The sequence below is a fragment of the Thalassospira sp. CH_XMU1448-2 genome (genome assembly GCF_037027285.1).
Taxonomy (GTDB): Bacteria; Pseudomonadota; Alphaproteobacteria; order Rhodospirillales; family Thalassospiraceae; genus Thalassospira; species Thalassospira profundimaris_C.
The window spans coordinates 1-57,671 of sequence record NZ_JAYMEA010000004.1; the positions used below are offsets into that span (position 1 = coordinate 1).

Genomic DNA, 57,671 nt, shown 5'->3' on the forward strand with positions numbered 1-57,671 from the left:
GAAACCAGCCTGCGCCGATGGTACTTTGTCTTAAGGCACGGGAGAGTAGGTCACCGCCGGGCCTTCCAAATACAGCATCATATTCCCTAACATCACACCCAAACATCAAACGCCGCCTCATCCATGATGCGGCGTTATCTGTTTAAAAACAGATCTCACCCTGACGCGGGGTGGAGCAGCCCGGTAGCTCGTCAGGCTCATAACCTGAAGGCCGCAGGTTCAAATCCTGCCCCCGCAACCAATAAAAAAGGCGGTCCCTTATGGGGCCGCTTTTTTTATTTGTCGCCGGGGCTGTGGATCTGAACCTCGCAAACAGGCCAATGCCTGTTTGCTTAAAGGTTCTTTGCGGAGGCCAAAGGCCGGAGCTGAGCGAGCAAAGCGAGCGCTAATCCTGCCCCCGCAACCAAAACAAGCAAATCCGGTCCCTGCTAAGGCTTTACGGTTCACCTAGCCTAAGTGTATTTTTTGGGTGGAACGTGCAATTTCGTCCAACGAATTGCAGTGGCGGTAGTTCGCAAAAGGTGTGTATTCTTCCCCTGCTGTACTCCAGATATGTTCAAGATCATAATCGCCAAATAGTTCAATTCCTGTAAGTAAGATCACTGAATTGGTAGGGTTTCGGTTTGATGAGAAGCGGTTCGTCCATTTTACTAAAGAGCGAATCAGGTCTGTTTCAGTCGCTGTAAACTTGTCTCGAAGAACTGTGATGACTATTACTGCATCAGGGAAATAAGTGGCGACCTTCTTAATCTGAGAGATGTCTTTCTTTTTTATCAGTTCGCCATCACCGAACGATTTTGCTTCTCCTATCACGATTCTCGGGTTGTATTTCTCTCCATGCAGCTTTTCAGTAATCCACCCAAAATAATCGACCTCACATAGCTCACCGTTTGGCAGCTTTATACTGAGTGCTGGAGAGAATGTAGAGGTGTTCTCGAAACGGTGGTAGCCGCTGAGAGTGTTAATCGCGAGTAGGGCGCCATAGGAACCGCGGGCATAATCGTGAACAGCAAAGGGACCTATTACCCGATAGCTCCAAAGCACGTCATTCGTATTTGCGGTTCCCTGTGGGAAAGGATAGGTGGCGAGGCATCTTTCGCATGTTAATTTATAGCTAAGTTGATTAAGGTCATGCCAGTTGACTTCGGTGCAGGATGGACACTTGGTCGTGGTTCCGAGCCGAATAATGCTGCAATCAGTAAATTTAGAAATGCTAACTCGCGATGTCGGGTCAGCTTGTTTGCGTGTCTGAACTAATTGAACCCATCTGTTGGCTGGCTTTGCGCGTGGCCCAAATAGCTCTTCGTCGATATAATTCTCTTTATCATGCCGTCTTCGGCGCCCGGCCATCTCATTCAAGAGGCGTAGTGTTTCTTGGTGCTTCAGTAAATAAATGCCCCATAAACCACCAATATGATGAAGCACTTGTTTTGCGATATGACCCGGTTCAGATAATTTGGTCTCAAAGCCTAATTCGGCGAGGTACGAGATAACAGCGTCTTCTTGTTTCTGAAGTTCAATGGATGTTGTGGAGTCTACATACGATTGAGCGATAGACCAGCCTCTGCGGCCAATAACAATTGCTTCTCGCCCAAAGGTTAGTCGAGGGTAAAAAGGATTTTTGACGTTAAAGGGATACGACGTGGCGTAGACCTCGTTGGTGCTGGTTAGGTCGACCTCATTAATCCATCTGGTGTGACGTCCTCCGCCTGCAATGGTTGCAAAACTCGGTTGCAGTGAAGCGAACTTAACCATCGAGTAATCTTGTTTTTTGATTTCTAGCGTTGTTCTGCGCTCTGCTGCTCTTAAATTAAGCCGATTATAGCTTGGCCCAACGTTTGGCTGACGTTCTCGCCAAATCTCATTGCGGAAGAGTTTAGCGCCCCATGATCTGTCAGGTAGGTTTTGATCAATTTGAGCAAGTACCTCTTTGACTTGATCTTCTGATAGTGAACGAGAGAGCTCTATCGTTGTGGTGTGCATTATACCGTGTGGGTTACCCTGTAAGGGACGGTATTGATCCCGAATAAATTCGTTTACGTCTTTAACAAGTTCATTCCACCAAGTAATTGGAACAGGTAAGATCGGGGACGATTCAAGGCGAATATTCCAAAGATCAATTAGGTCAAGGGGACTCTCTGGATTAAATACATAGACAATTGGGTCATTTTGCCAGCCACGATCGAGTTCTATTTTGTAGGAAGTGGAGAAGAGTGGAGTTTCTGCATGTTCTTGATAGACTTTGCGCCAAGTTTCTGGCGAGGCAGTTACTTCGGATGGATTGAATACGTCGTGGTAAATATCGTAGAAGTACTTGGAAGCTTTCTCCGATGGATAAAGACCAAACATTGCTTCAACAAGTCCGTTCGCACTCTCTTCTTTGACATATAGGCCCTCATTTTTATCGCGCAAAACGAACTGGCGTTCTCGTTCGTACCGTTCGTGCAAAGCATCGGTAATTGAATGGCCCATGGCTAGTTCGGAATAGGAGCGATAGCTTTCAGGCTGAAGCATTCTGTTTAAGCTAACAGCTCTGGAACCAATTGAGTTCTTGTTCTTAAAAGCATCAAGCCCACACCGCTCCAGAAGTCCTGGTTCAGCTTCCACATATGCATCAGGTTCGAAAAAATTTAAGTATCCCTGAGCAATTTTTTTGCCGCTAGGTTGTGGGCTACAGGTATTTTGCCAAGCAGGTGGTGCCGATCTGAACACCGGAATAATTGGATTAAATCTACCACCCCACATGCAGCAACAAATGCGCATGAATTTTCGAATGCTCGTTAAATCTGTTGGGCGCACCAGAAGTGCGATTCTGGTTGGCCGAAGGCGAATGGTTGCGTGTAGATCGATCAATTTTCACCTCGGTGCGGGAAGACGTCTATTTTTCTAAATTTCGCATAGCATGATGTATACCTTGGGTTCTGCGCAACTAAAGATGGAGCCTAGGCGAAAATGGAAAGCTATGGAAAAGGAGATATTTTCACGCGAAGGATAGCAATAAAGACATTGAACGCATGGGAGCCATTCACAGACTGTGTTTCAATTCTTTTTTCTTTTCAACATCTTGACGTGGTAGATGGGGAAGACGAGTTGCCAGAGTGGCGCATATTCTGGGTGGCAGGTCTAACGCTCTTAAGAACTATTGGTCACGTCTTGGATAAGGTAGATAAACCGCTCTCTACTAAACACGCTGAAGTTATTAGTCGCAATTGGATGCGTATAAAGACGGATCGTCAGCAAAATCGGATTTTTTGGGATTTCGTTGAAGACGGAAGAAATAATCTTTTAAAAACATATTCATGGGGAACAAGCTTAGTAAAAGACGAGCACGGATACTTCGTCGAGTACAAAAGCGGCGATGATGCATTTCAGTTGTTTCGTGAAGCTGTCTACTGGTGGCGGCATCAACTTGAGAAAATCGAGTCTGAAATAACTGAACAGACCACTTAGTGCGTGTAGTAAGTGGTCACTATGTTTCCAAGATGTTTGGTCCTGAAAAAAAAACACCCCCAGCCACAAAGCCGGGGGTGTTCCTCTTTCAGAGCCCAAAAGCTCCAATCCAAATCACATTAGCGTCTGAGCGCATCAGGCAAGATCAAACCGATCCGCATTCATCACCTTGGTCCAGGCGGCAACGAAGTCCGTAACAAACTTCTCTTTGTTGTCGTCCTGGGCATAGACCTCTGCATAGGCGCGCAGGATCGAGTTGGAACCGAAGACCAGATCGACGCGTGTTGCGGTCCATTTGGTTGCGCCGGTTTTGCGATCAACGATGTTGTAAAGGTTGTCGCCTGCCGGGTTCCAGCTATAGGCCATGTCGGTCAGATTGACGAAGAAGTCGTTGGTCAGCTTGCCAGCCTGATCGGTGAAGACACCGTGTTTGGTGCCGCCATGGTTGGTGTCAAGCGCACGCATGCCACCGACCAGGACGGTCATTTCCGGTGCGGTCAGGCCCATCAGCTGGGCACGGTCGAGCATCATTTCTTCCGGGCTGACAACATAGTCTTTCTTCACCCAGTTGCGGAAGCCATCCGCAAGCGGTTCGAGCACGTCAAACGATGCGGCATCGGTCATCTCGTCGGTGGCGTCACCACGGCCCGGTGCGAACGGCACGGTGATGTTGACACCGGCATCCCTGGCGGCCTTTTCAACTGCCGCGGTCCCGCCAAGCACGATGAGATCGGCAATCGAGACTTTCTTGGCAAGGCCGGCCTGAATGCCTTCAAGGGTTTTGAGAACCTTGGCAAGGCGGGCGGGCTCATTGCCTTCCCAATCCTTCTGCGGGGCCAGACGAATGCGCGCGCCATTGGCACCACCACGCATGTCCGAGCCACGGAAAGTGCGCGCACTATCCCAGGCGGTGCTGATCAGCTCGGCACTGGTCAGGCCCGATGCCAGAAGCTTGGACTTGAGATCGGCGATTTCGGCATCTGACAGGCTATAGTCAACGGTCGGGATCGGGTCCTGCCAGATCAGGTCTTCTGCCGGAACGTCCGGGCCGAGATAGCGGGATTTCGGACCGAGATCACGGTGGGTCAGCTTGAACCATGCACGGGCAAAGGTGTCAGAGAAATATTCCGGATCGGCGATGAATTTCTGGCAGATGGCATTGTAGGTCGGGTCAACCTTCATCGCCATATCGGCATCGGTCATGATCGGCATGCAACGGATTGACGGGTCTTCGACGTCAACCGGCATGTCTTCTTCCTTAATGTCGATTGGCATCCATTGCCATGCACCAGCCGGGCTTTTCTTAAGCTCCCACTCGTAACCGAACAGCAGATCGAACCAGCCCATATCCCACTGGGTCGGGTTTTTGGTCCAGGCACCTTCGATGCCCGACACAACCGTATCACGGCCAATGCCGCGGCCCTTGGTGTTCATCCAGCCCATGCCCTGTGCGGTGACATCGGCGGCTTCGGGTTCGGCGCTAAGGTTGGCGGCATCGCCATTGCCATGTGCCTTGCCGATGGTGTGACCACCGGCGGTCAGGGCGGCGGTTTCTTCGTCATTCATCGCCATACGGGCAAAGGTTTCACGCACCTGTGCGGCGGTTTTCATCGGGTCGGGCTGACCGTTGACACCTTCGGGGTTCACATAGATCAGGCCCATCTGAACGGCCGAAAGCGGGTTTTCAAGGGTGTCGGGTTTGGAGACATCACCGTAACGACCGTCACTTGGTGCCAGCCATTCCTTTTCAGCGCCCCAGTAAATGTCCTTTTCCGGGTGCCAGATGTCTTCACGGCCAAAGGCAAAGCCAAAGGTTTTCAGACCGGCAACTTCATAGGCAATGGTGCCTGAAAGGATCATCAGGTCGGCCCAGGAGATTTTGTTGCCATATTTCTTTTTGATCGGCCAGAGAAGGCGACGGCCCTTGTCGGTATTGACGTTATCGGGCCAGGAGTTCAGCGGTGCGAAACGCTGGTTGCCTGTGCCGCCGCCACCACGGCCATCGGCCAGACGGTAGGAGCCTGCTGCGTGCCATGCAACGCGGGCAAACATGCCGACATAGCTGCCCCAGTCGGCCGGCCACCAGTCCTGGCTGTCTTTCATCAGGGCGCGGAGGTCATTTTTAAGCGCCTCGACATCAAGTTTTTTGAGTTCTTCGGCATAGTTGAAATCCTTGCCGAGCGGGTTAACCTTGGTGTCGTGCTGATGCAGAATGTCGAAATTCAGTGCGTTCGGCCACCAGTCGGTGACAGTGGTGCCCAGTGCGGTTTGACCGCCATGCATAACCGGACATTTCCCTGCAGTATGTTTTCCGTCCATTTCTCTCTCTCCGTAATGGCTGAGATGTTCTTAAAACAGCTCCTTGACCCGTATTGCCTTGCGCCAGAGGTCATGATGACAAGACAGCAAGTCCCGACCCGCTGTCTTGTATCGGCCTGTGGTTCGTATCCCTGAGGTTATGATTTAAACAAAACCCTTCTGAAGGCGCCAGTATTTCTACGTGAAGCTTTCATGTTGCAGATAATGTTCAACTCAGGGATAGCAACGCGCCGGGTCACAAAATCCGAAGTGACGGGTTTCCCCATCGCTCTGGATACCCTAACAAGCGGCACAATAATAGGTGAAATAGTTATTTTATGTATGTTTGATAGATTTTTCCGATTAATTGGGATGTTTTACGGAGAGCTCTGTGATTGACCGGGTTCCTTGCAAATAGTATGAGGATATAAAACCGGCGATGCGGTGTTTGACGGGTAAGGCAAACCGCTCCGCACATCATCGCGAGAACAAAGATCAAAGGGCAGGGCGTTGACGGCTTCATCACATCATTTGGCTACCCCGACACAGGTGCCGGGCTGGATCGCAGTTGACTGGGGTACATCCAATCTGCGCGTCTGGGCACTGGATGATCGCGCGAACATCCTTGCAGAAACCCAAAGTCCGCTTGGCATGAATGCGATTGCAGGCGACGAGAAGCTTTCATTTGAAGGCGTTCTGATCAGCCTGATAGACGCTTGGTTGCCATCAGACGCACATGCGGTGCCCGTGGTGATATGCGGCATGGCCGGGGCCAGGCAGGGCTGGCTTGAGGCGCCCTATTGCGATGTACCGGCACGGCCGTCTGATCTTGCGCAAGGGGCAGTACAACCAAATGTGAGGGATCCTCGTATTTCGGTGTCGATCCTGCCGGGGCTGTGTCAGCGTGATGATGCCGATGTCATGCGCGGCGAGGAAACCCAGCTGGTCGGGTTTATGGATGCGCATCCGGGGTTTGCCGGGTGGGTCTGTTTGCCCGGGACCCATTCGAAATGGGCGCGGGTGTCAAACGGCGAGATCAGCGGTTTTCGTACCTATATGAGTGGCGAGGTCTTTGCGCTTTTATCGCAAAACTCGATCCTGCGTCATTCGGTCAAAGAGGGCTGGGATGACGGGGCCTTTGCCGATGCCGTGCGCGCGGCCAAGGTGCAACCGGCCAGTTTCCTGCACAGTCTTTTCACGGTACGCGCACGCGCCCTTGTTGCGCGCGACGGGGCGGCGGTTGCCCCCGGCGGTGCCGTGCTGTCGGGCACCGTCATCGGGGCGGAGATTGCCGATGTGCTGGGACTTTTGCAGCCGGGCGAGGAAATTGCACTTATCGGGGCAGGAAAGCTGGCATCGCTTTATCAGGCGGCCCTGGGCGTCCATGGTCATAAGGCCACTCCGATGGATGGCACCGCCATTACCCTTGCCGGTTTGACGCAAGCCTATCATACCTTAAAGACCGCATCAGAGAGGATCTAGGACCATGGCACCATCATATGTTGCAGAACAAATCACGGATGCCGTCACGCCGGGAAAACACCGTCGCCTGATTGCAATCCTGCGCGGGGTCAAGCCGAGCGAAGCTGTCGACATGGTGCGTGTGCTGGTTGATGCCGGGATCACCATGATCGAGGTGCCGCTGAACTCGCCCGAACCGCTTAAAAGCATTGCGGCGATGAAAGACGCCGTGGGGGACGCGGCGCTGATCGGGGCGGGCACGGTTTTGACCACGGATGACGTTGCCAATGTGAAGGCAGCGAACGGTGAATTTGTCGTATCGCCCAATTGCGACATTGAAGTGATCGCCAAGACCAAGGAACTTGGCATGGGATCATGGCCCGGTGTTTTGACGCCCACCGAATGCTTTGCCGCGATCAAGGCCGGTGCCGACGGGCTAAAGATTTTCCCGGCCAGCATCATCGGGGCAGAGGGAATCAAGGCCATGCGTGCGGTTTTGCCCGCTAACATGCCGGTTTATGCGGTTGGCGGCGTTGGGCCGGATGATTTTAGCGTCTATGCCAAGGCGGGCTGCGATGGCTTTGGCCTTGGGTCGGGGATCTATAAACCCGGCATGACGGCGGGGGATGTCTCAAAGGCCGCTATTGCCTATGTTCATGCCCATGACGCGGTGTTTGGCTAAGACATACAAGGACCAAAAATGTTTGCGCCCGGTGCGAGGATATCGCACCGGGCGCTTTTAATTTTGGTGCCCGTTTTCTTACGGACAGGTGGTGTTGTCGGTAAAGCTGATAGACCCGGTATTGGTGCCGGAGGTCTCGCATGTTTCGGCATTTCTGGTATTGCCAGAACCTGACAGGTTCGTCGCGTTAATCAGAAATAGTGTTCGGTTGGTGCCGTTCGTTGCCGATACCGAGTTGTTCGAGAATGTCACATTACTCGCGACGTTGATCATGGCACCGCCAGTCGTATTTATAGTTCCACTGCCGACGGCACTTAATGTATTGCCGGTAATTGTGATGTTGCTGGCGCCAGATTGGATAAAGATCGGTGTGGTCCCGGAGCCGGTTGCCGAACCGGTCAACGTGCTGTTTTTGATTGTGACGTTCGATACACCACTGATTAGAATGGTTGCTGTGCCATTTCCTCCGTTGGCGGAGTTGCTAACGGTTATACCGTCGAGTGTGCTGTTATTGGCCATCTGGATCAGGCTTGCTATCGAACTCGGGGCGACCTGGCCCGTGCCTGAGAGGGAGGCTGACCCCATCGTCATGGTCGCCGTACGCCCGGACGGGGATTTCACAACCATTGTGCCGCTTCCCATCAATGTTTGACCGGATTGAAGTGTTATTTTGGCGCCGTTCATCCCCGTATAGTTGCCTTGCAGGATGACGGTCGAGTTTGCGCCTGCATTGGCAACGGCTGTTGCAAGGTTTGCCGTGGTCGTCGACGCGCTATCAATTACGGAAATTACACCCCCTGACATTGTAGTCACGCCGGTTTCAGCCGGGCCGAAGCTGCCTGCCTCGGTGACGACGTCGATGTCACGGATCACCGGATCGGTCATGCGTTTTTCAATGGGGCTGAGGTTCTGGCGCAAAGTCTTGCGTTCGGAAAAGACCTGAAGCGGAATACGAAGGCGGAAACTTGCAAAGCTTTGCGTACCGCGCGGATCGTCATGCTGCACTTCGGCACCAAGGCTAAGACGCGAGCCCTGCCAAAGGAACGGGACTTCGTCAAAGGTCAGGTCAAACCTTCCACGCGGACCGGCAATCATGCCTGCGCGGTCGTCAGAAAAGCGATATCCCCCGCCATAAAGGCGCAATTGCTGACCAGCATTCTCGTCAAAAAGCGGGGCGCGCCATCCGATTTCTGCATCAAACCCGCCAAGGGAGCGTTCCTCGCCGCCGTGGAAAATGATGGAAGCACCGGAAATGGTCGCGGTGCTCAGGCTATCTTCATCGTGGGATGTACGACCAACCGGAACATAGGCGTTGGCACGCAGGTCCCAGTCCATGGACAAGGCTTCGGCGCCGAAAGTAAGCTGATTGAACATGTTGCCCATGGGGCTTTTTCGGCGGTCGAAATAGGTAATCCCACCAAGGTTCCAACCACTGTCAAGCATATGACGGACGCCAAGGCCGAAGTTGCCTTCGCGGCTGTCATTGTCGTCCATTCGGGCGCGAAGGTTGGTGAAGAACAGTGTTTCGTCGTCTTGTGACAGGGGAATGAACAAATCTGTTTCCCCAAGGTTGCGATCTGTGCCTGCCTTGCCTTCAAGGTCGATATGCGGTCCCCATTTGGGGGCGGATAAATCCTGAGCAGCGACCGGATTGAGAATTCCGTCAGTCACCGTCAACGCAAGCCACGCGGTCAACAGACCACTGCGCTGTTCCGGTACGCTTATGATTTGTTTTTATGCTGCTCATTTACTTGAAAATTCCTCTAACTCAACTTTTAGTAATGTTCAACGATATTTTGATCGTCAGGGGTTGTGTGTGCGGTACCTCACAGCGGGCGGAATACACCCAAACCGGTCTGTTTGATTGAACTGGAACAATCGTTTCCAAATCGTGGAAGGGCGTTTGACCCGACAGGGAAAGCCGGTCTACATTCCTGCCATTGTATGAATTCCAGAATGGGAGGATCCATTGGATCTGGGAATTAAAGGTCGCAAGGCGATTGTCTGTGCATCTTCCAAGGGACTTGGTCGTGGTTGCGCGATCAAGCTGGCCGAAGCGGGCGTTGATCTTGTTCTCAATGCGCGTTCCGAAGGGCCGCTTAATGAAACGGCGGAGTATATCCGTGATACGTTTGGCGTGAATGTCACCACGGTTGCGTGTGACATCACCACCGAGGAAGGCCGTAACAAGGTTCTGGCCGCTGTTGATGCGCCCGATATCCTTGTAAATAATGCCGGTGGCCCGCCTCCGGGCATCTGGTCGGACTGGGGGCAGGCCGAATGGGAAGCGGCTGTTCAGTCGAACATGCTGACCCCGATCCTGTTGGCGACCGCCGTTCTGCCGGGCATGATTTCGCGCAAATGGGGCCGTATCGTCAATATCACGTCGGGCTCGGTCAAATCGCCGATCCCGCATCTTGGTCTTTCGAACGGTGCACGGGCTGGTCTGACCGGCTTTGTCGCGGGTACCTCGCGTCAGGTTGCCAAAGATGGCGTGATCATGAACAACCTGCTTCCGGGCCAGCACGATACCGATCGCATCAATGCGCTGATGACCAACAAGTCAAAGGCCGAGGGGATCAGCCTTGATGAAGCGCGCAGCAAAACCCAGGCCGGTCTTCCGACCGGGCGTTTTGGCGATCCGCTTGATTTCGGTGCGACCTGTGCCTTCATGTGCAGCGAACATGCGAAATTCATGGTCGGGCAGAATATTTTGCTCGATGGCGGAGCCTTCAACTCCACCCTTTAATTCGTCCCATGCCGGGCTGCAAACGACTGACTTCTGCGCTTTCGGTGCTCACGTACTTAAGTACGCTGTGCTCCGGTTCTCGAAGTCAGTCGTTTTCGCCACATCATGAAACGAATTCATCTCCAAGTCGCAAGGCTCGATATTTCGAAAATGGCGTCATTCACCTTTGTCTATGTGCTGCGCGAACTGGATTTTGATCCGGGTGAAAATGCGCGGGTGAAGGTGCCCCGGACTTATGTGGGATGGTCGACCGATGTCGAGGCGCGCCTTGAAGCCCATAACAGCGGCAAAGGGGCCAAAAGTACCCGCGGGCGGCAGTGGGAACTGGTCTATGTCGAACGGTTCCGTACATTCGGGCAGGCGATGAGCCGGGAATGGCATCTCAAGCGGGATCGCAAATTGCGCAAGCAGCTGGCGGGTGGCTAAGACAACAAGCATTGCAATTGTTGCAACGGCATTGACCAAAACAGGGCTTGCATCATCGCGCCAAGTAACAGATATGTCCTTGCAAATAACGCATTGAAACCGGGGTGAAACCAGATATGGCATTCGTTCGCAAAAATCCGCTCAAACTCAATAATTTGCAGCTTCGTACCCTTGTGCTGGCACAGGTCATCGCCAAGGACCCGAATTCGGGCCGGATTGACGAAGCCAGTGGCGAAGGCACGCTTTTGCGTGTACCGCATGCACATGGTGATCACGTGCATGTCGGCCAGTTCACGGTATCGGCCCGTGATGCCAGCGGTTTTGAAAACCCGGCTGTCTGGGTGGCGCTGGCCCGTAAAGGTCTGGTCAAGGATGGTTATCCGGCCAGCATCGTTCTGACCAAGGAAGGCATGGAATATGATACCGGCCTTGGCGATCATTTCCTTGAAGAAAGCGACCACTAGGTTTTGTTGCCTGCTGGTCTGCAATCAACAAAAGCCCTGCATTTGCAGGGCTTTTGTTTTGGGTGATGCGCGGATTTCACTGTATGCGGATGAACTTTCCGTTCTCGATCACCACGAAATAGATGTTGCGGTTGCCATCGCCAAACTGGTCAAACATCAATTCCTGATGCAAACCGGTCTGGGGTGGCAAGGTGGTCATGGCGTTGGCAAGAGACTGGTCAGGATGCTTGGTGCTTAAAGCGGTAAACAGCATGGTTGCCGCGTCATAGGTCAGGACGGCGCTATAGCCGGGTTCGCGATCAAACATCAAGCTGTAGTCTGCGACGAATTTCTGAAAGCGCGGATTGGTGTCATAGCGGTCATAGGCCTGGATAAGTTCCATGCCCTCTACGGCATCGGCTCCGACTTCAATCAGGGAATCCGATCCGGCCCATTCGGCAGCGGAAAGCGGTATGTCCGCATTCAGTTTGCGGATTTCCCTTGCCATGGTGGCGCTGTCGCCACTGTTGGTGATCAGGACAATGGCATCGGGCGCATCCTCAAGAAGCCGGGATGCGGCATCAGCGTGTGTACCGTTGTCATTATTGATCCAGACCTTGGAAATAACCCGTCCGTCAAGTTCGTCAAACTCCAACAGAAACTCGCGATACCAGCTGTCGGCGAATGCTTCGTTCTGGCCATCAAGGGCAAGCGATACGCGTTTGCGTCCAAGACTGATGCTGCGCTTGGCATAAGCACGCGCATTTTCCCGGGTCGTTGTGTTCATACGAAACAGATAATCACGAAATCCGGCAAATTCGGCTGCCGATATTGTGGGCGAAACCGTGACAATGCCAAGCTCGTTAATCACTGGAAGCATCGCCATCCCGATTGAGCTGATGATCGGGCCGACAATGGCTTCAACGCCAAGTTCGCCGAATTCGCGGACAAATTTCTGTGCAAGTTCCGGGGATTTTTCATCATCACGGGGGATGATTTCAATCATTCTGCTATTGATGCCGCCCGAATTGTTGATCTGTTGGGCCGCAAGTTTCAGGGCATTAAGGGAATCTGTGCCGGTATCGGAACCCGGTCCGCTCAGTTGGGCAATAAAGCCTATCTTGATCGGGCCTGTCTGATCACAGGCAACGAGGAGGAAACACCCAAGAAAGATGGCAGAAAGCAATGAACGAGGCCGCATCTTGTTCCTTACTGCATATGAAAAACGGTCGGAAATGCATCATGGTGTCATGACAGCGATATGGTTTTGAACCAAAGATGTTTCAAGACGTTGAGGCGGATCACAGACCTTATCCGAAGTCCCGGCGGGCCTGCAATACGCGCCCGAATGTCGTCATCAGGCAAAGCACACCAAAGATCGCTGCGATTTGGGGAAACCAGTGTGGAAAGACGCAAATCAGGCACAGGACAAGGATGGTTTCACTGCCTTCTGTAATGCCGGTCAGGAAATAGAAGCTCTTCTTGCCCTGCCTGTCATGATTGCGGTTTTGCTTGGCGGCAATGATGGCATAGGCCAGAAAACTCGACCCCGTACCGACAAAGCAAAAAATCAGGAAGGCCGCCATTAATGCGTGTTCGGGGCGTCCGATGGCAAAGCCCAGAATAATCCCCGAATAAAACAGGAAGTCAGAAACGATGTCATAATATCCGCCAAGATCGCTTTCCTGAGTTTTGGCGCCGGGATGGCGGGATCGCGGGGCGGCATGGCGGGCAACCGCACCATCCAGTCCATCCATTATTCTGGATGCCAGGATCAGGACAAGCGCGGCATAATCAAGCTTAAAGGCCAGACAAGCAGCACCGAGAAACCCCAGTACAAAACCAAATCCGGTGATCATGTTTGGTGTAATACCCGTCCCGGACAGGGTTCTGGCAACCACAATGAGCGGCTTGTCGATCAGGGGGCGCAGGCGAGCGTCAAACATTGTGATATCATCCGGTTAGCGTGTTTCTTGCCGACTATAGTTCTGCTACCGGATAATTCAAAATCACCAGTTCGTCAGAAGGTTTGAAATACTGTTGGAAGGCGGTCATTCGCCTTGCGGGATCAGGTGGTAATAGGGATTGTCTTCAAGAACAGCCTCATCGGCATGGGCCAGATTGTTCTGTCTGATGACCGCCTGGATTTCCTTGATATAGACGTTGCCGCGTTCTGAATAACGGGTCAGCGTTTCGGCAAGTGACGTTCCCGAAAGCGGTTCATTGCGTTTAATCATGCCTGCGCGCATATCGCGAAATTCCGCGTAGGCCGAACCGGTATTGAGATTGATCATATAGGCCCTGACCGAGCCGAACGGTGTTTTGAAAGCCGCGATCTTATAGTCACCAAGATGGCTTCTCTGTTGTTCCGGGGTGATCCCTTCACCGTCATAGGTCCATTGTCCGAACAACGCGTTCCCCTCGGCCGCGAAGCGTGATGTTCCCCAGCCGCTTTCGATTGCCATTTGCGCCATGGCAAGGGACGGCGGGACGGGGGCGATCCGCTTTTGCAATTCAGCAATGGTTGCCGGATCATCAGGTGCTGTATTGACGCGATATTGACCGGCCAGTTCGGCAATGACAGCGGTGTCGTTATTGGCAATCGCATCGCTGAGTGCTTTTTGCTGGAAGGCGATTTCTTCGTTTGCCAGCAAGGTCAGCGGACCAAGGGTACGGAAAAATGTGCGTTTTTTTGCTGTGACCGTAAGCTGGTCGGCGATTTCATCACGCCATTGGCCGGGAATGGTTTGTAAGAACAGGCGCGGAATAATCCGTTCCCCGGCATTCCATGATTCCGGTGTATAGCCCAGATCATCAAAGAAGCTGGCAAGTTGTTCATAGCTGTGCAGCTCGACCCGGATGATATCATCGTCCGTGGGGATCGGAAGGGTGATGTCGGCCTTGGCAAGGCCCGGCAGGGCTATGATGAGCACGATGGCCATTCTGGCCCGGTCGACAAGAGACCGGAACAAGCTGTTGCGGGGCATGATGGTTCTTTCCTGATCCGTTGCGGCGGCGCGCCGGGACGATTTGAACCTATCATGTTTTGTTCCGGGAATGGATTTCTAAATCAACCCATGGCTGTGTTTCTGTCAGTTGGAATGGCATTTACCGGCATTCCGGTGGCCCTGACCAACTGGATCAACGAAATGGGCATGTCGCCTTACATGCTGATTGTTGTCCTGACGCTCATCTATATCGTTCTTGGATGTTTCCTTGAGGGCACATCCATGATCGTTCTGACATCGTCCGTAGCCTTGCCAATGATCCAGAGTGCCGGGCTTGATCCGATCTGGTTTGGTATCTATCTGGTTTTGGTTGTCGAGATGTCGCAGATTACGCCGCCGGTCGGTTTTAACCTGTTTGTTCTTCAAAGCATGAGTGGTCGTGACATTCTGACCATTACCAAGGCCTCTCTGCCTTTCTTTTTCCTGATGCTGTTTGGTCTGGTGCTTATCACTGTGTGGCCGGAAATCGCGACTTTCCTGCCAGGTATGATGATCAATCGTTAAATCGGTAAAGCCGACAAACCCCTCATATGCGGGGTTTGTCGGCGTAAAACCAAGCGAGGAGCCCCGGATCACGAGACAGGGTGCATCAGGGCCTGAAGTGAATGGCGTTGGGTGCCATTTTCATCGAAGTTATCGGGCGACAGCCAGGCTTCAAACCCGGCCCGAACAGTTGGCCATTCTTCATCGGTGATCGAAAACCAGGCGGTGTCACGGTTGCGTCCCTTATAGACCATGTGATTGCGGAAGGTGCCTTCATAGGTAAAGCCGTATCGGGCGGCGGCGGCGCGAGAGGGGGCGTTCTGATCGTCGCATTTCCACTCATAGCGGCGATAGCCCAGTTCATCAAAGGCACGCTTCATCATCAGATACATCGCCTCGGTCCCGCCGATGGTTTTGGACAGGGCCGGGGCATAATTGATATTGCCGACTTCAATCACGCCATTGGCTGCATCAATCCGCATGAAGGCGGCCACACCGACCGCCATATTGGTCGATTTGTCGATGATGGCATGCAGAATCGGGTCGCTATTGGCTACCATGCCCTCAAGCCAGGCGCGGTAAGCGTCAAAATCATCAAAGGCATGTGTCCAGAGATAGGTAAAACGCGATCCGTCGGCGGCCGCATTGTTGGCGTCAAACAGTTGACGGGCGTCGCGCGCAACGTTGACCGGGCTGACAATCACATGTTGACCGGTCATGTCACTGCGTGGGGGCAGCTTGCATCCGGTCCAGTTCTCAACCGGATGACCAACCGGTTTGCCAAAATTATCCTTGTAAGGTGAACTCATGAAACATCCTTGTTCGTCAGGGTTATAGATCAAGAATGGTTAAATTGGCCCCTGATTCCAGTGCCAGTTCTGTAAATGTGATGGTGCCAATTTGTAGGTTGGATGTTGAAAACCGGTTATGTGAATTAAGCGGGTGTCTGATCGTATGCTGCTCTATCTTTGGTTGCGATCCCGGCTGTTATATTTTATTTTACTCACGTGCTGGGCAGAGGGATATTGGGTCGTTTTGTGTACTTGCTGGGGGGCAGAACATAACGTCATGGCGGTTCTTTCAAAATTTACAGTGATGCGGTCAAGTGATCTGGCTGAATTGCAGGAAATGATTTCGAATTTTTCCTCGCCGGTGCAATTGACTATTAATAGAAAAGGCGACGAGGTTGACGCCAATATGGCGGTTGCGCAGGTTGGCGATATGCCAATGATGCATGGCACATTTGGCGAGGTGCGGGTGGACTGGCATTCCGAAGGCGAATGCCTTGATACCATGCTTCTGTTCGCACCGACAGAAGGCGGTGGTGAGATCACTCATCTGGGGCAAACATGGGACTTGTCGACCGATGTCGGCATGATGCGTGACCTAAGTATTGAAGCTACGGCCTATCAGGAACAGTTCCATTCTTTTGTGCTGCCTATTTCCAAAGCCAAAATTCGGGATCACGCCAGGTGTCTTGGCGGAGAGCAGCTGGGGTTGTGTCCCGTTGAATTTGATCCGGTTGCAGATTTTACAACCAAGGGCGGACAACTGATCAAACAGTATCTGGCTTATGTGGCGAATGCACTGGATCACGGATTGATTGATATCGGAAATGCGCTGGTGACATCGCAGATGTGTGATCTGTTGCTGACCCAGTTGCTGACCCAGATGAAGAACAGTGCACAGGGAGCTCTGACTGGTCAGGATGTTGTCCATGTGGTGCCGCGCCATGTTAAGCGGGCCCAGGAATATATCCATGTCAACCCGGCAGAGGCACTGGATATGAACAGCTTGTCGATGATTGCCGGATGCAGTTATCGTACCTTGCAGCGTGGATTTATTGACGCATTCGGGCTGACGCCGCGTCAGTATATTCGCAAAATCAGGTTGCAGTTTGTCCGCAGGGAACTTGTTTCAGCCGACAATAACCTTTCAATTGCGGCGGTTGCCCGTAAATGGGGCTTTGGTCATATGGGGCGCTTTGCCCAGGAATATGCACAAGAGTTCGGTGAGCGCCCAAAGCAGACAAGCCGCTAGATAGCAGCATAAAGGTCCATTTTCGGACATCTTTATCCACTTTACGACAGAAACGAAATACCTTTGTAATCAGCGGGTTGTCTCGCTTGCCAGCATTACCTAAGCACGTGATAGCAGGCGTTTCATAAAGATTCTAAATCAGCCCCAAAAATAGTCTCGAACGGCTGCTATACGTAACGGTAGTCGTAAGGATCGAGCAATGACTTCTCCCGTCTGGCAAGTGAAACGATATGCGGGCCTGTTGGTGGCCGGTATCTTTGCCCTGATTTTTTATGCGCAGATCAACCTCGCCCAAGCCCAGAATTATCAAACCCAAAATGGATATAGTGGGCATGCGATTTGCGGGGCTGCGGATCTCCGAACCGGTCAGCTCCTGCCCGCTTGTGGTTTTGAAAAAGCCAAATATGAAAGCAAGGCCGTTGGTAAATGTCCGCCGGGAAGCTTCTTTGATATCGGGCTTTGGGCTTGTTATAGCTGCCCGGCCGGGTTCAACCGTACAGCAAATGCCGTCGATAGTGCGGCTGCCTGTTCCAAGGCTGTTGCTACGACGTTTCTTGCGGCAACAAAAGTCGGTACGCAACAGCAATGTCCGGCAGGCACTGTAACAGATCCGCGCAATGGCGGGGAATGTTGGCAGTGCCCAGCGGGGTTTGCGCGCACCATGGCGCCGGTCACAGATTGGAATGCTTGTGGCAAGGCTTTTGCCTCGGCACGTTCCGCAGAGCTTGTCGGGACTGTGTGTCCGCAGGGCAGCTTCGGCGATCCAAATGGCAATTGTTATACATGCCCGGAGAATTCGGTGCGCACTCTTGAGGCCGTATCGAGCCCGCGTGCCTGTGTGCGCTCTGAGGAACTGGTAAAGGCAAACTTTGAATCGCCACTGTCCTGCAAGCCCGGCGAAATTTTCGATTTCATTGATGGCGGAACATGCTGGAGTTGTCCTGAAGGCTCTGTTCGCACAGTTGACAGTGTAAAAAGTGACAAGGCATGCGAATTCGCAACAATGCGCTGGGAACCCCAGCCGCGTACCCCCAATGGATTGTTTGCAGTACCGGGCGGAATGGAAATTGCCGCAGATGTAATTTCCAAACCCAAGGAAATTGAAAATGTGATCCGGTCCTTTATGGCAGATCAGAAAATTACCGACGAAGCCTTCGTTACTGAATCCCTTCATACGCTGAATACAGAGCCCGAAGAATCCGCAGCCCTGCGAGCGGCTGTTTATAATCGGGTCTTGAGCATGATTACAAAGGGAACCAAGACCCAGTATGAACGTGATCTTCTGGCTTATTTTGCGATTTATATACAGCAAACCCGGTTGCTGTCGGCTCAGGAAATGAAGAACGCTTGGGATAGTTGGCAAAAGGGGATTGAGCTTCGAAACGGCGAAATCAATATGCGTACCAATTTGGCAAATGTTTATAATACCGGGTATGCGCCCCCCGATATGGAGCCGTTGGTCGGTGGCGTGGTTGCGTTCTCACCCGCTGGTGTGATCGGGGCGTCATATGCTTCATTGGTTTTGGCGCAGACGCAATCAGTTGCCTTCCATAATGCCGCCGCCCAGCTTGCCATAAAGATTATGCCTTATACCTTCAAGGGTGCTGCGAAAAAGGGAGCTGAGGCAATTGCACAAGGCATTGCACGACAAGGGTTGTCGAATGCTGCTGCAGGTGGGGTCGGACTTACGTCCGGGGCTATTTTGGCACCATTTATAGCTGTTTCAGCGGCCTCAATCATTACCAGTATTGCCGGGGACATTGCAACACAGCAGGACAAGCAAGAAGCAATTGTAAAAGATGCGCTTGCTGTGGCGCAGAGGCCGGTAAACCTGTCGCGTCTGATGCTGTCAGAAACGGGGCGTGATGAGCTTCTGACGAACTGGACGCTGATGACGCAGGAGCCGATCAAGCCGAACCCGGCACGTTGGGCATCCTTGATGCAGGCAGCAGCTTTTGGGGCTGGTCTTGTAGAAGGCACCAAATGGTTTGATTTCAACCAGGTCGCGCGCGATATCGCGGTTGGATCGGATGGCAGTGTTTATATCCTGTCTGACAAACTCCTTAAATCGCGTACCGATGCAAACAAGGACGGTAATAGCATCACGCTTATTGATACAGCAGCCGAAGGGGAACCTTCAAAGGTTCTGAAATTCAACAGCCAGACCGGAAGATTTGATGAAATTCCGGGGCTTGCCGCATCGAGCATTGCAGTTGCAGGCAATGTCCTTTGGGGCATTAACGATAAAAAGCAGGCCTTCTATGCCTATGGCAGTCGCGCACCCTTTACGATCAAGGTTGTTCCGGGGGCGCCGGCTGCCGAAATCGGTGCTGGCGAAGGCAATATCTGGATGCTCGATACTAACGGAACCCCATACCGCTTTGCGCAGGGGCGCTGGGTTCAGGAGCCTGGACAAGCTGCCAGTGTTGATGTTGATCGTCTTGGTCAGGCATGGGCGGTCAATGCCAAGAAAGAAGTCTGGGCCCGCGAAGGTGAAAAGTGGGTTCGCTTGAGCGGGGCGGGTACGGATGTTGCCGTATTCCAGGAAAACCACGGTTACGTGGTTGGGACGGATGGCAAAATCTATTCCTATCAGCCAGCCAGCAAGAACTGGAAGACAATGGGTAACAACGCAGACGCCACCCGTGTCGCAACCGGTGGCAGCCAACTGTGGCGTATTACCAAAAGTGGCAAAGTGTCGCAGTGGCGCTAGGTGCATGAAAAGGGGGCAGGTTTCAGACTGCCCCCTTCTTTTCCTTTTCATTTCGGACATTACAACTTCAGAAAATTTTGGGGGAATTTGCTGGTGTGTTGTCGCGCTGGCAAATTGATGAAGGTGGCACAACAATGATTTCATTAAGAAATATCGGGCTGGGCAGCATCGTGTTGCCAGTTGTCATGATGATGGCGGGTTGTCAGACATTGGGGGACAGTGCGCTTTTCTCGACAGGTGACGTAACAAAGCCTGCCAGTGAACAGGCGTTTCAGGTCGCATCAATCAAAAACAGTAATGCGATTCACGAGCTGGTGCGTGCCGCGGTCGGGAAGCTCAAGGAAAACGAATTTGATGAAGCATCGCGGCTTGCCAATGTGGCGCTGAAGATGGACATCACCAATTCTGATCTGCAATTTTTAAACGGGTTTATTTATCACCTGATGGGTAAATCCGGAGATGCATCGAAATTCGAACTGGCCGAGCAGGGTTATAAACAGGCCCTTCAGTTCGAGCCCGGCAACCTGATTGCCCAATATCAGCTGGGGCATCTTTACATGGATCAGCGGCGCCATGGTCTGGCGCAGCTTGAATTTGCAGCCGTTGCCCAGCATTATGGTGACGATCCCTATGTCCTGTATAATCTGGCGGCGGCATCCTATTACGCCCATGACCCCGAAACGGCCGAAGGTGCACTTAAACGTCTGATCGAAGTGGACCCGGACAAGGCGGCGGATCCGAATGTTATCAAGGCGATGGCAGTTAGTCTGGCGGCGATGAATGACGCATCGGCCCGTGACTATCTTGAAAGTTATCGTGAAACGATTGGCGATCCGTCCAAGTCCAGAATGCTTGAACGTCGCCTGTCTGGTTGGGACACGTTTTACAATACCGACGCCAAGGTTCTGATGGCGCAGTTTCAGGATGTCGATCCCTATGCAATCCCGAACCAGCCGGCCTTTGGTGGTGGTCCGGCATTCGGCGGGAATGGCAATAATACATCATCATCGGACATGAATGCCCCGGTCACGAGTGCAGAGGCATTCAGTGAAACCTCGATGGTCGTGGTTGATGTGGTCTTGATCGGAACACAGGAAGATGTCCGCAATTCGCGAGGTGTGAACCTGTTAAACGGGTTGCAGTTGCAATTCGGTGATCCGTTGACCGGCACTTCCGGGTTTTCATACGGTTCGAGCAAGACCAAGGATTACCTGAATAACGGTTACGAGAACAGTACCCAGACCATCACACGGTTGATTTCCATTCCGGCGGTGACCTATTCGCTTAATATTGCGAACTCTGCGGACGCGAATAATCAGGTACTGGCAAAGCCAAGTCTGGTGGCACAAACCGGGCAGACGTCTGAATTCTTCTCGGGCACGGAAATTTTGGCCGCGGCGGTTTCAGGCGGTAATGGCGACAGTGTGTCGGTTCAAAAAGAGGTTGGCGTCAAACTGGCGATCACACCGGAAATTCTGCCCAATGACATGTTGCGTCTTCATGTTGTGGCTGAACGGACCTTTTTGACCGATCCGTCGAACTCGGTCGTTTTCGAATTCCGCCTTGATACGACGAAAACCAACGTTAACTCCACCGTCACAATGAAGTTTGACGAGACACTTATTCTTGGTGGATTAAGTGAACGCGAAACATCGAAATCGATTGACGGGGTGCCGATCCTTAAGGACATCCCGATTGTCGATATGCTGTTCTCACAACGGACAGAGCGCGAATTTGAACGCTCGGTTCTGATATTGCTGACGCCGCGTCGCCCGCAATATGTCCATCAGGCCGAAGAAAGCAGGAATCAGGTTTTGCAAAACCTGTCGCCGCTTGAGCAGGATGTTGAACGGCTGCATCGCCGTCATCACGACTGGTTCACACCGCGTCCGGCCTTTAACGAAATCCTTGAAAAAATTCAGGGTCAGGAATTTTTCGAAGAATTCCGGTCCGGTGATGTCGATCTGGTCTCGTGGCAGGAAGACCAGACCGTACAGGACAATATTGCCATGGTTCAGTCCCGCATCATGGTGCAATAAATTTTTGAAACTTAAAGGGAATGTTGCGCGTGGAGAAACTGATACCGGCCCTGATCGGGGCCATCGGGATGGTGCTTTACCTTGTGATCGGTGCCGCACCGGGAACCGCACAGGAACCGCCCGCAGCACCCTGGATATCGTTATCAGGCACTATCGCTGATATTGCCATCAACGGCGACGGTCAGGCCTATGCCGTTGGTCTGGATGGAACAGTCTGGCGGTGGGATCTGGTTGAAACCCGCTGGCGTCCGATGTCGGGAAAAATGACGCGTATTGCGGCTGCTGATGGCAATCGTCCATGGGCGGTATCGCAAAGCGGGGCAGCTTTTCGCTATAACGGCCTGTGGTGGGAAGAATGGGCCAAAGACGTTCGGGATGTCGGGGCGGACAGCCTTGGCAATGTCTATATAGCGAAAACCGACGGCAGTATCTTCAAATGGTATGATTTGCGCAGTGAATGGCGTCCAGTGCCGGGCGCGGCCATACGGCTTGCGGTGGATGGGGATGCATTGCTTTGGGTCATCGCACCCGACGGCACGGTTCAGTCGTTTGATGGCAAGAACTGGCAGTCATGGAATGGGCGGGCGCGTGATATTGCCGCTGGTGGCACCGGACAAGTTGGCATTGCAACCCCCGAAGGTGATGTTCGTTTGTTAAGTGACGCTGATAAGGCCTGGGTCAAGGTTGGGGGGATTGCAGGTGTTGTGACCCTTGCCATCGCACCCGATAGCGCGATCTGGGCAGTTCAATCGAATGGCGGTCTTTATTCGAACAAGGCATTGCCATCGACCGGGGACCCAAACCAGAAACAACAGGCAAAAACGGTTACCGCGCCGTCGATCAATGCACAGGTTATTACCCCGCAAGCTCTATCGGCCCCGGTCGAGGTCGCAGACAGCATTGCCGCCCCCAATCTGTTGCCGCAAACCATCGTGGTCGAGGATAATACGCCAACCGCGGACCGCAGCAGTATTGTGGATCCGGCATCCGTTACGGCGAGTGACCCGATCACCTTCTTTGATACACGCAAGACCGCCGATCAGATCGCGATTGGCAAGGATGGCAGCATCTTTGCGCTTGATAGCAATGGTAATGTTTTGCGCTGGTCAAACAGCCGCCGGGATTTCGAAAGTTTTCCGGGATCGCTTGTCCGGATTGCAGTTGATCCAAACGGTGTGCCTTGGGGGATATCCAATCTTGGTCGGGTGTTTTTCAATACCGGTCAGCGATGGGAACAAGTGCGCAATGTGACAGCCTCAGACATCGCAATTGGCTCGGACGGGACGGTTGCGATTGCAAGTGCATCCGGAAGGCTTTTCCTGTTTGACGAGGACAGCAAACGGTTCAATCAGATACAGGGATCGGGGATTGAAGTTGCAGTTTCACCTGAAGGAATTGTCTGGACCATCAATAGCGATAAGTTTGTTCAGCGTTGCGATACGGTACCGTGCAAAATCTTGCCGCAAAAGGTGCGGAGCATCTCCATTGGCCCGGACGGGCGGGTTTGGGTTGTTTCTGATCAAAGACGATTAATGCGTCTGAAGGACGATGGATCGGCATTTGAAATCGTCCCGTCATTGGGGCAGGAATTGCGCGATGTCGCAAGCGGTCCCAACGGATTGCCATGGTTTGTATCAACCGGACAGAAGGTCTATGCATCATCCTATTTCGATAGGGATGAAAGCGCAGATCGACTGGTTGCCGCGCGGTCCAGTGGCGATACGGTTGGAACTGGTGATAGTGAAACACCGCTTTCCAACAACACCGCATCCATAACTTTTACAAAGAACATTCCGTTTGAAACGCTTGATATCGGCGACATGACCGCCAGTGAATCGTCAATTCAAGCCGGAAATGACGGATTGGTTTATACCTACAGCTTTACGGCGCGCAATATTGCCTATTATGACGAGCTTAAAAGGGCGTTTTCTGTCAAATCAACGACAATCGGTAATCATGGCTTGGATCTGAATGGATTTGTTGTCGACTCTGAAGGTGGGATTTGGGGGAATTTCAATAACCAGTCTGAAGGCGGTGTAAGCTATGAGGGGTTGTATCGGGAACTCGACAAGAAGCTGACCGCCTATGACGCCCCCTGTGATACTCTTGAGAATCTTGCAATTGCCCCTGATGACACGCTCTATGTGGTTTGTAGTGCTTCAAGCGGGAATAACAAGCTCTATCGCAAGGCGGCCAATTCCAAGACCTTTACCGAAATAAAAAGCAGCGCGAATGTCTTTAGGGTTTCTATTGGTAGGGCGCAGGATATCTGGATCACGGATGTTGATGGATATGTGTACCAATGGGATGGCCGGGATTTTGCCAAGCGGCCTCGTTCCGGTCAAACGGCTAGTGCTATCAGTGTCGGATCAGAAGGAACGGTTTACATTCTTTCGAGCAGCAAGCCCAGAAAGTGGAACCCCGCCAATCAAAGCTTTGACAAAGTTGCCAATATTGACGCGCATTACATCACTGTCGATCAGAATGGACGTCCATGGACCAGTTATGGCCAAACGCCGGTCATAAAGCGCGCCAGATGACGGAATTGGAGTTCGGGGCGCGCATATGCGCGCCCCGTTTTCATGCGTGGGATGGCCGGTTTTATTTGCCGCCGGGCAATAGCCAAATCACAAGTTCGCGGGAGTCTGTACCGTTGGCGATGGAAATTTCGCGCAAGTTCTGATCGGTTGACGTTACTGCAAGGCCGCGATCCTGTAACGTTCTTACAAGATCGTCAGGAGTAACATCCAGCACCACGGCAAGTTTGGTTACAGGAAGGTCCGAAAGAACGGTGATCGCGCGAAAGGCCGGATTGCCGCCACCATCTGCACCGTTGCCAATAATGCTTGGAACAACAAAAATGGCAGCCGAGATCAGGGAAACCAGAAACAGTCCGGTCAAAAATGGTGTCGAATAGCGATTAGCGAATGCGTTCATGATGTCCTCAGCTGAATACACATGTTTCATTCCCAACCACGTTCAAGCTCCCATGTTTGATAGGCATCCGCAATCACATTTCGTCCAAACTTATGAGGGTGAAGTTCTTTTAACTCTTTGAATTAAAATAAATTATTCAAGGCGTTCTGTAGCCTTGGAATGTTGTTTGCACAAGAAACCCCGGCATAGTCATATGCCGGGGTTTCTTGCGGCTGATCTGTTGAGGGATCAGATCAGGGATCAGATTTCAGGGTACCAGGCACCCAGAACGCCGAACTCTTCAAGCTTGGCGACGATTGCCTCAGCTGCTTCTTCGGCACTCTGGTCCGAAGTGTTCACAACGATCTCGGCATTTTCCGGACGCTCATAGGGGCTGGAAATGCCGGTAAAGTTGGCGATCTCGCCCGCACGGGCCTTCTTGTACAGGCCCTTGACGTCGCGCTGTTCACAGACTTCAAGCGGGGTATCGATAAAGACTTCGATGAACTCGTCCTTGCCAACCAGACTGCGCGCCAGCTGGCGCTCGCTTCGGAATGGCGAGATAAAGGAGACCAGCGTGATCACGCCGGCATCTACAAACAGCTTGGCGGTTTCACCAACGCGGCGAATGTTTTCGACGCGATCGGCATCAGTAAAGCCAAGATCCTTGTTCAGGCCGTGACGGACATTGTCACCATCAAGGGTGTAGGTATGCTTGCCAAGCGCATGGAGCTTTTTCTCCACCAGGTTGGCCACGGTGGATTTCCCTGCACCCGACAGGCCGGTAAACCACAGAATGACCGATTTCTGGCCTTTCTGATAGGCGCGCGCCTGTTTGTTGATGTCCATTTCCTGCCATTTGATATTGGTCGCACGGCGAAGGGAATGGTTGACCATGCCTGCACCAACGGTCGCGTTGGTAAAGCGGTCAATGATGATGAAACGACCGGAGTGACGGTTGTCATCATAGGGATCAAAGGCGAGTGCCTTGTCGGTCGAGATATTGGCAATCCCGACTTCATTGAGTTCAAGTGTCTTGCCCGCCACATGTTCGAGCGTATTGACATTGACTTTGTATTTCAGGTCGCTGATCTGCGCGTTGGTGACCTGTGCGCCCATTTTAATAATATAGGGGCGACCGGGCAGAAGGTGATCTTCATGCATCCAGATGATGCGTGCTTCAAACTGATCAGCGAAATCCGGTTTGGCCTCAACAGGGGCCAGAACGTCGCCGCGCGAGATGTCGATTTCGTCTTCAAGGGTCAGCGTGATCGCCTGACCAGCAATGGCTTCTTCAAGGTTACCATCAAAGGTGACGATATCCTTGACCTTGCTGGTCTGACCCGATGCGGTGACGACAATCTCGTCACCCGGCTTGACCCGGCCCGACGAAATGGTGCCGGAAAAGCCACGGAAATCAAGGTTCGGGCGGTTGACCCACTGCACCGGAAGGCGGAACGGTTTGTTGATCGCATCCTGTTCGACCTGAACGGTCTCAAGATGGGCAAGCAGCGTCGGGCCAGAATACCAGGGCGTATTGGCGCTGGCTTCGATCATGTTGTCGCCTCGAAGGGCGGAAAGCGGGATCGCAGTGATCGAGCTGTAATTCAGCTGGGCGGCAAATTCCTGATAGGCGGCAACGATCTCGTCAAATTTGGTGCGATCATAATCGATCAGGTCCATCTTGTTGACGGCCAGAACCACGTGCTTGATCCCCAGAAGCGAGGTGATGAAGCTGTGACGGCGGGTCTGGGTCAGGATGCCTTTGCGCGCATCAATCAGGATCACGGCAACATCGGCGGTCGAGGCACCGGTCGCCATGTTACGGGTATATTGTTCATGGCCCGGCGTATCGGCGACGATGAATTTGCGCTTGTCGGTCGAGAAGAAGCGATAGGCCACATCAATGGTGATGCCCTGTTCGCGTTCGGCCTGCAGACCATCAAGCAGCAGGGCAAAGTCAATCTCGCCACCCTGTGTGCCAACCTTGCGGCTATCAGATTCAAGAGCGGCCAGCTGGTCTTCGAAAATCAGTTTGGAATCCCAAAGCAAACGCCCGATCAGGGTCGATTTGCCGTCATCCACGCTGCCGCAGGTGATGAAACGCAGAAGGCTTTTTTCTTCCTGCGATTTCAGGTAGCCGAGGATATCTTCGGCAATCAGGTCAGACTGGTGTGCCATCAGAAATACCCTTCCTGCTTTTTCTTCTCCATCGACCCGGCCTGGTCATGGTCAATCATACGGCCCTGACGTTCGCTTGAACGGGTCAGAAGCATTTCCTGGATAATGTCGGGCAGGGTGGCTGCCTCGGACTCAACGGCACCGGTCAGGGGATAGCAGCCCAGCGTTCTGAAACGCACCGACTTCATTTCCGGCTTTTCACCCGGATTAAGCGGCATGCGGTCGTCATCAACCATGATCAACATGCCATCGCGTTCGACCACCGGACGTTTTGCCGAATAATACAGCGGCACGATCGGGATCTGTTCGAGATAGATGTATTGCCAGATATCAAGCTCGGTCCAGTTGGAGATCGGGAAGGCACGGATGCTTTCGCCTTTATTGATCCGGGCGTTATAGATATCCCACAATTCCGGGCGCTGGTTTTTCGGATCCCAGCGATGGGTCTCGGTCCGGAACGAAAATACACGTTCCTTGGCGCGCGCTTTTTCCTCATCACGGCGGGCACCGCCAAAGGCCGCATCGAACTTGTATTTGTTCAGCGCCTGTTTAAGCGATTCCGTCTTCATAACATCTGTATGCAGGCTGGACCCATGGGTGAAGGGGCCAATGCCGCGTTCAACACCGTCCTGATTGATATGAACAATCAGATCAAAGCCGTATTCCGCCGCCATCCGGTCGCGAAATTCGATCATCTCGCGGAATTTCCAGGTGGTATCGACATGCATCAGCGGGAAGGGTGGCGGTGCCGGATAAAACGCCTTGCGGGCGAGATGCAGCAGAACCGATGAATCCTTGCCGATGGAATAAAGCATCACCGGTCGTTCAAACGATGCCGCAACCTCGCGGATGATATGGATGCTCTCTGCCTCAAGCTGGCGGAGATGGGTCAGATTAGGCTGCATTCTCTTTCCTGACGGTATATTAACACAAATTTTTGTGTTTATAATTGTATTTCACTTAGCTTTGATGGGTAATATGGAATGCCCTGCAAAGCAAGTGTGATTTCTATTTTTACACAAAATTTTGTGGTCCAATTAATTTTCACACATTCATTGTGTTTAATTTATCGACAGCAATGATCAAAGCCAACAGTTAAGTCAGAACATGACAGGCGGGACCTGTTCATTGGGAGGGGCTTTGTCGCATGCGGATAGGTGTGACGAAAGTCACAGGAAGTCATGTTGCCCGCAAGTAGCATTAATTTGAGGGAACTCAATTTTGACGAGGCGGGGCAAAAATGAAATTCGATATTACAATCTGGGGAGAGGCAAGGGATGTAATCCGTAAAAACCTTGTCATATTCACAGTCGCTGTTGCGGCATTGCTGCTGGTCGATATTGCGATTTACGCATTGAAGCCAGAGGTGGAGTCACCCCAGTTGCCGACTTATATTGTCGGTGCCTATCTGGCTATTGCATCCCATATGACCATTTTGCGTAATGTCAGTGGATTTACCGCCACAGGCGCACTCCCAAAATGGGCGTTCTTCAAGTTCTGTATGCGCGGCTTGGCTATTGGCTTCGTCACGATGATCCCCGCACTCCTTGTCATGATCCCGCTTTTTGAAGTTCCGGAAATCAAAGCTGCAAGCCAGCAGGCTCAATATGTTCTTGTCTTTTCTGCTGTGCTTGCCTTTTACGGACTAGCAATGCTGATCGTCCTCAGTCTGGTCGGTACGTGGCTGCCGTCCGCACTTGTTGCCGACAGATCGTCGTTAAAGCGTGCCTTCGCGCGCGGGCGAAAAACCTTTGGCTATGTCACATCACGATTGATTGTCGGGCCGGGCGCAAACATCGTTTTGTTCTTTGCAACCCTGTTCCTTTTGCCCGGACAGTTTTCCGTGGCGACGCGGACCTACACCATTCAGGTAGGTGAACTGAAATTTGTTCCCTTTGATATTGTCATGAACGGACTGGGATATCTGGTCTGGGCAACCGGCATTGTTCTTGTGGCGGTGGTGCTGTCGCGTGCCTATCAACTGGGCGAGGCACGCTTGTCAGAAGCCAGCCTGCAGGACGCCGAACTCAAACAGATGGAGGCCATCTGAGATGGTACAGGAACAGGCTTCGGCGAAACCGGGCCAAAAGCAGCCAGGTATCTGGAAAACGAGCTTTGTCGCGCTTTCGCAATGTTGGGCTAATGTTGTAGTTGTCGCGGTTTCACTGATAGGGCTTGCCTTGTGGCAGTGGGCGGCACCCTTTTCCGGGCAGGTCTATGTCATCTTTGTGTTTGGGCTTGTCATCTCGGGGTATTTTGCGCTGTCCCTGTTTGTCTGGTTGCAAAATGGACATGCTGGCGTTTTCGCATTCAGGGAAATCGACAGGTCGCGGGTCCGGCTTTTTTCCGGGCGTTACCTTGCGCTCCAACTCCTTGATACCTTGCCTTCATCATTGGGCCTGTTTGTTCTGACCGGACATTTCCTTTTGTCGCCAGAAGACATGGCCAAGGTTTCGAACCTGTCTGCCATCGGTATCACCAGCATCATTACCTTTTTGGTTCTCTGGATCGTTCTGGTGTTCTTTGCAACATTGCTGCCTGCCGCCCTTGCCGGGGATGGTAGCGGGGTTGGGCGTGCTATTGCGCGTGGCAGGAAGACTGTATGGTACGTTACCGGGCGGATTTTGCTTGGTCCGTTGCTGATGATGTTTTTGGGTTCGATGATTGTAAATCTGGTGCAGACCGCGGGTGGAGAGCCATTGATATCAAGTGAGGGTACGCTGGTCCTCAACACGACCTCGGTCATAACCATGGTCGTTAGCAGCCTTCAATATGTTATCGTTGCAGCCATGATTGTGGTGATCGTATCGCGTGCCTATCAGCGCGGCGAAAAGCGTTTAACAGAAGAAAAGAATATCGCTGAAAACCAATCGCTTGCATATGAATGACGTCGTGAATGGCGACAGATGATATGGCGCTACTGGAGATTAATACAGCTGGTATCTGGACTAAGAGCATTGAAGTGATCCGGGCGAACTGGCGTCGGTTCATGTTTCTTTGTGGCGCATTCGCTGTGATCCGATACCCTTTGCTCTATGTCGGCGGGGGTATGGTCGATCTGATCAATGCCGGGTTGGAATTCGCATTCGAATGTGCCGTTCTATATGTCACGTGCTTCTGGTTGATAACTGGAACCTCCAAGCTAGGAATGCGCAGCCTGCTGCGGTTTGTTCCGCGCTACTTATTTTTGAGCCTGCTGGTTTCTGTGCCGTCCATTCTTTACTTTCTGACTGTTGACGGGACGTTGATTTTAACCACAAGCGATATCAAGGATCTGGCAGGCGACAACACGTCTCTGGAGCATTCAATGACACTTGTCGGAGGTCTGATCAGGACGATCTTCGCCCTGATTGTGTTTCTGTTCGGGGCGACTTGGGTGCCTGCTGTCATTTTGAAATTTGACAAGGGGCTGTTGCGGGCTGTCAAACGAGGATGGAGAACACTGGCCTTTGGTCTTATGGGGCTTTTGATTGGTCCGTTTCTGTTTTCACTGATTGTGGATGTGACGTATCTCTTGCTGGGCGACCTTTCGATAGGATTATTGGTCGAAACGGGTGGTGGGCTTACTCGGCTTCATCTTCTTTTCGTGTTGGGGGCATTGCTTGGTGCAGGCAAGTTGCTGATTGTAAATGTTCTGCTTGGCACCGTTGCATCCCGGACCCTCATTCTCGGAGAAGAGCGGCTGCGCAAGGATCACATACCGGGCGAGGACGGGCTAGGTCTGTCGGCCCGATAACGCAATACCTTCGTCAGAACCCAGAATGTCGGGGCGGCGTGATGTCGTGACCGCGTTTTCGGGGCAAACCGGCAATCGCTATATAACCATGATTGAGCAAGCACCCTGTTAATCTCCATATACCGGTCTGTTGATGGAAAAGACGGGTGAGAGATGGGGGCCAAGATTACAGCGCACAACGACTTCAAGGCCTGGATCCTTCAGGACGCATGGGACGTGTTCTGGCAATGCCGGTCTGTCATTGCGGCGGCGTTGCTGTGGATGGTTCTGTTTGCGGCATTCGATGCGATATTGCCGCGTTCGGGTGTGCTTGGCCCGGACGGGGCAATTTCTGTTTGGGGTGGAATCTGGTTCGTTGCCCGCTTTCTGATCGATGCGGTGGCCGTGGTCAGTGTTGCATTCTGTGCACATGTTTCCGTTCTGACCAGATTGGCCGGATGGTCCGCGTTTAGCATCATCGACCGCAGGGCTGCAGGAATGTTCTTTGCCGGTATGATGTTACTGGCACTGCTGGTGGCGGTGATGATTCTGATCTATCAGCTGTTTCTTGTCCCCGATATTCTGCGGTTGTTAGTGGGCAATGATGACGCGGAAGCCAATACCGGGCTCGGGATTGGTGTTGTCGTCGTGATGGCTTTTCTGTGTCTGGTTGCGGTGGCAGCCACATGGGGTGGAGCCGTGATTTGTGGCGCTGACCCATCATTAGTCGCGACATGGTCCCGTGGAAAAGCAACATTCCGGTTCGTTCTTTGGCGGATGATTGCCGTCTTCCTTGTTCTGCCGGTGATCGCAGCGCTGTTCATACCTGTAACGGGGCAGGTGGTCGCGATTGTGCAGGCAATCGGAATTCCCGCTGATACCGGATTGCTGGTGATTTCAGCAATTTTCAACGGAGCAACGACATGCTTTGTCATTGTGCTGCTTTCGGTGATTTTTTCCCGCGCTTTTATCATCTCTTTGAAATCATGACGGAATCCCTTTAATGCGGGGTTTGCAAACTATCGGTGTGTTACGGGTTTGATGGGTAATTTTATTTCAAAATGTTTGTCGTTTAAAAAATAAACTTGATTTAGGTCAGTGTTGCTTGCCAAATAATGTCAAGAAGACTGACCTAATGAGGAAGCCATGACGATCCAATGGAACGAGATGATTGTGCCCGATGCCCGTGCGCTGCGTGCATCGGAAATTCGTGATTTGCTGAAAGTTGCTGAACGCCCGGAGATTATCTCGTTCGCGGGCGGGGTGCCTGATCCCGATCTTTTCCCGCTTGCTGATTTTCGCGACATGTTTGACGGCCTGACCAGCGACGAAACCGCGGGTCGACGCAGCCTGCAATATTCGATCAGCGAAGGTCTGCCGGGATTGCGGCAATGGATTGCCGATGATCTTGCCAAAGGTGGTGCGACCCGTGACATCGACAATATCCTGATTACCTGCGGGGCGCAGCAGGCACTTGATATGATTGCGCGGCTGTTACTCGAACCCGGGCGCGAAATCGTCATGGAAAAGCCAAGCTATCTTGGCGCGATGCAGGCCTTTTCGATGCGCCGTCCCAACTATGTCGGCATCAATATGGATGAGGACGGCCCGGTTATTGCCGAACTTGACGCGGCCTTTGCGGCCGGTGCGCGCATTGCCTATCTGGCCCCGGATTTCCAGAACCCGACGGGTCGATCCTACACGCTTGATCGTCGCATGGCAGTTCTTGAAACGGCCCGCAAATATGGCGCGGTCATTCTTGAGGATGCGGCCTATTGCAAACTGTCATATGAAGGCGAAAGCCTGCCATCGCTTCTGGCCCTGGACGAGGTCGGCAGTGATCCCGATGCCGGAACGGTCATTCAGCTTGGCACTTTTTCCAAAACACTCGCCCCGGCCTTGCGGATTGGCTGGGTCACTGCACCGCGTCCGGTGATCCGTCAGCTGGTTTTGATGAAGCAGGCGGGTGATCTGCATGTGTCGACCATCAATCAGGAAATCGCGCTGCGTGCCGCAACCAAACTGTTTCCGGCCCATCTGGAAACGCTTCGCGATGCATATCGTGCAAAGCGTGATGCGATGCTGGGCGCTATGGATGAATTCATGCCCGATGATGTCAGTTATTCACGGCCCAAGGGCGGCATGTTTGTCTGGTTAACATTGCCCGAAAATATCGACAGCCGGGCGCTTCTGGTCGAGGCGATGGAAGATGCCAAGGTCGCCTTTGTCCCCGGTCAGGCATTTTTCTGTGACCAGTCGGGGCAAAATACTGCACGGCTCAGCTTTGCCACCGAAAAGCCGGAACGCATTCGCGCCGGGATCGAACGCCTTGCTGATCTGATCCGGCGCAAGGACAACCAGTAAAAGAAAACCCGGCAGCAGGGTGGGGGAATTTGCTGCCGGGTGCTGACGCCCCGCATCTCGGCGAGGCGTCATTTCAGGGGCCGCGATGTGCTTTATGCCTGACCCAACATGGCCTTAAGCAGCATGGCAGCAGTACCGATGACGACAATCCCGCCGACATAAAGCCCGACAAACCAAAGCAGACGTCTGGTTCTTTCCGATGTGATCCTGGGCATCAGTGATATCCCTCGTCACTGACCTTGCCGCGGAACACCCAATAGGCATAGGCGGTATAGGCAAATATCACAGGAAGCAGGATCACGGCCCCGACCAGCATGAAGGAAAGGCTGTTGTCCGGGGCGGCGGCATCCCTGAACGTGATCATCGGCGGGACGATATTGGGATAAAGCGTGATGCCAAAACCAAGATAACACAGGAAAAAGATCGCAAGCGTAATGCCGAAAACCGTCTTTTCCCGATGTGAAACCGCCCGCCACAGCCAGATCAGAAGCCCGGCCGTGATCAAGGGGATCGGTGCCATGAATGCCAGATTGGGCATGTCAAACCAGCGGTCGGCATAGGCCGGGTTGATATAAGTGGTCATCAGCGACACCACAGCAAGATTTGCCGCCATCCAGATCACGGCGGGTTTGGCGAGACGGCGCAGATTGCCCTGAAAATCGCCTTCCATCTTCATGATCAGCCAGCCGGTGCCAAGCAGGGCATAGCCGACAATAACCGCCGTGGCGCAGAAGAATGAAAACGGACTGAGCCAGTCAAACGCGCCACCGACAAAGCGGCCATTTTCAACGGCAATGCCTTCGATAAAAGCGCCCAGCATCGCGCCCTGCATGGCGCTTGCAATGATTGATCCAGCAGAAAAGGCGATGTCCCAATGTTTCTGGTGGTTCTGGCTTTTGAACCGGAACTCGAACGCCACGCCGCGAAACACAAGGGCAAGCAGCATGACAAAAACCGGAATGTAAAAGGCCGTCATCAGCAGGGAATAGGCTTTGGGGAAGGCGGCATAAAGCCCGCCGCCGCCCAGCACCAGCCAAGTTTCATTGCCATCCCAGATCGGCGCAACCGTATTCATCATGCGCCCGCGTTTCACCGGATCCTTGATGAAGGGAAACAGAATGCCGATGCCCAGATCAAAGCCATCGAGTGTGACATAGGCAAAGACCGCAACCGCGATCAAAAGAACCCAGATCAGTTGATAATCCATGATCATTCTCCTGCCTGCGGATTGTTATGTGCGGCCAGCTGGCGGCCCCCAGCGCGAAGGAATTCGCCGCTCGGGACATGCGCCTTGCGCGGATCAAGGTTCATGGCGCGGATGATATAGGCCGTACCAACCCCGAACACGATTGAATAGACCACGACAAAGGCGATCAGCGATCCGGCAATTGCGGTGGCGGTTACCGGCGAGCCTGCTTCTGATGTGCGCATAAATCCATACACCACCCATGGCTGGCGTCCGATTTCGGTGGTGAACCAGCCCGCCAGAATGGCGACAAAGCCGCTTGGTCCCATGATCAGGGCAAAGCGATGCAGATATTTGCAATCATAAAGCTTGTGACGGAACCGCGCGATCAGGCTTGCGATACCAAGCAACGCCATCAAAACCCCGACGCCAACCATGATCCTGAACGTCCAGAAAACGATGGTGGCATTTGGGCGATCTTCGGGGGCGAAATCCTTAAGCCCTGTGATCTTGCCATCCCAGTCATGGGTCAGGATCATCGAGCCAAGCTTGGGAATTTCAATCGCGTACCGGGTTTCTTCGGCCTTCATATCGGGCAGGCCAAACAGGATCAGTGGCGCGCCATTTTGCGTTTCAAAATGGCCTTCCATTGCCGCGACCTTGGCCGGTTGATGTTCAAGGGTATTGAGCCCGTGCATATCGCCCGCCACGATCTGGATCGGGGCAACAATGGCCGCCATCCACATGGCCATGGAAAACATGATCCGTGCCGCCCGGTTTTCCCGATCACGCAGCAAATGCCATGCACCAACCGCACCCACCACAAAGGCGGTGGTCAGATAAGCCGCCAGAACCATGTGAACAAGGCGATAGGGGAAGCTTGGGTTAAAGATCGCATCAATCCAGCTGGTGACAACCGCCCGACCATTTTCGATGACAAAGCCATCAGGCGTCTGCATCCAGCTATTGGCCGACAAAATCCAGAAGGCCGAGAAAAGCGTGCCGACGGCAACCATGGTGGTGGCAAGGAAGTGAAGTTTTGGTCCGACCCGGTTCAGGCCAAACAGCATGATGCCAAGAAAACCTGCCTCAAGGAAAAAGGCGCTTAGAACTTCATAAGCCATCAGCGGGCCGATCACGCCGCCGGTGAATTCCGAAAACGGTCCCCAGTTGGTACCGAACTGATAGGACATCACAATCCCGGAAACCACACCCATGCCAAAGGCCAGTGCAAAGATCTTGAGCCAGAATTTGTACAGCGCAAGGTAGGTGTCATCACGGGTGCGCAGCCACTGCGCTTCAAGCACGAACAGGAAGCTCGCAAGCCCGATGGTGAATGACGGGAAAATGATGTGGAATGAAACGGTAAAGGCAAACTGTATGCGTGCCAATATTTCTGCATCAAGCATTGGCGTTGGTCCTTCTATCAGGCAAGGCCTTCCTGTTCGGCCACGCTTTTCGCTGCGTTGCGAAGTCGTTCATTGATTGACCTGATTGTGGAGAAAACCGACGATCAGGGGCCGTTCTGTGTAAGCTTTTCGATAGAAGCTTGTCCGAAATGCTGCATTGCGCATTCGCAATTTACATTTGGAAAATTTCCAAATACGCGTTGAATGCGGCTTAATGTCGTTGGTCAAGGCACAACTTTTCCAGCGCCAGAGAACTTTGAGTTTGCTGGCGTTCTTTATGGCGGAGCACCATGAATTTGCGGGGCGGGATCGGGAAGCTTGCACGGGCCAGTCGGCCTTGGGCGATCAGGGAGCTGACGGCGAATTGCGAAACGGCGGTGGCCGCAAGTCCGGTTTCAACGGCGGTAATGACGGCCTCGTTGCTGGGCAGGACCAGTGCGGTTTTAAGCCGTGCAGGGTCAACACCAAGGTCGCGTAATGCATTTTCGAATTCCGATCTGGTGCCCGATCCGGCTTCGCGCAGGATCCAGTTGGTCTGGGTGACAAGGGCCTGTACGGTCAATGGTCTGCCATCGGCCCAGGGATGCTTGGGGCCGACCACAATCACCAGCGCATCTTCGGCAACTTCGCGTTTGGCAAGGGCAGGTTCGTCAATGTCGCCTTCGATAAAGCCGATATCAGCCGCCCCGCCGCGTACCGCATCGGAAACGGTTTTGGTGTTGCCAATGGTCAGATGGATTTCGATGCCGGGATATTGATCATGGAACTTCATCAGGAACGGTGGCAGCCAGTAACTGGCAATCGTTTGACTGGCATAAACATTCAAATCCCCGCGCTGCATCCCGCCAAGCTCGGCCAGTGTCAGTTCGGCAGCACGTGCGCGGGCCAGTGTTGATTTGGCTTCATCAAGGAACAAGCGCCCGGTCTGGGTCAGTTCGATCCGCCGTCCGACCCGGTTAAACAGCGCCACACCATAAAAACCTTCAAGGTTCTTGATCGCCGAGCTGACCGCCGAGGGTGTCAGACCAATTGTCTCGGCCGCGCGGGTCAGATGTTCGCGTTCGGCGACAGCAACAAAGATCTGCAATTGTTCAAGCGTCATCATGGCAAAGCTCAATTGTTCGATTTAATCGAATGAAATATGATTTTTTATTAGATGGAAGTAAATGGTTTGGCGTGAGATTTTCCCGATGTGATCAAAACACAGGAAAATCATGTTTTTTAACGCCCGCATCAAACCGATCCTGCCCGGCCTTGTCGTGACGCTTCTGGTCGCACTTGCCGCCAAGCTTGCCGAACATGCGGAACATGTTTTGCTTGGGCGGGGCTGGGTGGAAAGTCTGGTCTTTGCCATTCTGATCGGGGTGGTGGTGCGATCGGTGTTTGGGTTGGCCCCGCGTTATTTTGCCGGTGTGCGGTTCTGCGGCAAGACAGTGCTTGAGATCGCGATTGTTTTGCTGGGTGGGTCGATCAGTGCGCAGGCCATCGGATCTGCGGGGGGCGGGCTGGTGGTTGCCATCATGGCCGTGGTCTGTATCAGCCTGTTTGTCAGCTATCATATCGGTCGGGCCTTGGGATTGTCAGAGCATCTTTCAACGCTGGTGGCCTGTGGTAATTCGATTTGCGGCAATTCGGCGATAGTTGCGACCGCACCGGTGATCGAGGCCCGGTCCGATGATGTGGCGGCCTCAATTTCCTTTACCGCTGTGCTGGGTGTTCTATTTGTGTTTGTCCTGCCGCTGCTTCATGCCGGGCTTGGCTTGTCCGCTACCCAGTATGGCATTTTTTCGGGTCTTACCGTTTATGCGGTGCCACAGGTTCTTGCCGCAACCGCCCCGGCAGGCGCGCTTGCTGTGCAGGTGGGCACGCTGGTCAAGCTGATCCGGGTTTTGATGCTGGGACCGGTGATTTTTACCCTCGCATTGCTTGGCGGGCGGGCACGTGAAACCCGACTTCCGATTTCGCAGGTAGTGCCCTGGTTCATCATCGGATTTATCGTCATGATGATTGCGCGGTCATTCGGGCTTTTGCCGGAATTTGCGCTGGGCTCAATGAAAACCGCATCCTCCTTCCTGACCATCCTTGCCATGGCGGCATTGGGATTAAGTGTTGATATCCGCAATGTCATGCATGTGGGGGGCCGGGTTGTGATGGCGGCCCTGATGTCGCTGATCGTGCTGTGCATGTTAAGCGGTGCGGTGATCGTTATTCTGGGCGCCTGACCCTAAAGGCTTAGCCCAATCGCCCGATTGATAATCTTCCCGGTATTCACCGCCTGATAGGTTGGAAATGGGGTTCGCTGCGAGACATCAATCTCGCGGCGAAGCCACTCCCGCTCTTCGAGCATTCCCAGTGAATTGGAAAGAGCGCGATCGGTAATCGCCCCCAGACCGGACCTGATGGTGGAAAATCGAGAGGGGGCTTCTGTTAATGCCAGGATTGGGACGGGCCAGCTTCGTTTGACAAGATCAAACCCGTCCTCGTCCGGTGCGGCTTCGAGGATGCGGTGGGCCATCGCGGCAACGACCTTGCCTTGTTCCGTTAACCGGAATTCAGGCCGCAGCGGGTGGCCATGGCCCGGGTTTCTTTCAAGCAATCCCAGTTGGAACAGATGTTCCAGACTGGCGGCAAAGGAGCTGCGCGTCGCCGTGGTGGCCGCGATCAGGGGCGCTTGCCGCCCGGGGACGCCGGAATGCAACAGCGCAAGCGTTTTAAGGGACCAAGCTTTCGAAGTTAGCTTGACAAGCAGTGGTATATCCATAAATGATAGTTACTATATTTTTGCTACAAAGGAAAGTGTCATGTCTGTCGTTTCTTTGGATAACACCATCACGCTCGCCCTATCCGTGCGGGACCGTCATGCCAGTGCGCAATGGTATGAAAAGAACCTGGGGTTCCAGCTTCTCATGCATATCGACGAGGCTGGTTGGAGTGAAATGCAGACCAAGACCGAAGGCGTCACCCTTGGATTGGGTGAACAGATGGAGCCATCGCCGGGCAATATGGTTCCGGTGTTTGGCGTGGCAGACATTGCCGCTGCCCGAGCGGCCCTTGAGAAGGAAAACGTGAAGTTTGACGGGGATACCGAAACGATCGAGGGCATGGTCAGCACTGCGACATTCTATGATCCCGATGGCAATGCGTTGATGTTGGCGCAGGATTTGACCAAGTCGTAATGTTCCGGGGTATGGGGGCGCGCTTGCTTGCCCAACAACCTCGTCGGGTTTTCGTCCTCGCAATTGCTGGTACGGGCAAAAAAAAAGCCCGCCACCTGAATGGGGGAGGCAGCGGGCCAGGAAGAAGAAGCCACGGAAAGATTTGCAGTGCCATCAGCATCTTCTGGCGTTTCGGGGAGAAGGCATCATGGGGGATGACGCCCGGAACGAAACGCCACGGGTAACAGCTGAAGCCTGTGAAACCTAGATGTCGGAGATGATCGGTTTCTTTTCCTCCGCCTTCTTCAGGATATTCCATTCATCGTCACTGAAAATCCGGGATCGGGTCAGAAAGCGTTTGCCCTCGGGCCCTTCAAGCGAAAACATTCCGCCGCGACCATTGACGACATCAATGATCAACTGGGTATGCTGCCAATATTCAAATTGCGCCCGCCCGATGAAAAACGGACTGCCTTCAATTTCGCCCAGCAACACATCCTGATCACCGGTTTTGAACTCGCCAGCGGGAAAGCACATCGGCGCGCTGCCATCACAACACCCGCCCGACTGATGAAACATCACCGGCCCGTGGATCGATTTAAGCTTCCTGATCAGTTCAATCGCCGCATCTGTGGCGGTAACCCTGACTGGAACGGTTTCTGATCCGGTCATATTCTGCCTCCTTTTCGCGAAAGGCGACCGGACGCATCCGGGAGGAGATGCGCCCGGTCACGGTCATTGCGCGATCAGAAGAAGCCCATCGGTTTCGGATCGTAGGAAACCAGAAGGTTCTTGGTCTGTTGATAATGGTTGAGCATCATCTTGTGGTTTTCACGGCCGATGCCCGACTGCTTGTAACCGCCAAAGGCCGCGTGGGCCGGATAGAGGTGATAGCAGTTGGTCCAGACACGACCGGCCTTGATATCACGGCCAAAGCGGTACGAACGGTTGGCATCGCGCGTCCAGACACCGGCACCCAGGCCATACAGCGTGTCATTGGCGATATGAAGGGCTTCGGCATCGTCCTTGAAGGTGGTTGCCGAAACAACCGGACCAAAGATTTCCTCCTGGAAGATGCGCATGCGGTTGTGGCCCTTGAAGATGGTCGGCTGGATATAGAAGCCGCCCGCAAGGTCGCCGCCCAGATCCGCCTTGTCGCCACCACAGAGGACTTCTGCACCTTCCTGTTTGCCGATATCGAGATAGGACATGATCTTTTCCATCTGCTCGGTCGAGGCCTGTGCACCCATCATGGTGTCGGTATCAAGCGGGTTGCCCTGTTTGATGTTTGCAACACGCGACAGAACGCTATCCATGAATTTGTCATAGATGCTTTCCTGAATGATGGCGCGCGACGGGCAGGTGCAAACTTCGCCCTGGTTAAGGGCAAACATGGCCATGCCTTCGGCGGCTTTCTGACGGAAATCGTCATCTGCTGCCATGATGTCTTCAAAGAAGATGTTCGGTGACTTGCCACCAAGCTCAAGCGTCACCGGAATGATGTTTTCCGATGCGTATTGCATGATCAGACGACCGGTGGTGGTTTCACCGGTAAAGGCGACTTTGGCCACGCGGTTGCTTTGTGCCAGCGGCTTGCCGGCTTCGACACCAAAGCCCTGTACGACGTTGACGACACCTGCCGGGATCAGATCGGAAATCAGTTCCAGAAGGACGCAGATCGAAGCCGGGGTCTGTTCGGCCGGTTTCAGAACAATGCAGTTGCCTGCGGCAAGGGCCGGTGCCAGTTTCCAGACCGCCATCAGGATCGGGAAGTTCCACGGAATGATCTGGCCAACCACACCAAGTGGTTCGTGGAAGTGATAGGCGACCGTATTGTCATCAATTTCGCCAAGCGACCCTTCCTGTGCGCGAATGGCACCAGCAAAATAGCGGAAATGATCGATCGCCAGCGGAATGTCAGCGGCCAGCGTTTCGCGCACGGCCTTGCCATTGTCCCAAGTTTCGGCAACAGCCAGCATTTCCAGATTGGCTTCCATGCGATCAGCGATCTTGTTGAGCATGTTGGCACGCTCGGTCACCGATGTTTTGCCCCAGGCCGGGAAAGCAGCATGGGCAGCATCAAGTGCCTTTTCGATATCTTCGCTTGATGAACGGGCGACCTCGCAGAATGGTTTGCCATTCACCGGCGAGACATTTTCGAAATACTGGCCCTTGGACGGAGCGACCCATTCGCCGCCGATGAAGTTCTCGTAACGGCCCTTGAAGCTTACCGGACTGCCGGCGTCATTTGGATTCTTGTAGATCATTTTGGTTCCTCCGAGATCGACAGGCGATTTTTTCGCCCGCTTTTTGATTGTGACGGTGCCTTATCCGCAAAGGTCATGCCACTTTGGTCACGTTTAGGGATAGGGGCGAAAAATGACCGGTTTTCATGCGGTTACCGGGATGCCGAAAAGGTCGCCAGGCAAAGACGGACGGCGAACAGTCCGATACAAACGGCGCAAATTGTTCCAAAAATGGAACAGTCCGGATTGAACGGATTTTTTACCGCGAAACTGTTTGGCGTGAAGGGCCCCCGATATGGTACGATTGCCATTGTGATCGGATGCGGCACAAGCCGCGCCACCGGAAAATTCCGGGCAAAACACCGACACAAGGGAGATAGCGTCTATGTCAGGAAACCTTCCCGGCGGACGGATAGAAGCAGCATTGCAACTTAGCGGTGGTGCGCAAAATCGTGCGGTGCTTGAAAGCTGGCAACGGTGTGAAGAACGCTTTGGTCTGGCTCATGACACCTTGCGCCGTCCCGAAGTCATGCCCGAAAGCCAGACCCGTCAATTGCGTGATCGCAACGGGCGGCTTTATCACCATGCCCATGATCTCGTCCGGACCCTTTATCGCAAGATTGATGCGTCGGGTTATGCGGTGTTTCTGACCGATAATAGCGGCGTGATCCTTGACAGTGTTGCCGCCCATTCCCTGTTGCCATCATTTCGGACCAACGGCCTGTTGCCCGGCGCAGTCTGGAGCGAGGAGCGTGAAGGTACGAATGGCATTGGTACCTGTATTGTTGAAGGACGCCCGATCACCATCCATAAGGATGAACATTTCCTGTCCCAGCATTCCGTGCTGACCTGCACTGCCGCCCCGGTCTTCGATCCTGATGGCAAGGTGTGCTCGGTGCTTGATGTATCGGCTGTGCGCGATGATATCAAACGCACCGATTGCCTGCGCGTGCGCGGCATGGTGGCTGATTACGCCGATGCACTTGAACGCATCCTGTTTTTTGATGAACGGGCTGGCGATGTGATCCTTCATCTTCACCCCGAGGCTCGGCATGTCGGATCGACCCGCGATGCGATGATTTCAATCGCCCCGGATGGCAAGATCAACGGGGCGACGTCAACAGCGCGCCGCATTCTTGCCGCAGCCAACAATTCTACTGACATCGCCGATATGTTCGAGATGGATGTCGATGCCCTGTTGTCGAAATTCACCGCACAGGACGGCGGGAATTCATCGGCCATGGCGCTTAATATTGCCGGGGGCGGGGTTCTGTTTGGCTCTGTGACGATGCCTGAACGGATGCGCCGTCACTATGTCGGGCGATCTACCCCGATTGCCAGCAGAACGCCCGCACCTGCAAGGAAGATTGCGCAGATTGCGGATCGTGATCCGGCATTGCGCCGGATTTACGATATCGGAACGCGTCTGCATGCGCGCGATATCAATATCCTGATGTCGGGTGAAACCGGCAGTGGCAAGGAATATCTGGCGCGTCATATCCATGAAGCAACCCTTGGAAAATCCAGAAACTTTGTTGCGATCAATTGCGCAGCCCTGCCCGAAGGATTGATTGAAAACGAACTGTTTGGCCATGCTGGTGGGGCCTTTACCGGGGCAGCAAGAGACGGATTTGGCGGGCGCATTCGCGAAGCCAATGGTGGAACGCTGTTTCTTGATGAGATCGGAGATATGCCGCTTGCCGCACAGGGACGGCTGTTGCGTGTTCTTGAAAGCCGCAAGGTCGAACCGCTTGGCAGTACCAAGTCGGTGCCGGTCGATTTCCGCCTGATCTGTGCAAGCAATGTCGATCTCAATCAGGCGGTAGCGGATGGCAAGTTCCGCGAAGATTTGCTCTATCGGATCAAGGGCGCGCGTCTTGCCGTTCCGCCCTTGCGCGAACGCAGTGATATTGTAGATGTGATCGGGCGGTTGTTGGCTGCTTTGTCGAATGATTATGTCGAATGCAGTGATGAAGTGATCAGACTTCTGACCCGTCATCAATGGCCGGGCAATGTGCGCGAACTGATCAATGTATTGCAATATGCCAGTGTCTTTGCCGAGAACGGTGTGATTGAAGGCGATCATCTTCCGGACGATTTCCGCATTGAGACAATCAAACCCGCAACATCGGCGCGCGATGCAATTGAACGGGCCGAAGAAGGCGCGTTGCGCCAGCTTCTGGACGATCATCACTGGCATATCAGCAACACGGCCAAGGCACTTGGTATCGGGCGCAACACGCTCTATCGCCGGATGGCCCGACTGGGAATCGAGAGGCGCTGACTTGCCGCGTCATACCCCTTTGGTCGCGTATGTTTCGTCCAAAGAGCCTACCCTTATCCTTTTGCAGGGCGGCTTTGACGCGTTTCAGGTGTGATTGATCCGAATGCCGACCTGCCAGATTGCCCGGATTACCTCATCCGGGCATTTTTATGTGTGCAGCATCGGGTTTGCAGAATGTTTTCATTGTAGAATGTGCCGTTATTGTTTTAAGTAACGGCAGGGTTTTACAGGATTATTTTATGTGTGGAATTGCCGGTTTATGGCTGTCTGGACAAAGTGACGCAAGCGGATTGGGCGATGCTGTATCGCGCATGAATGCGGCACTGCATCATCGCGGCCCTGATGGCGGCGATGTCTGGGTTGATTCCGATAATGGTCTGGCACTTGGCCAGCGCCGCCTTGCGATCATTGATCTTTCTGATGCCGGTAAACAGCCGATGCATTCGGCCAATGGCCGTTATGTCATGGTCTATAATGGCGAGATCTATAACGCGCCGGAACTTCGCGAGAAGCTGGCTGCGGCCAATATCAATGTTGCCTGGCGTGGGCATTCCGACACCGAAGTCATCCTTGAATGCATTGCCCATTGGGGCGTGCGCGATACGATCAAGCGCCTGATCGGCATGTTTGCGATTGCCTTGTGGGACAAGGAAGCAAAGAAACTGACGCTTGTGCGTGACCGTCTTGGCATCAAGCCGCTTTACTGGTCGCGCTATGAGGGCAATATCGGCTTTGCATCCGAAGTCAAAGCGCTTCTGGCCGGTGGTGCCATTTCACGCGAAGTCAATCAGGCTGGTCTTGAGGCCTATCTTCGCTTTGGCTATGTGCCATCGGGGCTTTCGATCTATGCGCATGCCAAGATGCTCAAGCCCGGTCATATTCTTGAGGTAACCTCGCACGATCAGGCAACCGAGACGGCCTATTGGTCGGTTGAGGATGCAGTCCTCAACGGGCAAAAACATGCATGGAGCGGCGATGATCAAAGCGCGATTGATGCGCTTGAAGATTTGCTGCGGGATGCTGTTCAGCGCCGCATGGTTGCCGATGTGCCGCTGGGCGCATTTCTGTCGGGCGGGATTGATTCATCGACCATTGTTGCCCTGATGCAGTCGGTTTCGGATCGTCCGGTCAAAACATTTTCGGTCGGTTTCGAAGACGAAGCCTTTAACGAGGCGGCTTTTGCCGGTGAAGTGGCGCGCCATCTTAAAACCGATCATACCGAACTTTATGTCACGCCCAAGGATGCGCTTGATCTGGTGCCGAAGCTTTCGGAAACCTATGACGAGCCGTTCTTTGACAGCTCGGCCATTCCGACCTATCTGATTTCGGCCCTGACCCGCAAGGAAGTCACGGTTGCGCTTTCCGGTGATGGCGGGGATGAAACATTTGGCGGCTATACCCGTTATCTTTGGGCCAAGCAGCTGAGTGCCGCAGCAGGCAGTATTCCGTTTGGCGCGTCACTTGTGTCGCGTGGTCTGACCATGCTGTCACCAGAGCAATGGGACAATCTTGTCGGGCTGGTTCCGGGCAAGCTTTCGACCAGTGCGATTGGCGATAAAATCCATAAGGCTGCCCCGCTTCTGGCGATCAGGGATGATCTCGACCGGTATCATGCGCTGCTGTCGCTGTTTGATAGCGACAAGCTTCTGGGCAGCCGTTCCTCGCGCAAGAAATTCCGCGTTCCGGGCGAGATGTTCTGTCGGAACCGCAATCTTGACTATGTCTCGTCCATGCAAATCATGGATACGATGATGTATATGGTTGATGATGTTCTGACCAAGGTTGACCGTGCATCGATGGCCAATTCGCTTGAGGTCCGGGTGCCGTTTATCGATCATCGCGTGATCGAATTTGGCTGGCGTCTTCCCGCACGGCTCAAGATGAATGGGTCGACCGGCAAATATGCCCTGCGCCAGATTCTGTATAAATATGTGCCGCGCGAAATGATTGATCGCCCGAAAACCGGTTTTGGCGTGCCTTTGGCGCAATGGCTGCGCGGGCCGCTGCGTGAATGGATGGGCGATCTTCTGGCCAATGACGCACTTTATCAGGACTTTGGTCTGGACCGCCGTCAGATCGAAAAGCTGCAGAACGAACATATGAGCGGCAAACGCAACTGGGGTCATCAGCTCTGGACGATTTCCATGCTCTCGGACTGGCAGAAACGCTGGCTGGCCTGACGGGCTGACAAACCCGACATTCCGATTTCATTGCATCCATGAACGCCCCGCCCGAATATCAGGCGGGGTTTTTCAATTTATTTCAAAAATGAACTTTTCAAAATTTTCATGCTGTCTGACCTGCATCTGACAGTTGGTGCATGCGATACAGGCATGGCTGTGTCGAATAAATGTCACAATTCGAAACTTGAAAATTTTCGAAAATGAACTATTTTGAGATCAAAGAGAGATTCCTTTGGCTGAAAGAGGCCCCGCATGGTGACGACTGCACATTACGATCTGATCATTATTGGTGGCGGCATTAACGGTGCCGGCATTGCCCGTGATGCGGCGGGGCGTGGCCTTAAGGTCCTGCTCTGTGAAAAGGATGATCTGGCCAGCGCAACCTCGTCAGCCAGTACCAAGCTGATCCATGGTGGTTTGCGCTATCTGGAACATTATGAATTCCGGCTGGTACGCGAAGCTTTGACCGAACGTGAAGTGTTGCTTGGCAATGCGCCGCATATCATCTGGCCGCTGCGCTTTGTGTTGCCGCACCGCAAGGATTTGCGCCCGGCATGGATGATCCGTCTTGGACTGTTTCTTTATGATCATCTTGGAGGCCGCAAAAAACTTCCGGCCTCCGAGGGCATTTCATTTGCCAAGCATGTATCGGGTGCGCCGCTTCGTGATGGCGTGACGAAGGGTTTTGTCTATTCCGATTGCTGGGTCGATGATGCGCGTCTGGTGGTGCTTAATGCCATTGATGCCAACGGCTTTGGCGCGGAAATCCTGACGCGCACCAAATGTGTCGGTGCCAAGCGCATCAAAGATCAGTGGCAGATTGCCTTGCGCGACGAGGAAACCGGCGCAGAACGGCAGGTGTCGGGGCGGATGCTGGTCAATGCGGCGGGACCCTGGTGTGCTGATCTGATCAATCCGGAAAACGGTGTGGTGCAATCTGATACCAAGGCCGATATTCGTCTGGTCAAGGGCAGCCACATTGTCGTGCCCAAGCTGTTTGACCATGACTATTGCTATATCTTCCAGAATGGCGATGGGCGCATCGTCTTTGCCATTCCCTATCAGGATGATTTTACCCTGATCGGAACCACCGATGTTGATTTCGCCGGTGACCCGGCCAAGGTCAAAATCGATCAGACCGAAATCGATTATCTGTGCAAGCTTGCCAGCGGTTACTTCAAAAAACAGATATCGTCCGACGATGTCGTCTGGACCTATTCCGGTGTGCGTCCGCTTTATGCCGGAAATGGCGAAAGCGAAAATGCATCAAAGGTTTCGCGTGATTATACCCTTAAACTTGAAGCCAATGACGGGGTTGCCCCGGCACTGCATGTGTTTGGCGGGAAAATCACCACCTATCGCAAGCTGGCGGAACATGCGCTTCAGATCATCACCAAGCAGCTTGGCACCCGCGATGCGCCATGGACCGCACGTGAAACCCTGCCCGGTGGCGATTTCCCCAATGCATCCTATGACGAGGCGCTTGCGCTTTATGCCGGTCAATATGGCTGGATGGATCGCGGGTTGCTGAAACGGTTGCTGCGTGCCTATGGCACCCGGATTGAACTGATTGTCGGAACCGCATCGAAAATGACCGACCTTGGCACATGCTATGGTCATGACCTCTATGAAGCGGAACTGCGCTATCTGATTGATCATGAATGGGTTCGCAAGATTGATGACCTGATCTGGCGACGTTCCAAGCTTGGCCTGCGTCTGAGTGCGGAGCAGATTGCTGCACTTGAAACCCGTCTGGCACAGGAAAAGCAGTCAGAACGCGTGATCGCTGCGCAATAGATGCGATATCTGTCGTCAGACAGGTTGGAAATTTAGAACAGGGGCAGCGCACCGATCCATATCGTGCGCTGCCCCTGTTGTTTTATGCGTCCGGATGTCTTGCGAAATGTGTGTGGCCAGGCTTCTGAAAATCCTGACAATTATTGCGGGCTGTAGTAATGCTTGTGGGCTGGTTGTCCTTGATTGCGGCGGGTTTTGAATGTCCGGGCTCCTTCGCCTATTGCTGTTAAGTCTGTCCTTCTTCGTTCTTGATCTTTCGACTGCACAGGCAGCCGAGGACGGGGGAACGTTGCAAGCGGGCTGGATGGCGGTCGGACTTGTCGGGGGCCTTGCGCTGTTCCTTTATGGAATGGATCATCTGGCAAGTGCGCTTAAGACCCTTGCCGGTGCAAAGCTGCGCTTCATCCTGTCAAAAATGACGCGCAACCGTTTTATGGCGGCAACATCGGGTGCGCTGGTGACCGGGCTTGTGCAGTCTTCCAGTGTCACGACGGTTCTGGTGGTCGGCTTTGTGTCGGCGGGGTTGATGCCCTTTGCCCAGTCAATTGCCGTGATCATGGGGGCCAATGTCGGCAGTACCCTGACCGCTCAGATCATCGCATTCAAGGTCGAGGCCATCGCGCCGTTGGTGATCGCGATCGGTTTTGCCATGACCATGATGGGAACACGCAAGCGTGTTGCCCTTGCCGGGAAGGCGATCCTTGGCATGGGGATGCTGTTCTTTGGCATGGGCATGATGAGCGACGCGATGGAACCACTGCGCACCTATCCGCCCTTTATCGATCTGATGGCCCAGATGCAAAACCCCGTACTTGCCATCATTGTTGCCGCCGTTTTTACCGCCCTTGTGCAATCGAGTGCCGCGACAACGGGGATTGTCATTGTTCTGGCCGGGCAGGGCCTTGTCAGTCTTGATGGCGGGATAGCCCTGATTTTCGGAGCCAATATCGGGACCTGCTTTACCGCCCTTCTGGTGACAATCGGCAAGGGCCGGGATGCCTTGCGGACCGCGATTGGACATGTGCTGTTTAACATTGGCGGAGTGTTGTTGTGGCTTCCGTTTATTTCGCAATTGTCGGAATTTGTGTCTGACATCACGTATGTGACCAATGGCGGCAGTACCGATATTGCGCGCGAAATTGCCAATGCACACAGCATTTTCAACATTGCCAATGTGATCCTGATGATCGGTTTCGTGCCGTGGATTGCCCGGCTGATCGAAAAGCTGGTGCCGCTTGAAACCGTCATTGACCCGCCGCTTGATCCCAGCCCGAAATATCTGATGCATGAAGTGACCGACACGCCCGCAGCGGCAATTGCGCTTTTGCGCAACGAGGTCATCCACATGGGGGATATCGTGACTGATGTTGTCCGTCGCGGTCGCGAAAATCTGGGGAAGCCGACCAGTACCAGACTGCAACACATTGCCGAGCTTGATGACGGTGTCGATAGCCTTCAGGACGCGATTGCACTGTTTGCCAGCAAGGTCCGCCGGTCAGAGCTTTTGCCTTCGGAACAAAGAAGGCTGCAAAACGAACTTGAAGTCAGTAACCACCTTGAAGCGGTGGGGGATCTTGTCGCCGAGGAAATGGTGGATATGGTTTCGGAGCTGATGGATATCGGGCAAATCCCGTCCCAGGAACGGCGCACCCAGCTGGCCGAGCTGTTTCAGATCGGCGAGGATTGTCTCAAACAGGCACTTACCGCCTATTCAAGCGAAGATCGTGAAACGGCCATGGCCGTTCTGGCACGCAAGGCCGAATTCACCGACAAGATGGAGCTGACATTGCGCCGGATCAGCGATGCCATCGGTCCGCGTGATGTGGATATCCGGTGCTATCGCATCAATGTGGCGCTGGTTGAACGCATCTATCGGTTGTTTGAGCGCGCGCGTCGCATAGCCCACGCGACGATTGCCGTGATTGATGACAAGGCGCCATCGGACAATGGTCAGGACATGCAAACCGTTGCCGATGCTGCCACCGGGTCCTGATCGTCCTAGGAGGTTTGACGTTCAAGCGGGGGAGTGTCGATATCCTTCTGCATTACGGTGACATCCAGCGCGCGATAGCCAAGATGGCGATAGAAATCCTGTGTCTTGCTATTTTCCGAACGCACCATCAATTGCATGCGCCAGACACCTTGATCGCGTAACCAGCTTTCGGCAATGTCCATAAGTCTGCGACCAAGCCCGGATTTCTGAAGCGTCGGAGCAACCGCCAGATAATAGACCCATCCGCGGTGGCCATCGTGACCGGCCATTACGGACCCGATAATGTTATCGCTGTTATCTTCCCAGACAAGAAGGGTCGCATCGGTCGCATTGACCGCAAAGCCGATATCCCACGCGGGCGGATTATAGGGACGATAAAGGCCGGTATCCTGCCAAAGTTGTGTCAGGGCGGGGATGTCATCAAGGGTGGCCGGTCTTGGGCTGTCGTTTGGGGCGGTCATGTTCGTCATTGTTTTTCTTTCGGGGCGCAGTTTTTAATCGCCAAGAATGATGATCAGGATTGTGGTCGTCAAACCAAAAAAACATGAAAAATCAACGACACATAAGAAGTGCCTCCAAGGGGGAAACCTTGGAGGCACTGGGGAGTGTCCGGGGTATCGGTTGGGAATGAAGCCCCCGGACCGGGGTGGGGATTGTGTCAGGGGTTCGTTTCGGCTGATCTTAGCTGATCGGGCGGCCGGTCACGCTGCTGAGTTCCATTTCACGGACAATGTCACCCGCCTGATTGGTAACCGTCGCGGTATAGGTGCCACGCGGGGTTTCTGCCAGTTTGTCGAGTTTAAGTTCACCATTGCCAAACCGGATGACCATCGCATTGGCCAGAAGGTTCATCTGATCGGCGGTGAATTTTTGGCTATAGCGTTCTGCCTTATCCGGGCGTGGCATCAGTTTTCGTAAGTCACGACGTTCCTCGCGGTCCATGCGGCCGGATTTGGCATCAAATGAGATGACTTCAACTACGTCGCCCTCGGCATTGACCAGAAGGACGTCGATCTTGCCCGGTTCTTCTGCCGCAAGGGCATCTCCGGTCTTGAGATCAGCCGAGCTGGATTTCAGAAGCATGGCATCGACCAGAATGCGGGCCTCGGCCGGGGTCAGCGGGGTTGCACGTTCGCGGGCTTGGCTGCCAAACATGCCGCCTTTGCCATGTTCGCCACGCTTGCCACGCTCAGCGCATTCACCGCCGGATTTGTCACCACGATGATGGTCGCCGCCAAACATCGCCCATTCACTTGGTGCGCCACGATCGCTAGGTGATGCATAGGCTACTGCAATCGGGGTCGCAATCAGGGTTGATGCAAACAGGGCAGCTGCAATCTTGATTTTATTGGTGGGCTTCATCGTAAACCTCTTACGGTTGGGGGGATCGCTTGTTGAGGTCTGTTATCGCCGATGATTGTCGCGAAATGATCCCGAAGAACCGGCAAATTGGTCGCAAGATTTGCCAAAAGCCCGAAATGCGACAATTTGATACAAATTGCCGTTTTTGCCCCAAATGCCAACGCGCTAAGTTACACTGAGCAGACCGTTCCAATGACAGGACCGCAAATGAGCGACCAGCCCCATATTCTTGTTGTCGATGACCACCGTGATATTCGCGATCTTCTGGGGCGCTATCTGCGTCAACATGAATATCGTGTGTCACTGGCGTCTGATGGTCGCGAATTGCGCAAGATGATGGCTGATGACGTCTCGCCTGATCTGATCGTGCTTGACCTGATGATGCCTGGTGAAGACGGGCTAAGTTTGTGTCGCTGGCTGCGCGAGAATTATGATGTGCCGGTTGTCATGCTGACCGCCCTTGGCGAGGAGACGGATCGCATCATCGGTCTGGAAATGGGGGCGGACGATTATCTGGCAAAGCCGTTTAATCCACGCGAATTACTGGCGCGGATCAAGGCGGTGCTACGCCGGGCGCAAAGTCTTCCGGTCGGGCGCAAGGGACCGCTTCCCGGTGGGGAAGTCCATTTTGATCGATGGATACTTGATCGCACGCGCCATGAATTGCGCGATGCCAATGATGTGGTCCTGCCGCTGAGTGCCGGGGAATACGGGTTGCTTTGCGCCTTTGTCGAACATCCCAACATGGTGCTTAACCGTGACCAGTTGCTGGATCTTACCCGTGGACGCGAAGCCGTGCCCTTTGATCGCAGCATTGATAATCAGGTCAGCCGTCTGCGTAAAAAGATCGAAACCGATGTCAAAAACCCGACCCTGATCAAAACTGTCTGGGGCGGGGGATATATGTTCACCTGCGAGGTGGTCGAGAGATGACCAAGCGCCGTCTGATCAAACGTCTTTGGCCTCAAAGTCTTACCGGGCAGCTTGTCTGTCTTCTGCTTGGTGCAATTATCCTGACCCATATTGTGCTGGGCGTGATGCTGGCCGATGAACGCCGTGATGCGCTGGCCTCCGAGCGGCGCGGAAATGCATTGTCACGTGTGGCGGCAATTTCACGTATTTTGACGACAACACCGCAGGATAACTGGGTCGACGTCCTGCGTGTCGCCCAGTCACCGCAAACCCGTTTGCGACTGGTCGACAAGACCGAAGTCGCACATTCGGACGGGCAGATCTCTGACAATCTTACAGGCAAACTGAACGAAGCTCTGACGTCCGGGGCAGGAAGTGTTCCCGGGATTTCTGCACGGGTGGAAATCCTGACAGAAGATGACTGTTGGGCCGAACGCAAATCCCTGCGACACGCCAAGGACGCCTTTCTGGACCAATACCGCGAGGAACGCTCAAAGCGTACGTCTGATCACGATGATCGCGACAAACACGATGATGACCATGATAAACGCGCAGCACCGTGGGAATTCCGCTATATGGAGCGCTTTGACTGCCATGTCGCACCTGTGATGCAGATTGCTGTTCCGATCATCCCGATATCTGGCGATGGTTCGGGCGGTATTCCGGGCGATGGATCATTTGATGGTAATGGTCCGGCGGAGGCACCCTCGAACCGCAACAGCACCGATGTCCAGCCACAAGTCTGGCTCGAAGCAATGATTGGCGGTGTGATGCCGCCGCCATGGTTTGTCTTTGACAATGTGCTGCGCGTTGCCTTGTCCGCGCTGGTGATTGCGGTGATCACATTCTTTATCACGCGGCGCATCTCGCGATCATGGGTGCTTTTGGCCAATGCCGCCGACCGGGTCGGGCGCGGGGATTATCCCGAACCGGTACCTGAAACCGGCCCGATTGAAATTCGACGTGCAGCCAAGGCCTTTAACCGCATGACGGCACGCCTTAAGCGGTTTGTCGAAGATCGCACGCGGATGCTGGCTGCCATTTCCCATGATCTGCGCACGCCGATCACGTCGCTTCGTCTGCGGGCTGAATTTGTTGACGATCCCGAAAACCGTTCGCGGATCATTGAGACGCTTGACGAAATGGAACAGATGGTCGAAGCGGCAATGGCCTTTGCCCGTGAAGAAACGGCAAATGAAGATACCCGCAAGATCAACATCACCGCCCTTGTTGAATCCGCAGTCGAGGATCTGGCGGAAACCGGTCGCCCGATTTCCTTTGTCGGAGACGGGGCCACGCGGATTTATCCGTGTCGACCGCTTTCGGTCAAACGGGCCTTTGGCAATCTGGTATCCAATGCATTGCGGTTTGGCGATCATGTCGAGGTGAATGTGCGCGACGCCGATGATGATGGCTTGTGGATTGAAATTGCCGATGACGGGCCGGGGATTCCGGTTGATAAACGCGAACAGGTGTTTGAACCGTTCTTCCGGCTTGAAGAATCACGCAATCGTGACACCGGGGGTATCGGCCTTGGAATGGCCATCGCGCGCACCGCCATTCGTGCCCATGGCGGGGAGATTTACCTTGAAGAGTCCCCGAAAGGCGGGCTTTTGGCGCGGATATACCTTCCACCGGCAAGATTGGATACCAAAGCGTAGATTACGTCCGGTTTTGGTGAGGTTTCAGCAAAATCATAAGGTTAAGAATTTTTGACAACTTGCCCTTGCGTTTTTAATGACTAATGGTCATTTGTGTGCCGGGAAATAGATTGTTTCCAAATCAATAATTGCGAATTGGCATTGCTGTTCTATCTATGCAATGCAAAAATAAACGCGAAAATGGACGGAGCGAACAATGAACAATAACGGCCAGGACTCAGCAGTCGTGACCTCGCTACCGGGCACCAACAATGCCCAGGCAGCGCGCGGCTTTGTGCGTTCTGTCAATGACTGGCTGATGGAATGTGCGCTTGATGATACCGATATCAGCGAACTTCTGTCAGGGATGGTCAGCCGCCTTGTCGCATCGGGCATCCCGATTGACCGCGTGATGGTCGCCTTCAAGACCCTTCATCCCCTTTACGAAGGGGTTTCCTATATCTGGAACAAGGAAAGCGGGCAGGTCGAACGTTCAACCCATATGGGGGTTGGTGATCAGGATCAGGACTGGGCCGAAAGCCCGATGAAATGGATGCTCGATAATGATGTCAGCTTCATGCGCCGACATCTGATCGGGCCAAGCGCGGTGATCGATTTTCCGGTTCTTGAAAGTTTCCGCCGCAACCGTGGGACGGACTATTATGCGTTGATGACCCCGTTTGTTACCGACCGTGACAGCACGCTTGATAGCAACCGCATTTTCATGACCTATCTGACCCGTCGTCCCAGCGGTTTCTCGGACGAGGATCTGGCGATCCTTTCGGGTATTCAGCGCCGTTTTGCCGTATCGTGCAAGATGCGTATCAATCATGAAGAAACCAGTACCATTCTCGAAACCTATCTTGGCTCGGACGCCGGGAGCCGTGTGCGTAACGGCCAGATCAAGCTTGGTGACAGTACCAAGACCCGTGCGGTGATCTGGTTCTCGGACATGCGCAATTCGACATCAGTTGCGACACATGTTGGCGATGATGCCTTTCTTGGGGAAATGAATGATTTCTTTGCAGCCACTGCGGGGGCTGTGCTTAAGCATGGTGGACAGGTTTTACGCTATATCGGGGATGCGACACTTGCGATTTTCCCGATTGGCGAAGACGAAAACAATCTCGAAGAAGCCTGTCTTGCCGCTCTTTATGCCGCAGCCGAGGCGCAGCTTAATGTTGATGCGCTGAATGCCACGCGCGAAGAGTCCGGCAAACCGCCATTTGACTATGGCCTTGGCATGCATGTTGGCGATGTGATTTACGGTAATGTCGGTGTGTCCGAGCGTGTCGACTTTACCGTGGTCGGGCAGGCCGCAAACGAAGCCGCCCGGATTGAACAATTGACCAAGCAACTTGGCAAACGCGTTCTGGTCAGCCAGACGGTCGCAAGCTTCATTTCCTGCCCGACGCAGGAAATGGGCGCCTATGAGCTTCAGGGAACCGGTGTCAGCGTCAAACTGTTCGCCCCTGACTTCTCCGAGGCTTGCCACCGGATCGAACTGATGCGGGCCGGTTAATCAAGCCAGAAGAACGACAATCAAAAAGGCCGGTTCCTTGAAAAAAGGACCGGCCTTTTTGATTGCGGGGACATCCGGATTGCTCTTTACGCCAGACTGTCAAAATCCTTTACGACGCTGCTGGCGGACTCACCCACACTTGCGAAGGTCTTTTGCGCATCGGTTACGGCCTGGGTCGCGGCCTTGATGATGTTGGCATAGGGGTCGACTTCTTTTTTGACCAGCATCTGTTGCATGGCAACACCGGTGGTGGCCGATGCCATCGACATGATGTTGCGCAGATAATCGGTTGAATCCTGCACGGCATAGGCTGCGGCTTGTGCGACCTTTTGATAGGCAACACCATTTGCGCCCGGAATGGCCCCGTTAAGGACAGCGTGATTGGTGGTTCCAACCGCCTGGACGATTTGCGGGTTCAATGCGGTGCTAAGGGGCGGGGTGCTAGCCGGACTTGATGTGTTGGCAGCCGCACCGGTGCTGTCACCTGCGCTGTCTGCATCACTGGACGGTTTGCTGTCATCAGCACCGCCTGCGGCCGCCTTGGTGCCGGAAGGATCGCTGCCCTCGGCGTTTTCCGAAGGGGCGGCGTTATCGGCATTGCCGGATGCATCGGGATTGGTGTTGTCATCATCTGCCATCATGGACCTCTTGCGGGGTATATGTGCGCGGGGCGTATAAACGCGCCGTTGCCGTGTTTAGTGCCTTGGCATCAGAACCATCGGTGCTCAGGACGTGCTGTCGCCGCCTTTGCCACCCATGCCGCCACCGGTACTGTCAAGGATCATGCGGCATGCGCTTGACGTGACGGCATTGCCAATCTGTTGCAGTCCGCCCTGGGTTTGCATGGCGTTTTGCATCGACAGACTGATGGAATGGGCCATCGTCTGATAGACAAGGCCCATGGCCTGTGCCGGTGCCTCGCCCAGAACCTTGACGTTGGTCTGGGTCACGGCGTCCGTGATTTGTGCATTTACAGGGGTGTTGTCTGCCATGTCACGCCCTCATATTTGGACCGTTGCCTGGCCGCAGAAAGACCGGGCAGGTCAGATGCCTAGCGGCGGGTTGCTGCCAAAATTACCAGAAGTGTCAAAAGCGTATCGGCATTGTCAGACCGGCCAAGCTTGGCGGTGGCCTGTGCTCCGGCCATGGTATTGACCGAATAAAGCTGCATCACGCCCTGATTGGTGGCGGCCTGCGAGCAGATCGATGCCTGTTGCTGGGCCTGAACCGCGTTCTGGAACAGGATGGATGTCGAATGTGCGGCACTTTGATAGATCGAGCCCATCGCATTGGCGGGCGCGGATCCAAGAATGCTGACCGAGCTTTGCGTAACAGCATCGGTAATCTGACCGTTCACCGGGGTTGGAATAGCCATGATATCCTCCGAAAAGGCGGTCCGGATGACCGCACATCTTTAGACGCGTATTGCAGGGATTTGTGATCTGTTTCGCGGGCTTTTTACCGTCCCTTGAAAAATGTGTCCTAACCCGCCTGTGCCGTAATCAGGGCCACAAGCTTTGACGTGGCGGTATTGACGACCTGCTGCATGTTGCCCTGGGTGAGTGTGGCATTTTCCATGGCAAGTCCCGTGGCATGCGAATGTGATTGCAATGCGATGGAAACCGCCTGGGCCGGACTTTCACCAAGCACCTTTACGTTGGTCTGGGTAACGGCATCGGTGATTTGTGGATTGACGATGTTGCTCATGGTTCGTCCTCTGTCGTTTCATCGTCTTCTTCGCCGGAACCGGAACTGCCATAATCGAAATGTTCCTTGAAGCCGGTTCCGTCGCCGATAAATCGCGGATCGAGCTTGCCATACCAAGGCAGATTGTTTTTACCGTCGTCCTGATCTTCGTCGTCGTCATCGTCAGGGTCGTCCGATCCGTCATCAAGACCCTCCGCGCCGCCATAACCGTCTAGGTCGGCGAGGGATCCTTTTTCTTCCTGGATGTGCCACCCTGCGGAGCCGTAAAAAAATTTGGCTTGTTGTCCTGAACCGAAAGTGTGGCCTTTGCGCATTCCATGGTGGTGGCCAGACTTGCGACCGATTGCTGCTGCTGTTCATTGACCATGTTGGCAAACAGGATGCCCTGTGCCTGGGCCTGTGACAGATAGGACTGCATCGCCCCGATTGCCGGACCATTGGCAATGACCGAGGTGTTGGTCTGGGTCACGCTGTCGGTGATTTGTTCGTCGACTTCGTTTTGGGTGCTCATCGCAGTGATCCTTAATAGTTACGACGATTCATCAATTGCAGAACGCTTTGGGTCATGGTCGTCATGCCGATCATGGCGTTCTGCTTTTGGGCGGACACCATGTTCGCCATCAGAATGTTCTGGGACTGGGTCTGGCCCAGCATTGATTGCAAGGCGGCGTAACCCGGTCCGGCACCCAGTGTCGCGACATTGGTCAGTGCGACACAGTCCGTGATCTGATCGGAAACCGCACATTGATGCGGTTCGACCTCGGCGGCGAGTTGGGTTTGCTGGGAACTGTTGCCGTCTTGCGCTGAAGGTGTCGATGGCATGTCCGTCTCCTTGCCTGACCTGATTTGTACTTACCGGTATGACGCGGGGCTTTGAGGTTTGTGAAAGAAAAAGCCCGGCAAGCTTGCGCATGCCGGGCGGGTTCGGCGGCGAAACCAATATGGAATTACGACACGGACGTTCCGGTCGTTGCCTTGAGAGCCGACAAAAGCGAAAGCATGTTGTCGGGGACGTCGCTTGCGGCCAGCTTTGACGTCGCAACGGCACCAGCCATGGTGTCGACAGAGTAAACCTGAATGACGCCCTGATTGGTGGCTGCCTGCGAAGAGATGCCGACCTGTTGCTGGGTACTGACGGCGTTCTCGTAGAGAATGCCATGAGAATGCGCCAGCGACTGGTAAAGCGAGCCCATGGCCATTGCCGGCGCATCGCCCAGAACCTTTACATTGGCCTGAGTGACTGAGTCGGTAATCATGCCATTGACCGGAGTGTTATCAGCCATTGTGTATCTCCTGGTTGCCTAAAG

At 53.6% G+C, this 57,671-nt stretch carries 51 protein-coding genes, 1 tRNA gene and 1 pseudogene; 26 read left to right on the forward strand and 27 right to left on the reverse strand.

All coding sequences use genetic code 11. The features are described from left to right. The first annotated feature begins 164 nt into the window (after positions 1–164). A tRNA-Met gene (locus WA318_RS15095) sits at positions 165–241 on the forward strand. A 206-nt stretch (positions 242–447) separates the two neighbouring features. Here the strand turns inward: WA318_RS15095 and WA318_RS15100 are convergent. After that, positions 448–2,853, reverse strand: coding sequence for a hypothetical protein (locus WA318_RS15100; protein ID WP_336082416.1), 2,406 nt, complete (start codon positions 2,851–2,853; stop codon positions 448–450). Positions 2,854–2,952: 99 nt separating this feature from the next. On the opposite strand from WA318_RS15100, the gene WA318_RS15105 reads away from it, so the two are divergent. Continuing rightward, positions 2,953–3,450 carry a hypothetical protein gene (locus tag WA318_RS15105; protein ID WP_336082418.1) on the forward strand — a complete coding sequence of 166 codons (498 nt, stop codon included), beginning with the start codon at positions 2,953–2,955 and terminating at the stop codon, positions 3,448–3,450. Between the two features lie 135 nt (positions 3,451–3,585). Here the strand turns inward: WA318_RS15105 and katG are convergent, their stop codons facing one another. Then, a complete protein-coding gene (gene katG, locus WA318_RS15110) occupies positions 3,586–5,769 on the reverse strand; it encodes a catalase/peroxidase HPI (protein WP_336082420.1) in 2,184 nt (727 codons plus the stop codon). A 489-nt stretch (positions 5,770–6,258) separates the two neighbouring features. On the opposite strand from katG, the gene WA318_RS15115 reads away from it, so the two are divergent. Both WA318_RS15115 and WA318_RS15120 read left to right on the forward strand, forming a co-directional pair. Further along, entirely contained in the window at positions 6,259–7,230 is a 972-nt protein-coding gene (locus WA318_RS15115) for a 2-dehydro-3-deoxygalactonokinase (RefSeq protein WP_336082422.1), read from the forward strand. A gap of 4 nt (positions 7,231–7,234) precedes the next feature. After that, entirely contained in the window at positions 7,235–7,891 is a 657-nt protein-coding gene (locus tag WA318_RS15120; protein WP_336082424.1) for a 2-dehydro-3-deoxy-6-phosphogalactonate aldolase, read from the forward strand. A 78-nt stretch (positions 7,892–7,969) separates the two neighbouring features. On the opposite strand, the gene WA318_RS15125 is transcribed toward WA318_RS15120, so the two are convergent. Further along, positions 7,970–9,562, reverse strand: coding sequence for an inverse autotransporter beta domain-containing protein (locus WA318_RS15125; protein ID WP_336082426.1), 1,593 nt, complete (start codon positions 9,560–9,562; stop codon positions 7,970–7,972). A gap of 298 nt (positions 9,563–9,860) precedes the next feature. On the opposite strand from WA318_RS15125, the gene WA318_RS15130 reads away from it, so the two are divergent. From WA318_RS15130 to WA318_RS15140, 3 genes are all read left to right on the forward strand, one after another. Next, positions 9,861–10,640 carry an SDR family oxidoreductase gene (locus tag WA318_RS15130; RefSeq protein ID WP_336082428.1) on the forward strand — a complete coding sequence of 260 codons (780 nt, stop codon included), beginning with the start codon at positions 9,861–9,863 and terminating at the stop codon, positions 10,638–10,640. A 150-nt stretch (positions 10,641–10,790) separates the two neighbouring features. Further along, positions 10,791–11,066 (forward strand): GIY-YIG nuclease family protein, encoded by a 276-nt coding sequence (locus tag WA318_RS15135; RefSeq protein WP_336082430.1) that lies wholly within the window; start codon positions 10,791–10,793, stop codon positions 11,064–11,066. A gap of 116 nt (positions 11,067–11,182) precedes the next feature. Continuing rightward, positions 11,183–11,530 carry a hypothetical protein gene (locus tag WA318_RS15140; protein WP_114098445.1) on the forward strand — a complete coding sequence of 116 codons (348 nt, stop codon included), beginning with the start codon at positions 11,183–11,185 and terminating at the stop codon, positions 11,528–11,530. Positions 11,531–11,606: 76 nt separating this feature from the next. Here WA318_RS15140 and WA318_RS15145 read toward each other — a convergent pair whose 3' ends face one another. The 3 genes from WA318_RS15145 to WA318_RS15155 form a co-directional block, all read right to left on the reverse strand. After that, the gene (locus tag WA318_RS15145; RefSeq protein ID WP_114098444.1) at positions 11,607–12,710 is read right to left on the reverse strand and encodes an ABC transporter substrate-binding protein; all 1,104 of its coding nucleotides are present in this window, start codon (positions 12,708–12,710) and stop codon (positions 11,607–11,609) included. A 109-nt stretch (positions 12,711–12,819) separates the two neighbouring features. Next, positions 12,820–13,455 (reverse strand): CDP-alcohol phosphatidyltransferase family protein, encoded by a 636-nt coding sequence (locus WA318_RS15150; protein WP_114098443.1) that lies wholly within the window; start codon positions 13,453–13,455, stop codon positions 12,820–12,822. Between the two features lie 105 nt (positions 13,456–13,560). Continuing rightward, positions 13,561–14,496 carry a glucosaminidase domain-containing protein gene (locus tag WA318_RS15155; protein WP_336082435.1) on the reverse strand — a complete coding sequence of 312 codons (936 nt, stop codon included), beginning with the start codon at positions 14,494–14,496 and terminating at the stop codon, positions 13,561–13,563. Positions 14,497–14,589: 93 nt separating this feature from the next. On the opposite strand from WA318_RS15155, the pseudogene WA318_RS15160 reads away from it, so the two are divergent. After that, positions 14,590–15,021: pseudogene (locus tag WA318_RS15160) on the forward strand (TRAP transporter large permease subunit); the annotation flags it as partial. Between the two features lie 68 nt (positions 15,022–15,089). On the opposite strand, the gene WA318_RS15165 reads toward WA318_RS15160, so the two are convergent. Beyond that, positions 15,090–15,809, reverse strand: a complete 720-nt coding sequence (locus WA318_RS15165; protein ID WP_336082440.1) for a GNAT family N-acetyltransferase — start codon at positions 15,807–15,809, stop codon at positions 15,090–15,092. Positions 15,810–16,128: 319 nt separating this feature from the next. On the opposite strand from WA318_RS15165, the gene WA318_RS15170 reads away from it, so the two are divergent. The 4 genes from WA318_RS15170 to WA318_RS15185 all read left to right on the forward strand — a co-directional run bounded on the left by WA318_RS15170 (position 16,129) and on the right by WA318_RS15185 (position 24,332). Further along, positions 16,129–17,040 (forward strand): helix-turn-helix domain-containing protein, encoded by a 912-nt coding sequence (locus tag WA318_RS15170; protein ID WP_336082899.1) that lies wholly within the window; start codon positions 16,129–16,131, stop codon positions 17,038–17,040. Between the two features lie 199 nt (positions 17,041–17,239). After that, entirely contained in the window at positions 17,240–19,753 is a 2,514-nt protein-coding gene (locus WA318_RS15175) for a tectonin domain-containing protein (RefSeq protein WP_336082442.1), read from the forward strand. Between the two features lie 134 nt (positions 19,754–19,887). Next, on the forward strand, positions 19,888–21,792 hold the full coding sequence (locus WA318_RS15180) for a hypothetical protein (RefSeq protein ID WP_336082445.1): 1,905 nt from the start codon (positions 19,888–19,890) through the stop codon (positions 21,790–21,792). A 29-nt stretch (positions 21,793–21,821) separates the two neighbouring features. Beyond that, positions 21,822–24,332 (forward strand): tectonin domain-containing protein, encoded by a 2,511-nt coding sequence (locus WA318_RS15185; RefSeq protein WP_336082447.1) that lies wholly within the window; start codon positions 21,822–21,824, stop codon positions 24,330–24,332. A gap of 61 nt (positions 24,333–24,393) precedes the next feature. Here the strand turns inward: WA318_RS15185 and WA318_RS15190 are convergent, their stop codons facing one another. The 3 genes from WA318_RS15190 to cysD form a co-directional block, all read right to left on the reverse strand. Beyond that, positions 24,394–24,729, reverse strand: coding sequence for a hypothetical protein (locus WA318_RS15190; RefSeq protein ID WP_336082449.1), 336 nt, complete (start codon positions 24,727–24,729; stop codon positions 24,394–24,396). Positions 24,730–24,969: 240 nt separating this feature from the next. Beyond that, the gene (cysN, locus tag WA318_RS15195) at positions 24,970–26,889 is read right to left on the reverse strand and encodes a sulfate adenylyltransferase subunit CysN (protein WP_114098438.1); all 1,920 of its coding nucleotides are present in this window, start codon (positions 26,887–26,889) and stop codon (positions 24,970–24,972) included. Continuing rightward, positions 26,889–27,782 (reverse strand): sulfate adenylyltransferase subunit CysD, encoded by an 894-nt coding sequence (cysD, locus tag WA318_RS15200; RefSeq protein ID WP_258548718.1) that lies wholly within the window; start codon positions 27,780–27,782, stop codon positions 26,889–26,891. The genes cysN and cysD overlap by 1 nt, the downstream gene beginning before the upstream one ends. A gap of 347 nt (positions 27,783–28,129) precedes the next feature. Between cysD and WA318_RS15205 the strand changes: the two genes are divergently transcribed. From WA318_RS15205 to WA318_RS15225, 5 genes are all read left to right on the forward strand, one after another. Further along, the gene (locus WA318_RS15205; RefSeq protein ID WP_336082451.1) at positions 28,130–28,939 is read left to right on the forward strand and encodes a hypothetical protein; all 810 of its coding nucleotides are present in this window, start codon (positions 28,130–28,132) and stop codon (positions 28,937–28,939) included. Between the two features lies 1 nt (position 28,940). After that, the gene (locus WA318_RS15210; RefSeq protein WP_336082453.1) at positions 28,941–29,777 is read left to right on the forward strand and encodes a hypothetical protein; all 837 of its coding nucleotides are present in this window, start codon (positions 28,941–28,943) and stop codon (positions 29,775–29,777) included. Positions 29,778–29,785: 8 nt separating this feature from the next. After that, positions 29,786–30,625 carry a hypothetical protein gene (locus WA318_RS15215; protein ID WP_336082455.1) on the forward strand — a complete coding sequence of 280 codons (840 nt, stop codon included), beginning with the start codon at positions 29,786–29,788 and terminating at the stop codon, positions 30,623–30,625. Between the two features lie 153 nt (positions 30,626–30,778). Further along, positions 30,779–31,594: a hypothetical protein gene (locus WA318_RS15220; protein ID WP_336082457.1), complete on the forward strand. Its 816-nt coding sequence runs from the start codon at positions 30,779–30,781 to the stop codon at positions 31,592–31,594. Positions 31,595–31,750: 156 nt separating this feature from the next. Further along, entirely contained in the window at positions 31,751–32,968 is a 1,218-nt protein-coding gene (locus tag WA318_RS15225; RefSeq protein ID WP_336082459.1) for an aminotransferase-like domain-containing protein, read from the forward strand. A 92-nt stretch (positions 32,969–33,060) separates the two neighbouring features. On the opposite strand, the gene WA318_RS15230 is transcribed toward WA318_RS15225, so the two are convergent. The 4 genes from WA318_RS15230 to WA318_RS15245 form a co-directional block, all read right to left on the reverse strand. After that, the gene (locus WA318_RS15230) at positions 33,061–33,183 is read right to left on the reverse strand and encodes a DUF2474 domain-containing protein (protein ID WP_220150312.1); all 123 of its coding nucleotides are present in this window, start codon (positions 33,181–33,183) and stop codon (positions 33,061–33,063) included. After that, the gene (gene cydB, locus WA318_RS15235) at positions 33,183–34,175 is read right to left on the reverse strand and encodes a cytochrome d ubiquinol oxidase subunit II (RefSeq protein ID WP_443082643.1); all 993 of its coding nucleotides are present in this window, start codon (positions 34,173–34,175) and stop codon (positions 33,183–33,185) included. Before cydB ends, WA318_RS15230 begins: the two co-directional genes overlap by 1 nt. 2 nt (positions 34,176–34,177) lie before the next feature. Continuing rightward, positions 34,178–35,563 carry a cytochrome ubiquinol oxidase subunit I gene (locus WA318_RS15240; protein WP_336082463.1) on the reverse strand — a complete coding sequence of 462 codons (1,386 nt, stop codon included), beginning with the start codon at positions 35,561–35,563 and terminating at the stop codon, positions 34,178–34,180. Positions 35,564–35,774: 211 nt separating this feature from the next. Further along, positions 35,775–36,668 (reverse strand): LysR substrate-binding domain-containing protein, encoded by an 894-nt coding sequence (locus tag WA318_RS15245; protein WP_336082465.1) that lies wholly within the window; start codon positions 36,666–36,668, stop codon positions 35,775–35,777. Positions 36,669–36,777: 109 nt separating this feature from the next. Between WA318_RS15245 and WA318_RS15250 the strand changes: the two genes are divergently transcribed. After that, positions 36,778–37,785: a YeiH family protein gene (locus WA318_RS15250; RefSeq protein WP_336082468.1), complete on the forward strand. Its 1,008-nt coding sequence runs from the start codon at positions 36,778–36,780 to the stop codon at positions 37,783–37,785. Positions 37,786–37,787: 2 nt separating this feature from the next. On the opposite strand, the gene WA318_RS15255 is transcribed toward WA318_RS15250, so the two are convergent. Continuing rightward, positions 37,788–38,324: a winged helix-turn-helix transcriptional regulator gene (locus WA318_RS15255; protein ID WP_336082471.1), complete on the reverse strand. Its 537-nt coding sequence runs from the start codon at positions 38,322–38,324 to the stop codon at positions 37,788–37,790. Between the two features lie 40 nt (positions 38,325–38,364). Here WA318_RS15255 and WA318_RS15260 point away from each other — a divergent pair, with 40 nt between their 5' ends. Beyond that, positions 38,365–38,739: a VOC family protein gene (locus WA318_RS15260; protein ID WP_336082473.1), complete on the forward strand. Its 375-nt coding sequence runs from the start codon at positions 38,365–38,367 to the stop codon at positions 38,737–38,739. 243 nt (positions 38,740–38,982) lie between these two features. Here WA318_RS15260 and WA318_RS15265 read toward each other — a convergent pair whose 3' ends face one another. Next, a complete protein-coding gene (locus WA318_RS15265) occupies positions 38,983–39,390 on the reverse strand; it encodes a DUF779 domain-containing protein (protein WP_114098428.1) in 408 nt (135 codons plus the stop codon). Positions 39,391–39,464: 74 nt separating this feature from the next. After that, complete coding sequence (exaC, locus tag WA318_RS15270; protein WP_114098427.1) at positions 39,465–40,985, reverse strand: acetaldehyde dehydrogenase ExaC; 1,521 nt, start codon at positions 40,983–40,985, stop codon at positions 39,465–39,467. A 364-nt stretch (positions 40,986–41,349) separates the two neighbouring features. Here exaC and WA318_RS15275 point away from each other — a divergent pair, with 364 nt between their 5' ends. The 4 genes from WA318_RS15275 (at position 41,350) to WA318_RS15290 (ending at position 49,221) form a co-directional block, all read left to right on the forward strand. Then, on the forward strand, positions 41,350–43,248 hold the full coding sequence (locus WA318_RS15275) for a sigma-54-dependent Fis family transcriptional regulator (RefSeq protein ID WP_336082476.1): 1,899 nt from the start codon (positions 41,350–41,352) through the stop codon (positions 43,246–43,248). A gap of 239 nt (positions 43,249–43,487) precedes the next feature. Continuing rightward, on the forward strand, positions 43,488–45,428 hold the full coding sequence (asnB, locus tag WA318_RS15280; protein ID WP_114098424.1) for an asparagine synthase (glutamine-hydrolyzing): 1,941 nt from the start codon (positions 43,488–43,490) through the stop codon (positions 45,426–45,428). Positions 45,429–45,683: 255 nt separating this feature from the next. Next, positions 45,684–47,228 (forward strand): glycerol-3-phosphate dehydrogenase, encoded by a 1,545-nt coding sequence (glpD, locus tag WA318_RS15285; protein WP_336082479.1) that lies wholly within the window; start codon positions 45,684–45,686, stop codon positions 47,226–47,228. 199 nt (positions 47,229–47,427) lie between these two features. Further along, complete coding sequence (locus tag WA318_RS15290; protein WP_336082481.1) at positions 47,428–49,221, forward strand: Na/Pi cotransporter family protein; 1,794 nt, start codon at positions 47,428–47,430, stop codon at positions 49,219–49,221. 5 nt (positions 49,222–49,226) lie between these two features. Here WA318_RS15290 and WA318_RS15295 read toward each other — a convergent pair whose 3' ends face one another. Together WA318_RS15295 and WA318_RS15300 are read right to left on the reverse strand one after the other, a co-directional pair. Further along, complete coding sequence (locus tag WA318_RS15295; RefSeq protein WP_336082482.1) at positions 49,227–49,691, reverse strand: GNAT family acetyltransferase; 465 nt, start codon at positions 49,689–49,691, stop codon at positions 49,227–49,229. 211 nt (positions 49,692–49,902) lie between these two features. Further along, the gene (locus WA318_RS15300; RefSeq protein ID WP_336082484.1) at positions 49,903–50,583 is read right to left on the reverse strand and encodes a hypothetical protein; all 681 of its coding nucleotides are present in this window, start codon (positions 50,581–50,583) and stop codon (positions 49,903–49,905) included. A gap of 207 nt (positions 50,584–50,790) precedes the next feature. Between WA318_RS15300 and WA318_RS15305 the strand changes: the two genes are divergently transcribed. The 3 genes from WA318_RS15305 to WA318_RS15315 all read left to right on the forward strand — a co-directional run bounded on the left by WA318_RS15305 (position 50,791) and on the right by WA318_RS15315 (position 54,657). After that, a complete protein-coding gene (locus WA318_RS15305; RefSeq protein ID WP_336082486.1) occupies positions 50,791–51,516 on the forward strand; it encodes a response regulator in 726 nt (241 codons plus the stop codon). Then, positions 51,513–53,156 (forward strand): ATP-binding protein, encoded by a 1,644-nt coding sequence (locus WA318_RS15310; RefSeq protein ID WP_336082488.1) that lies wholly within the window; start codon positions 51,513–51,515, stop codon positions 53,154–53,156. Before WA318_RS15305 ends, WA318_RS15310 begins: the two co-directional genes overlap by 4 nt. A 196-nt stretch (positions 53,157–53,352) precedes the next feature. Next, positions 53,353–54,657 carry an adenylate/guanylate cyclase domain-containing protein gene (locus WA318_RS15315; protein WP_114098418.1) on the forward strand — a complete coding sequence of 435 codons (1,305 nt, stop codon included), beginning with the start codon at positions 53,353–53,355 and terminating at the stop codon, positions 54,655–54,657. 86 nt (positions 54,658–54,743) lie between these two features. Here WA318_RS15315 and WA318_RS15320 read toward each other — a convergent pair whose 3' ends face one another. From WA318_RS15320 to WA318_RS15355, 8 genes are all read right to left on the reverse strand, one after another. After that, positions 54,744–55,295 carry a hypothetical protein gene (locus WA318_RS15320; RefSeq protein ID WP_258548712.1) on the reverse strand — a complete coding sequence of 184 codons (552 nt, stop codon included), beginning with the start codon at positions 55,293–55,295 and terminating at the stop codon, positions 54,744–54,746. Positions 55,296–55,382: 87 nt separating this feature from the next. After that, positions 55,383–55,649: a RebB family R body protein gene (locus WA318_RS15325; protein WP_114098417.1), complete on the reverse strand. Its 267-nt coding sequence runs from the start codon at positions 55,647–55,649 to the stop codon at positions 55,383–55,385. A 59-nt stretch (positions 55,650–55,708) separates the two neighbouring features. Then, positions 55,709–56,032 carry a RebB family R body protein gene (locus WA318_RS15330; protein ID WP_114098416.1) on the reverse strand — a complete coding sequence of 108 codons (324 nt, stop codon included), beginning with the start codon at positions 56,030–56,032 and terminating at the stop codon, positions 55,709–55,711. A gap of 107 nt (positions 56,033–56,139) precedes the next feature. Further along, positions 56,140–56,364 carry a RebB family R body protein gene (locus WA318_RS15335; RefSeq protein ID WP_114098415.1) on the reverse strand — a complete coding sequence of 75 codons (225 nt, stop codon included), beginning with the start codon at positions 56,362–56,364 and terminating at the stop codon, positions 56,140–56,142. After that, positions 56,361–56,678 carry a hypothetical protein gene (locus WA318_RS15340; protein ID WP_336082498.1) on the reverse strand — a complete coding sequence of 106 codons (318 nt, stop codon included), beginning with the start codon at positions 56,676–56,678 and terminating at the stop codon, positions 56,361–56,363. The genes WA318_RS15335 and WA318_RS15340 overlap by 4 nt, the downstream gene beginning before the upstream one ends. Next, entirely contained in the window at positions 56,576–56,875 is a 300-nt protein-coding gene (locus tag WA318_RS15345) for a RebB family R body protein (protein ID WP_114098414.1), read from the reverse strand. The genes WA318_RS15340 and WA318_RS15345 overlap by 103 nt, the downstream gene beginning before the upstream one ends. Positions 56,876–56,886: 11 nt before the next feature. Continuing rightward, entirely contained in the window at positions 56,887–57,186 is a 300-nt protein-coding gene (locus WA318_RS15350) for a RebB family R body protein (RefSeq protein ID WP_114098413.1), read from the reverse strand. Between the two features lie 125 nt (positions 57,187–57,311). Continuing rightward, entirely contained in the window at positions 57,312–57,647 is a 336-nt protein-coding gene (locus WA318_RS15355) for a RebB family R body protein (protein ID WP_114098412.1), read from the reverse strand. Between the last annotated feature and the right edge of the window lie 24 nt (positions 57,648–57,671).

Coding starts and splice junctions, on each gene's coding strand:
- WA318_RS15105 (WP_336082418.1), top strand. CDS start 2,953: ATGGAAAGCTATGGAAAAGGAGATATTTTCACGCGAAGGATAGCAATA.
- katG (WP_336082420.1), bottom strand. CDS start 5,769: ATGGACGGAAAACATACTGCAGGGAAATGTCCGGTTATGCATGGCGGT.
- WA318_RS15120 (WP_336082424.1), top strand. CDS start 7,235: ATGGCACCATCATATGTTGCAGAACAAATCACGGATGCCGTCACGCCG.
- WA318_RS15135 (WP_336082430.1), top strand. CDS start 10,791: ATGGCGTCATTCACCTTTGTCTATGTGCTGCGCGAACTGGATTTTGAT.
- WA318_RS15140 (WP_114098445.1), top strand. CDS start 11,183: ATGGCATTCGTTCGCAAAAATCCGCTCAAACTCAATAATTTGCAGCTT.
- WA318_RS15145 (WP_114098444.1), bottom strand. CDS start 12,710: ATGCGGCCTCGTTCATTGCTTTCTGCCATCTTTCTTGGGTGTTTCCTC.
- WA318_RS15150 (WP_114098443.1), bottom strand. CDS start 13,455: ATGTTTGACGCTCGCCTGCGCCCCCTGATCGACAAGCCGCTCATTGTG.
- WA318_RS15155 (WP_336082435.1), bottom strand. CDS start 14,496: ATGCCCCGCAACAGCTTGTTCCGGTCTCTTGTCGACCGGGCCAGAATG.
- WA318_RS15165 (WP_336082440.1), bottom strand. CDS start 15,809: ATGAGTTCACCTTACAAGGATAATTTTGGCAAACCGGTTGGTCATCCG.
- WA318_RS15170 (WP_336082899.1), top strand. CDS start 16,129: ATGATTTCGAATTTTTCCTCGCCGGTGCAATTGACTATTAATAGAAAA.
- WA318_RS15175 (WP_336082442.1), top strand. CDS start 17,240: ATGACTTCTCCCGTCTGGCAAGTGAAACGATATGCGGGCCTGTTGGTG.
- WA318_RS15180 (WP_336082445.1), top strand. CDS start 19,888: ATGATTTCATTAAGAAATATCGGGCTGGGCAGCATCGTGTTGCCAGTT.
- WA318_RS15190 (WP_336082449.1), bottom strand. CDS start 24,729: ATGAACGCATTCGCTAATCGCTATTCGACACCATTTTTGACCGGACTG.
- cysN (WP_114098438.1), bottom strand. CDS start 26,889: ATGGCACACCAGTCTGACCTGATTGCCGAAGATATCCTCGGCTACCTG.
- WA318_RS15205 (WP_336082451.1), top strand. CDS start 28,130: ATGAAATTCGATATTACAATCTGGGGAGAGGCAAGGGATGTAATCCGT.
- WA318_RS15210 (WP_336082453.1), top strand. CDS start 28,941: ATGGTACAGGAACAGGCTTCGGCGAAACCGGGCCAAAAGCAGCCAGGT.
- WA318_RS15215 (WP_336082455.1), top strand. CDS start 29,786: ATGGCGACAGATGATATGGCGCTACTGGAGATTAATACAGCTGGTATC.
- WA318_RS15220 (WP_336082457.1), top strand. CDS start 30,779: ATGGGGGCCAAGATTACAGCGCACAACGACTTCAAGGCCTGGATCCTT.
- WA318_RS15225 (WP_336082459.1), top strand. CDS start 31,751: ATGACGATCCAATGGAACGAGATGATTGTGCCCGATGCCCGTGCGCTG.
- WA318_RS15230 (WP_220150312.1), bottom strand. CDS start 33,183: ATGCCCAGGATCACATCGGAAAGAACCAGACGTCTGCTTTGGTTTGTC.
- cydB (WP_443082643.1), bottom strand. CDS start 34,175: ATGGATTATCAACTGATCTGGGTTCTTTTGATCGCGGTTGCGGTCTTT.
- WA318_RS15240 (WP_336082463.1), bottom strand. CDS start 35,563: ATGCTTGATGCAGAAATATTGGCACGCATACAGTTTGCCTTTACCGTT.
- WA318_RS15245 (WP_336082465.1), bottom strand. CDS start 36,668: ATGATGACGCTTGAACAATTGCAGATCTTTGTTGCTGTCGCCGAACGC.
- WA318_RS15250 (WP_336082468.1), top strand. CDS start 36,778: ATGTTTTTTAACGCCCGCATCAAACCGATCCTGCCCGGCCTTGTCGTG.
- WA318_RS15255 (WP_336082471.1), bottom strand. CDS start 38,324: ATGGATATACCACTGCTTGTCAAGCTAACTTCGAAAGCTTGGTCCCTT.
- WA318_RS15260 (WP_336082473.1), top strand. CDS start 38,365: ATGTCTGTCGTTTCTTTGGATAACACCATCACGCTCGCCCTATCCGTG.
- WA318_RS15265 (WP_114098428.1), bottom strand. CDS start 39,390: ATGACCGGATCAGAAACCGTTCCAGTCAGGGTTACCGCCACAGATGCG.
- exaC (WP_114098427.1), bottom strand. CDS start 40,985: ATGATCTACAAGAATCCAAATGACGCCGGCAGTCCGGTAAGCTTCAAG.
- WA318_RS15275 (WP_336082476.1), top strand. CDS start 41,350: ATGTCAGGAAACCTTCCCGGCGGACGGATAGAAGCAGCATTGCAACTT.
- asnB (WP_114098424.1), top strand. CDS start 43,488: ATGTGTGGAATTGCCGGTTTATGGCTGTCTGGACAAAGTGACGCAAGC.
- glpD (WP_336082479.1), top strand. CDS start 45,684: ATGGTGACGACTGCACATTACGATCTGATCATTATTGGTGGCGGCATT.
- WA318_RS15290 (WP_336082481.1), top strand. CDS start 47,428: ATGTCCGGGCTCCTTCGCCTATTGCTGTTAAGTCTGTCCTTCTTCGTT.
- WA318_RS15295 (WP_336082482.1), bottom strand. CDS start 49,691: ATGACGAACATGACCGCCCCAAACGACAGCCCAAGACCGGCCACCCTT.
- WA318_RS15300 (WP_336082484.1), bottom strand. CDS start 50,583: ATGAAGCCCACCAATAAAATCAAGATTGCAGCTGCCCTGTTTGCATCA.
- WA318_RS15305 (WP_336082486.1), top strand. CDS start 50,791: ATGAGCGACCAGCCCCATATTCTTGTTGTCGATGACCACCGTGATATT.
- WA318_RS15310 (WP_336082488.1), top strand. CDS start 51,513: ATGACCAAGCGCCGTCTGATCAAACGTCTTTGGCCTCAAAGTCTTACC.
- WA318_RS15315 (WP_114098418.1), top strand. CDS start 53,353: ATGAACAATAACGGCCAGGACTCAGCAGTCGTGACCTCGCTACCGGGC.
- WA318_RS15320 (WP_258548712.1), bottom strand. CDS start 55,295: ATGGCAGATGATGACAACACCAATCCCGATGCATCCGGCAATGCCGAT.
- WA318_RS15325 (WP_114098417.1), bottom strand. CDS start 55,649: ATGGCAGACAACACCCCTGTAAATGCACAAATCACGGACGCCGTGACC.
- WA318_RS15330 (WP_114098416.1), bottom strand. CDS start 56,032: ATGGCTATTCCAACCCCGGTGAACGGTCAGATTACCGATGCTGTTACG.
- WA318_RS15335 (WP_114098415.1), bottom strand. CDS start 56,364: ATGAGCAACATCGTCAATCCACAAATCACCGATGCCGTTACCCAGACC.
- WA318_RS15340 (WP_336082498.1), bottom strand. CDS start 56,678: ATGCGCAAAGGCCACACTTTCGGTTCAGGACAACAAGCCAAATTTTTT.
- WA318_RS15345 (WP_114098414.1), bottom strand. CDS start 56,875: ATGAGCACCCAAAACGAAGTCGACGAACAAATCACCGACAGCGTGACC.
- WA318_RS15350 (WP_114098413.1), bottom strand. CDS start 57,186: ATGCCATCGACACCTTCAGCGCAAGACGGCAACAGTTCCCAGCAAACC.
- WA318_RS15355 (WP_114098412.1), bottom strand. CDS start 57,647: ATGGCTGATAACACTCCGGTCAATGGCATGATTACCGACTCAGTCACT.